Origin of the sequence: Rossellomorea sp. YZS02, from assembly GCF_033963925.1 — a bacterium.
Lineage (GTDB): Bacteria > Bacillota > Bacilli > Bacillales > Bacillaceae_B > Rossellomorea.
In genome coordinates this window covers 115,344-163,911 of sequence record NZ_JAXBLY010000009.1, presented here as the reverse complement: position 1 = coordinate 163,911, position 48,568 = coordinate 115,344, and the positions used below count along the sequence as shown (strand labels likewise).

Here is a 48,568-nt window from a genome sequence, read left to right as displayed (position 1 = left end):
GGAAATCAACAGCGGTGTAACACGTAATCTCATTGTTCGTCTTTAGAGTGTATAGATTTTGTTATGTCCCTGCCTCCTACTTATATTCTTACCCTTAGTGGATCTCTACAAATGGTTCCTGGTCTACTTCTTTGACAATGGTCGCTTTAAGACCCTTTGGTGTTTTCACGTATAGATAAACCGGTGTGTGAGGGAAGTAATCGACAATTTCAGGACCGATTGCCTGAGCAAACCCTATCAATTCGGTTTCTTTCACCATGCCGGTATGTACATCAATGACGAGTTTGTTTAACGAGTCTTTCTTATATAACCCTTTGCCGACAAATTCAATATCCTGATGTGAAAAGTATTTTGACACATAATCTTCAAGATCCCGGATTCGATTATATAGATCGCGGTCCTTCTCTTCCCCTTCATCACTTGGGAAGTAATAATATTTGTCGGATAAATCATCCCACTTTTTTATTCTGTTATCGTTCTCATCCAAATAGGTTGTTGCAATATAATTTCCTGAAACGACACTGTTTATTGGTTGCAGCTTGTAAATCGAAATCATGATCGGTACATTTTTTAATTCTTTTATCGCTTTTACCCTACCAGCAACTTTGGCAGCTATTTTTTTGCCGTATTCTTCCATCATTTTCTCATTTATTTTGGCTTCATCGAAGTGCATAAGCTTCTGATCATCTTCCACACGGATATAATCCACAGAATTCATGGCAAGCCCCAGTGAGATCCCTTTAATTTTACCTTCTGAATCTACATAATTCTGTTCATGAATATACGCCAGGTACATAGGATTATTCTTCTCAAGCTCCATCTGCTGTTCCCATGTCATATCGTCTGTAATCTTCAATGGAGGGTTAAGTCCTGATTTATTGGATTTGGATTCCCTTCCTAACCATGAACTCAATTTCTTTAAGTATTGCCCCTCTTGATAAACATATTTTTCAGGCGAAAAATGCTCAGTGGACAATGACATTAGCCCCGTCTCTATTTCATCCATATCACTTCGATTATTAATTGTCATGGTAATCAAACCGCGATTCACCGATTTTTTTTCTTTATCTACGTTATAATTTAAATACTCCCGTGCATCACTTGCTGCACTATTTTGAATTTCAAGCGTTTCTTCATCGATCACTTCTTGAGGCTTGTTGCTGCATCCGGCGACAAGAATCAAAAGAGACAGTGAAACAATACTCCATTTTTTCATATATGACTCCCTCCGGACTATATTTTATCATATATTTTATTTCAACCTGAGGGATAATGTTTAAGTTTTTATAATTCCATAAAAATAATTCCATTATCCTAACGGAACGAATTGGGCGGCACTACCATCAGCATTCCCGATCAATAGAAAAAGCACTCATCACCTGAGTGCTTTCATCTATTACTTCATGTTCTTATTCATTGCATTCATCATTTGATTGATTTTCTTCTGGGATGGTTTTTGCCCCATTTGCATCATCATCATGCGTAACATTTGCTCGTTAATTGGTGGATTTTTCTTAAGGTAGCTCATCATATATTTACGAGCAATGAAAAATCCTAGTGCAACTCCAGCAAGCAGTGCCAGAACTCCTACTAGAATGAGTAATCCAGTCGTTCCCATATTCTTACTTCCTCCTTCGTGTTGTCCTTCTAAAAGTGTACTAAACCCTGAAACATTATACAATATTTTGGTCAAAATTTCATATTAATATATAAACTTTCTTTGCTTTATTGGTTTTAACCAGCCAAATTGTTCATTTTTTATATCGATTGCCAATAACTGGCCCATATTTCTCCGTAAAATTTCAAAGAAGATATACTCTGATATATCTTGCCCCCACGCATGCAAAGTCATAGACTTTTCATTTAGAACTAGGGTGGCACCCGATTCCTCTTTTTCAATAGTGGCCACGGAGTCAATCCAGGCTGCACCTTCAACTTTCATCATTTCTTGCTTAAGAAGCCTCTGTGTAGGAAGGTATGGAATAGGCTTCGTAATGTAATCTACTTGTTTTGAGACAATATCATGTTGATCCCCTGTACTCGATTCCCAATCAGAAAATAACTGATAGAACATTCTCTCCCGACCATAATAGTGCTGTACAAACAATTCTTCAATCCAATAGATTTGATAATTTCGCACCATTTCTCCCTCCTACCTTTCTTTTATATAGTATAAATCAACTAGAAGGGAGTCATTGTCATAAATTGTTGAAAATCTGCACTAGTTTTGTCGAAGGCATTCTACCTAAAGATTAATTGGAAGATTATTCGTATAAGAGTTACTTACCCATCATCCATTCTTTTCAAAACATACAACTCAAAGAAAAGCATGATCCTACAAAGCGAGGATGTATATAAAAAGGCCAACTCCTTAAAGAGTCTAAGGAGCTGACCTTATGCATTGACTATTGCTGAAGTAAAGCTTTGATTCTTGATACAACATTTTCAGAAGTGAAGCCATACTCTTCCATGACTTTCGCTCCTGGAGCAGACGCACCATAACCATTTATCGCCAAGATGTCGCCTTCATCCCCAACATAGCGATCCCAGCCCATCGGAGAGCCCATTTCAATTGCCAGACGTTTTTTAACGCTCTTAGGTAGTATGGATTCTTTATATTCTTTTGATTGCTTCTCAAATCGGTCCCAAGATGGCATGCTCACAACGGACACGCTGATACCGTCCTTTTCAAGGGCATTCTGTGCTTCTACAGCGAGATGCACTTCGGATCCGGTAGCAATCAGGAGGGCATCCGGCTGATCTTTGCCAGAAGCTGAAACCACATAGGCTCCTTTATCCACCCCGTTATAAGCTTTATCGGCCGTGCCTTTAAGAGTTGGCAGATCCTGACGAGATAGAACTAACATCGTCGGTTGATCCTTAGACTCTAAAGATAACTTCCAGGCAGCTGCGACTTCATTACCGTCACCCGGGCGGATAACAGAAAGATTTGGCATTGCACGAAGGGATGCAAGTTGTTCTACAGGTTCATGTGTTGGACCGTCTTCACCGACAGCGATACTGTCATGTGTAAATACATACGTGACAGGTAAGCCCATTAGAGCAGCTAAGCGGATAGCAGGTCTTAAATAGTCACTGAATACGAAGAATGTTCCACCGAATACGTGGAGACCCCCGTGAAGAGCCATTCCATTCATGGCAGCACCCATACCGAATTCACGGACACCGAACCAAATATTACGTCCTTCATATGATTCAGGCATGAAGTCCTTCTCGTCTTTAATCATTGTTTTGTTCGAACCAGCAAGGTCAGCGGATCCACCGATGAATGAAGGAAGATTTTTAGCAATGGCATTCAACACTTCCCCGGAAGAAGCGCGGCTGGCCAGTGCTTTTCCTTCTTCATAAACAGGGATATCCTTATCCCATCCCTGTGGAAGTTCCCCTTTAATGGCTGCTTCTAATTGGGTAGCCAATTCAGGATGTTCCTCTTTATACTTGATGAACAGATTTGCCCAATCCTGTTCTTTCTCAGAACCGGCTTGTTGAATCTTTTCTTCGAAACGGCTGTACACTTCAGCAGGAACATGAAAATCCTGCTCGAACGTCCACTGGTAAGCTTCTTTCGTTAGCTTCATTTCATCTTCCCCTAGTGGAGCACCGTGTACCGCAGATTTACCTGATTTATTTGGGGCGCCGTATCCTATTACCGTTTTTACTTCAATCATTGTCGGGCGTGTTGTATCCCCTTGAGCCTCTTCGATAGCTCTTGAGATTTCTTCGAGATCATTTCCATCTTCAACGCGGATGTACTGCCAGCCATATGATTCAAAACGTCCCTTAACGCTTTCAGAGAAAGATTTATCAAGATCTCCATCCAGGGAAATATCGTTTGAATCATATAGAACAACAAGTCGACCTAACTTTAAGTGAGCAGCCAATGAAGCGGCTTCAGAAGAAACACCCTCCATTAAATCTCCATCACCACAAATTGAGTATGTAAAGTGATCAACCATATTGTATTGGTCCTTGTTGTATGTAGTGGCCAAATGTCTTTCGGCTAAAGCCATACCTACAGCCATCGCAATCCCTTGACCAAGTGGTCCTGTCGTTGCTTCCACACCTGCAGTATGCTTATACTCAGGATGTCCAGGGGTTTTACTTCCCCATTGGCGGAATTCTTTAAGGTCCTCCATGGACACATCATATCCAGAAAGATGAAGCAGGCTATATAATAGCATTGATCCATGACCTGCGGATAAAACAAAGCGATCACGATTGAACCATTCAGGATTTTTAGGATTATGATTCATGAATCTTGTCCATAGGGCATACGCCATCGGAGCTGCTCCCATAGGCATACCCGGGTGACCGGAACCTGCTTTTTCAATTGCATCGATTGATAATGTACGAATTGTATTAATTGCTAATTGATCTGTGTTATCAAACATATGTCAGACATCCTTCCTTTTAATGTACCTTATTAATATTAATCTTCTTTGATAGTTTATACAACTATCTTGAATGATAACATGACTTTATCACCGTTGAAAAACAAAAACCCTTGTAAAAGTAATCATGATTCCCTTTTTCAAAAGCAAATGCAATCACCTAAAAGGGAGCTGTGAGTGAATCAATGCAAAAAGCTGACAAGTCTTTTAATGGGACTGTCAGCTTTTAGATTAGTGCATTTTCTTTTTGGTTTGTATATCTTGAATTTTTTTTGGTGTAACCTCATTGCCTTCCGGATCGAAAATCCTTGTATTTTCGATTGTTCCTTTCATTGACTGACGGAACGTTTCAAGATATTCTTTTCTAAGCTTGGTCTGTTCCTTTGCTTCTTGTTCAGTAAGACCACTGCTCTTTGACTTTTTGGCAAGCTCGTTGATACGGTTCATTTTTATTTTTGAAAGCATCTATAAAAACTCCTTTATTGCTTAGTCGGCATACGATAGAATTTAACTTAAAATGTACAGTATTCTATCGTCATGTTACTAGATTAAAGGAGATAAAACAAGGGTTAAGCCTCATCAAGGGACGTCATATATTCCTTAAAACGTCTGTGCACCGTAGCTTTAGAGACATCATAGCCAAACCCCCTTAAGGTAGCGGCAATCTCTGCAAACGTTAATTCATTCTTCCTTAATCGTACTATTTCCCCAACCGGAACTTCAATTCGTTCCCTGCCATCTATGTTCCCTTTGTTCTTTAAGTTTTTATGTGGTTGAAAACCATTTTCCACAGCCCTTTTCATACCTCTTTTGATTTTTAAATTATGAAGTTTCCTTTGATATTCTTCTACCATACTGACAATGTTAATGACCATAGAATCAGATTCGGACAAGTGAAGTTCCCCATTATGGGTATGGCTGATGATCTTTACACCCTCTTTTAACAAGCAGTGAATAAGGGCTATTTTTGCATTTCCCCTGCCGATCCTCGTCTCATCTTGAATGAAGACAGCTTCAATGCTATCGTCTTTCACCCTGTCCAATAGTTCTAATACACCTGGACGATCCAATTCAAATCCGCTGGCTTGGTCTTTAATTACTGCCACTATATCAGAATGATACTCCTGTGCTAATTTTATCAGCTCTATTTCCTGCCGCTCCAGGGATGTCTCCTGTGAATCTTTCTTTGTACTTACCCTGCAGTATATTACAGCTTTCATCTTCTATCCCTCTATTCTTCATTCATTACCAGTTCGTAGTCTGATTGTGTTGATATGGTTGGGTTTTCTATTGGTAGTACAAGTGAATCACCCGGCTTAATGGAAAACGAGGTTAATTCATTTTCCTCTCCCACCCAGGCGATAAATTCTTCCACTGTCATAGAATATTCTTCATTATACTGTTTGGCAATAGTCCAAAGAGTGTCTCCATCCTTGACGGTGATACTTTGATATGAAGGCTGATTGGCTGTGTTGATGACTAAATAGGCAGCTGATAAAAGAACTAAAGCAATAAATATGATTATGTATGAGAATCGAGACCAGATATGTGTTAACATAAAATTACCCCCTATACGAATGTTTGTTCTGTTTCGATATGATCATTGTAATACGAACATCCGTTTGGTGTCAATGAAAATTCGAACTTATGTTTGTATCAATGGAAGAGACATGCTATAATGGGAACATAAGATCTATAATAGAGGTGCGTGAACATGACAAAATTGTCTAAAAGACAGCAAGACATACTCGAATATATTAAAATATCAGTTAGAGAAAAAGGCTATCCGCCTTCCGTACGTGAAATCGGCGAAGCCGTCGGTCTTGCTTCTAGTTCCACCGTACACGGACATTTGGCCAGGCTTGAAAGTAAAGGTCTGATTCGGCGCGATCCCACTAAACCAAGGGCTATTGAAATTCTGGACTTAGATGAGGATACGATACCTCGACAAAGAGTAGTGAATGTTCCACTAATCGGGAAGGTCACCGCAGGTCAACCCATCACAGCAGTGGAAAATGTGGAAGAATTCTTCCCCCTACCCGAACGGATGGCACCTTCGGATGAACAGGTTTTCATGTTGGAAATCATGGGGGACAGTATGATTGAAGCCGGGATCCTCGACGGGGATTTTGTCATTGTACGCCAACAACAAACAGCGAATAACGGGGATATTGTCGTAGCCATGACGGATGAAGACGAGGCAACAGTTAAACGTTTCTTTAAAGAGCGTGATTACGTCCGGCTTCAACCTGAAAACTCAACTATGGAACCGATCATACTCCGAAACGTTTCCATTTTAGGCAAAGTGGTTGGTGTGTATCGTCAAGTACATTAACAGTCATATCCCGCATGCATCATGCCTAAAGCTTTACGATCAATAATAACCATTAATAAATCCGGGAATGGAGCTGATCAGTGCTCCATTCCCGGATTTTTCGATCTATCTTCACTTTAAGAACTTAATCTACGAACAGTCTGTTTCCGGAAAGATAAAACCCCCGACACCTAAAGTGTCGGGGGTTCTTGTTATTAATACATTTGGATATATTGCTCGCGCTCCCAAGGATGTACTTGTGTACGGAACATATCCCATTCGATTTCTTTCGCTTCCACGAAGTGTTCGAAGATGTGTTCTCCAAGAGATTTAACGATTACTTCATTTGTTTTAAGAGTTTCAAGAGCAGCATGCAATGTTGCCGGTAGATCTACGATACCTGCTTCTTCACGCTCTTTTTTGTCCATAACATAGATGTTGCGGTCAATCGGCTTAGGAGCTGGCAGATTGTTCTTCACGCCATCTAATCCTGCTGCCAGTAATACAGCCATTGCCAGGTAAGGGTTTGCCGCAGGATCGACACTGCGCACTTCAACACGTGTACTTAATCCACGAGAAGCCGGAATACGGATTAAAGGGCTTCGGTTACGTGCAGACCATGCAACATAACAAGGTGCTTCGTATCCTGGAACTAGACGCTTGTATGAGTTGACAGTTGGATTTGTAATTGCCGTAAAAGCAGTAGCATGCTTAATGATACCAGCCAGGAATTGGCGGGCAGTATCACTTAGTTGCAAATCACCTTTTTCATCAAAGAAAGAGTTGACACCGTTTTTGAATAGTGACATATTACAGTGCATTCCTGAACCGTTCACTCCAAATAATGGTTTTGGCATGAAGGTTGCGTGTAAACCATGTTTACGTGCAATCGTTTTAACCACTAATTTAAATGTTTGAATATCGTCACAAGCCTTTAAGGCATTTGCATACTTGAAGTCAATTTCATGCTGACCAGGTGCTACTTCATGGTGAGATGCTTCGATTTCAAAGCCCATCTCTTCTAATTCTAAAGCGATATCACGACGGCAGTTTTCCCCTAGATCGGTAGGAGCTAAATCGAAATAACCACCATTATCGTTTAATTCTAATGTAGGTTCACCATTAACATCTAATTTAAAGAGGAAGAATTCCGGCTCAGGTCCAAGATTGAAGTCAGTAAACCCTAGCTCTTCCATTTCACCTAAGATACGTTTTAGGTTGTTACGAGGATCACCCTCGAATGGAGTGCCATCCGGATTGTAAATATCACAGATCAATCGGGCCACTTTTCCTTTTTCAGCTGTCCATGGGAAAACCAACCATGTATCCAAATCAGGGAAAAGATACATATCCGATTCTTCAATACGAACGAATCCTTCGATTGAAGAACCATCAAACATCATCTTGTTATCCAATGCTTTTTCAAGCTGACTTAAAGGGATTTCTACGTTCTTTATCGTCCCTAAAATGTCAGTGAATTGTAGTCGAATGAACTTTACTCCTTCTTCATTCGCTAATCTTAACACATCATCTCTAGTATACTTTGCCATTTACGTAATTCCTCCTCAAGTTTATTAAAGGTTTATTTAATGAAAAAAGCGTGACATATCACCTTGACGAAGGGATGATCGATTGAATCGACCGGAATGCATTAATTCATTTCGAAGCAATTTACGCAGCTCATCGTCAGATAGATCCTGTCGTGCCTTTTCTTCCTTTTCATTACTTACGTCAGATACTACTTTGTTTTCATTATGACTGGACACAGAAAAAATCTTTTTAATTCCGGCCATGTTGATACCTTGATCTAACAGATCCTTTACTTCTAATAACTTATCAATGTCATTCAAGGAAAAGAGCCGGCGATTCCCTTCAGTTCGTGCAGGGTTTATCAGCTGGTGCTCTTCATAGTATCGAATCTGACGAGCCGTTAAGTCCGTGAGCTGCATGACAATACTAATAGGAAATAATGCCATCGTTCGACGAATTTCATTACCGCTCATCTTGATTCCTCCTTTTGTTTTCCTTCTTGAGTATATTATATGTAATGTCAGGAGTTCTGTCAATCAAATGTTAGCTTTTCTTACATAAGTAATCATTAGAAAAGGATAGTCGACTTTAGACTATCCAATTACTTCTTTATTATCCTTTTCAAATGGTGATTAAACCTTTTTGGATTAACTTGTCTATTGCCGAGCAAACAGCGATTTTGACATGTGAATAAGTCAATCCACCTTGAACATAGGCAACATATGGAGGTCTAATCGGTCCATCAGCTGATAATTCAATGCTCGATCCTTGAATAAACGTTCCCGCCGCCATAATGACGTCGTCCTCATAACCAGGCATATAGTTTGGATATGGAGTGAAATGTGAATTGATTGGAGAGGCAAACTGAATAGCTTGACAAAATGCAATCATTTTATCTCGATCATCGAATTGCACCGACTGGATTAAATCTGTACGAACGGCAAATGGTGAAGGATCAGTGTTCATCCCGATCTCTGTTAAAAGTGCCGATGTGAAGACAGCACCCTTCAGTGATTGCGCCACCACATGCGGTGCCAGAAAGAATCCTTGATACATCTCCTGCAGACTGTACAGGGATGCTCCCGCTTCCGCACCGATTCCGGGAGAAGTCATCCGGAATGAACAGGCTTCTACGTATTCATTCTTACCAACGATGTAGCCTCCTGTCTTAGCCAGACCTCCTCCGGGATTTTTGATGAGGGAACCGGCTATGAGATCTGCACCGACATGACAAGGCTCGAGTTCCTCTACAAATTCACCGTAGCAGTTATCTACAAACACAACGATTTCAGGGTTGATTTCTTTAATGAAGTTGATCATTTCCTTTATTTCTTCTATTGTAAATGAAGGTCGATTAGCATAGCCTTTAGAGCGCTGAATTCCCACCATTTTCGTTTTAGTAGATATCGTCTTTGATACCGCTTCAAAATCGACTTTTCCTGACTGATCTAAATCGACACTTTGATAGCCAATCTGGAAGTCCTTGAGAGATCCTGTCCCCTCTCCCCGTATACCGACAATTTCCTCAAGTGTGTCATAAGGCTTCCCTGTAATGTAAATAAGTTCATCACCAGGTCGAAGCACCCCAAACAACGCGATGGAGATCGCATGTGTACCGGAAATGATTTGAGGCCTTACAAGACCCGCCTCTCCCCCGAATACATCAGCGTAAATACTTTCCAACGTGTCTCTCCCGGCATCGTCATATCCGTATCCAGTTGACGGGATAAAATGAGAATCACTCACCCGGTGTTTTTGAAAAGATCTTAGAACGTTGAATTGGTTACTTTCAGCACGTTCGTCGATTTGTTTGTGTATCTCCTTGATGTCAGACTCTACTTTGGATACCAGCGGTTTTAATGTAGTTCCGTTTACTAAATGTTCAAACATAAGATTTTTGTTCCCCTTTTACCTATGAAATTTCTTGATGCTTCCTGCAACTGGGTGGTCCTCAAGATGAAATCCGGTCAATTCATATACAGTACGTTCTTCCAGGAATTCCAATTTCCTTAAAATGGTTTCACTCTTCAACTGTGAAAGGAGTTTTCCTTCATCAGCCGGAATAAACGCATGATAAGGTACCATATGTGTTTTCACGATATCTTCTATTTTTAATAATAGCTTTCCTCGATCTCTTTCGCTTAAGGCACTGATCAGGATGCAGTCCGATTCCCCGGCAGGCACAAATTCCGGGATCATAGAATCCCTCTTATTATATACCGTTAATTGTGGCAAACCGTCCATATTCAAATCCTCCAATAAAGATTGAACAGTCTTTTCATGCTGACTGTAATCAGGATTGGAACTATCTACTATATGAAGCAGAAGGTCAGCTTCTTTCACCTCTTCAAGGGTGGACCTGAATGCCGCGATCAAAGAGGTCGGTAAATCTTGAATAAATCCTACCGTATCTGTAAGTAACGTGTGATAGCCGCAGGGTAACGTCATTTTCCTGGTCATAGGATCCAATGTAGCGAATAATTGATTTTCTTCATACGAATCTGCCATAGAAACTCTATTGAACAATGTGGACTTACCAGCGTTCGTATACCCCACGAGAGCGATTTGAAAGGCTTTATTACGTTTTCTTCGTTCCCGGTATCGTTCTCTATGATCCACAATCGTTTGTAAATGCTTCTTGATTTCATCGATTCTCCGGTGAATATGACGTCGGTCGCTTTCAAGCTTCGTCTCACCCGGTCCCCTCGTTCCGATCCCTCCTCCCAATCTTGAAAGGGATGCTCCCTGACCGATTAATCTCGGAAGCAGGTATTGAAGCTGAGCAAGTTCTACTTGTAATTTCCCCTCTCTTGAACGGGCCCTACCGGCGAAAATATCCAGTATCAGCTGGGTTCGGTCAATTACCCTCGCACCTAACTCACTCGATAAGTTCCTTATCTGACTGGGAGATAATTCATCATTAAAAATGATGATATCCGGTTCAAGCTGTTCTTCTAAAAGAATCAGTTCTTCCACTTTTCCTTTTCCTATATATGTACTCGGGTGTATCCGGTCGCGCTTTTGTGTGATGGTAGCGATAACCTTACCTTGAGCGGTTTCAGTTAGATCTTCAAGCTCTCTTAAACTATATTGAAAACGCAAGTCATCTTCTTCCAGCTGACACCCAACCAGTATGACTTTTTCAATCGCTTCATTCTTCAATGATCATCCTTCTTTCTTTCCTTTTCATTCTATTTCTCATCATATCAAATCCTCCCCGTAAACTCTATGTAAAAAGGAATGAAAAATGGTTGCAAATAAGCACATACGTGTTAAAATCAGTATGTTTGATTATGACATAACACCACTTCAAGATTCTACATAGTGGCATGTAGCATATTGTAATAGGGTGAGGAGGAATGTGTATGACGTGGGAAGTACTGAGTATCATCGGTACCATTGCTTTTGCTATTTCAGGAGCTATCATCGCCATGGAAGAGGAATATGATATCCTCGGTGTTTATATATTAGGGATTGTTACTGCCTTCGGTGGGGGAGCCATTCGGAATTTACTGATCGGTGTACCGGTATCTGCACTTTGGGAACAAGGAATGCTGTTTCAGATTGCCCTTCTTTCTATAACAGCCGTATTCCTATTTCCTAACAATCTCTTAAAACATTGGAGAAGATGGGGAAATTTCTTTGATGCCATCGGTCTCTCCGCTTTTGCGATACAAGGGGCATTATATGCCTCTCAGATGAACCATCCCATCAGCGCGATTATCGTTGCTGCCGTGTTGACAGGGAGTGGCGGGGGAATCATCCGTGATCTTCTGGCAGGCCGTAAGCCTTTAGTTCTGAGATCTGAAATATATGCTGTGTGGGCCGTTCTTTGTGGAGCCGCAATAGGACTTGGCGTTGTTCATACTGCGTTGGAGTTGTATTCCTTATTCGTCATTACGACGGCTTTGCGCGTTCTTTCCTATCTATATAAATGGAGGCTTCCGAATCGGAGTTTACGCGCCCATGTATAAAAAAACAATGCATTCAAATTTGAATGCATTGTTTTTTGATTATCATTTATTTATTCTGAGGACTTCGTAAATACGAGATCGTTACTCCGAATGGTTAACAGATCATGCCGATCAAAACAATTCTCCAGCAAGAGTCTCATCGCCTGAGCCCTAATCGATTTTTCAAGTATATTTCGAACATATCTGCCATTGGAAAATGCCACTGGAGTTAGAGTATTTTTAGCTACATTCAAATGTTCGCGAATTTTCCTTTCTGCATCATGACTCAACAAATATTGCTTCTCATCCAGCATTCTCTTACCGATTTCCATCAGCTGATCAACTGAATAGTCAGGAAAGTGAAACACAAGGGGAAATCGTGATTGAAGACCTGGATTCAATGTGAGAAAGTGCTCCATTTCTCTCGAATAACCTGCCAGAATCAAGATGAAATCATGCTGCTTATCTTCCATATGCTTCACAAGTGTATCAATTGCCTCTTTTCCAAAATCCTTCTCTCCACCTCTTCCAAGCGAATAAGCCTCATCGATGAATAGAATGCCGCCTAAAGCCTTTTTCACCAAATCCCGTGTCTTCTGTGCCGTATGACCAATATATTCACCGACAAGGTCAGCCCTCTCTGCCTCGATCAAATGCCCTTTCGAAAGAACATTCATTTTCAAGAAGAGTTTCCCTATAATTCTTGCCACAGTTGTTTTACCTGTACCCGGATTACCTTTGAACATCATATGGAGAGCCTGTTTTCCAGCTTTCAGGCCCATAGCTTCCCGTTTTTTATTTACATATATCCATGCATATATCTCTTTCACCATTTTCTTCATGTCTTCCATCCCAACAAGAGAGCCAAGTTCTTCTTCGATTTCTTTCAATGCCATGTGCTCTTGAGGGAGGGATTGAGGGACTGATTCCAGCGTTTCTCTTATTGAACTCCTTTTTTGAGAATTAAGTACAATGCTGATTTGACCGTTATTTTTCATTCTCATAGGTTGATCCAAACATTTCACCTCACCATTCTGAAAACCATATCCGCATATAGACTATAAGGGAAGGATACGATTGCTATTCTACGTTGATTTTTTTCGACAAATAAAAAGAATCCTGTCTATTCCTGCGCTTTCCCGAGAAATAAATAGAATTACGTTGCGAATAAATGGTTTGTGCTGTACCTTTCGTTTATCAATTAACCTGTGTGATTTATTTCCAATCACCCGATCTTCAGATTTCAAGGTTCATTCTTTATTCATGGTAGCAATAAAAACGCCTCTCTTATCATCCTATTCACTTATAGAGCATTTCATTAATTATTCTTGCGCTTATCACAATCTCCATAATATAAAAAGCTGCCACAAGTGGCAGCTTTAGCATAAATCTTAATTCGTTTGTTCTTCAAAATTTATTTGAACATTTCGCTGTGGTGCGAATGTTGAGATGGCATGTTTGTATACCAGTTGCTGTTTACCTTCCGTTTCAAATAGGACGGTAAAATTATCAAACCCTTTTACTTGCCCACGGATCTGGAAGCCGTTTAAAAGGAATACCGTTACGAGTGAACTGTCTTTTCGCAATTGATTCAGGAATTGATCTTGGATATTAATGGATTGTTTCATGGTTAGTCCTCCTCTTCTATCTCTACATTAACTTATTCGACTTTAATTGAAGCTTTCCTGCAATAAATTCTGAAATGTCTTCAATAATTTTGGCATGCTTACTTTCTTCTGACATATCAAACCAGGCTACTTCCATTTTATTTCTGAACCAGGTGAGTTGACGCTTAGCGTACCTCCTGGAGTTTTGCTTAAGATTTTCAATTGCCTGAACCAGGCTAATGGTACCATCAAAGTAATCATAAAGCTCTTTATAACCAATTGCCTGGACTGACTGAACATCCTTCACGCCTTCATCGAATAGTCCTTTCACTTCATCCAGGAGACCCTGATTCATCATAAGGTCTACTCGATAGTTTATTCTCTTATATAACAGTTCCCTATCCATGGTTAAACCAATCAACGCTACATCGTACTGCAGCTCATGTGTTTGGTTTTCCTGAAACTCACTCATAGTTTTACCGGTACAATGAAAAATCTCCAGAGCACGGATGACACGTCGTGTATTATTTGGATGAATATTACCAGCCGACGAAGGATCTACCTCGGTAAGCTTATGATGAAGCCATTCGGATCCATGTTTTTCAAGCTCTGCTTCTAATTCTGTCCGATACTTTTCATCCCCTGGTGTTTCTGTAAATTGATAATCATATAGGACCGATTGTATGTAAAGCCCCGTTCCTCCAACAATCAAAGGGACTTTCCCCCGTGAATGAATCTCGGATATCTTCTTCCTTACAAGTTGCTGAAACTCGGCCACAGAAAATGATTCTTCAGGGTTTTTAATATCGATCAAGTGATGGGGCACGCCTTCCATCTCGTCATTGGTGATTTTTGCGGTCCCTATGTCCATTTTTCTATATATTTGCATGGAATCACCACTTATGATTTCTCCACCAAACCTTTTAGCAAGCTCAATACTCGTCTTGGTTTTCCCTACTGCAGTGGGGCCTATAAGGACAATCACTTTCTCTTTTACCAAATTTGTCATGTATTCACTGCTTTCTATGTAAATATCTCTTTACATATTATCGTACCATAATAATAGAGGGGATGAAATCACATCTTGTCAGTATGTCCGTTTCCATGCGTTTTATTCCAACTATCATGTATTCTATGAAGAGAATGTACCCTTTTTTGTCTTTACTAAAACGTCATAAAGAGGCTGGGATATAACTAAATCGATACATTCTAATGACGAACAATGAGATCACGTGTTACACCACTGCCCGATTTCGTGCAAGACTCCGCTTTCCTCGGGCTAGCCTCCTCACAGCTTTCGCTCCTCGAGGGGTCTCACCTATTCCGCTTTTCCCGCAGGAGTCTACATCTTGCACTCCAATCAACAGCTAGAACCTGCTTAATGCATGGATTAAGCTTTAGCACTTAAAAATTAAAATACTAATAATTTAGAGTTTTGTTAAATCGATGTTCGAATTTTTCCTATCTGAAACCTTTTTGTCCCAGCCTCTATGTTTATTCCGGCTTCATGATCAAATGATCACCTCCGGACTTTTCAAGGGAGGTCTTATGATATTCTCCCTTTACCCAAGCGTCAATTTGATTTTGGTACCACTCACTTTTGTAGTGACCTGCCTGTCCTGGACCTACAATATGATATCCATTGTCCATATCCGCAGTATCAATCACAAATCTCCAGGAAGCACCGTGATTGACAATTCCTTCGTCATTATAACTTGCGGCCTCGACTGTCACCCTGCTTCCTCCCACAGGGATAGGCTCTTTAGCGTTCAAGAACTTTTTAAGGATAGGAGAGGCACTTGATAATGGATGTTCGAAATACACTTTATGATACATCCCCCATTCCCATTCATCCATCGAAGTTCCATATGCATCTTCAAGCTCACTCAGAGCCTTTGTGAGTGACGCAGCCACAAATGATTCGTATCCGCCTCGATCCTCAAACCATTTTGACTCTTTCCCAGCGTGTGCTTTACGAATGAGTTCATCGACAACACTTTGGCGTCCTTCAAACAGTTTCATCATTTCTTTCGGTACCTCTTTTTGAAAGAGCCCAGTTGAGATTTCATTCATCCATTGATGAAAGATCAAGGGAGCTGCTGAATCTTTATCGTCTAGATAATTCCATGAGTTTAAAATCTCAAGAGCATCTGATTGTTCAGCGGTCATCGTAATTTTTTCTAAATCTCCAGTCAGCATAGGAACAAATTCCCTGGCGTGTAAATTCTTTTGATCCATTTGCAGGTTTTCCATATCTTTAAGAGTCAGTTTATTTTTATCTTTCAAGTATTCTGAGATTCTCATATAGCGATATGGTTGTGCCCAATGATGACTAATATGGTATGGATAATCATCTGTCACAACCTTATTATTCGCTGTCGCTAAAAATCCTGCTTCAGGGTTGATCACTTTCGGAAGTTCATCAAATGGTATAAAGCCCTGCCACTCATAATCAGGGTCCCAGCCTGGAACGGGAAGTAGTCCATCCCCTTTCTTCCTGATTGGAATTTTCCCATTTGCTTTGTATGCGATCGTGCCATCCTTAGAAGCAAATACAAAATTTTGTGTGGGAACATGAAAGTCCTTCAAAGCCTCTTCGAATTCAGCCCAATTGTTTGCTCTATTGATATTGATGATAGCAGAGAGTTCAAGACTTGGATCCAATGCTGTCCATCGCATTGCCATGACCTGCCCTGACTCCTGTTGATGGGCAAACTCCGAAATCACAGGCCCATGCCTCGTTATGGTTACTGTATAAGGTATGGTCTCACTATCCTTTACTTTAATCGGTTCTTGTACAATAGTCGCCTTTTCCCACTTTCCATCATACAAAAACAGATCTGGATCCTCTTCATTCCGTTTCTCTATATACAAGTCCTGAACGTCCGGCCCCGTGTTCGTGACACCCCATGCTATTTGTTCATTGTGACCGAGGATGATCCCTGGAATACCTGCGAAAATCACCCCACTCACATTCACATCCGGGGATTCCAGGTGCATCTGATACCATATGGAAGGAGTACCTAATGAAAGATGAGGATCATCAGCAAGTAACGGCTTGCCATTCTCTGTCTTTTCTCCACTTACCACCCAATTATTGCTTCCGTTAAACTCAGGGGGGATAACCGCTGCTGCAAAGGATTTCTCCAAATCTACCTGACTCTCACCTATATCTGATAGAATGGTAGGCGCTCCGTCAGGATAGGAAGGAAATAAATCATACGCCTTCTCCTTCGGAAGATTTTCGAGTGCCCAATATCTGAAAGCCTGCCCCTGCCAATGACCTCCTAAATCAAAAGCCATGTATTTACCAATCGTCAGTGAATCGATGGGAGTCCATTCTTCAGGCTTATACCCCAAGAGAGTAAATTCGACAGGGAGCCTGCCCTTGTCTGCGGCTTCTTCCATATAGGCATTGACTCCATCGGCATACCATTCAAGAAGCTGTTTTGCTTCATCGGGATATGCGGTAAAGGAAACTTCCGCTGCCCTTCTCAAGCCAAATGTCCGGAAGAATTTGTCCCGGTCCACAGCCTTCTCACCTACGACCTCACTTAATCTTCCCGAAGCCTGCCGCCTGCTTAGATCCATTTGGAATAAGCGATCCTGAGCCTGAACATATCCTTGAGCCATATAGAGGTCTTTATCATTTTGAGCATGAATATGCGGTACACCGTCTTTATCCCTTACTACTTCCACAACATCTGATAAACCGCTCAACGATATGGTACCTGATGTAACTGGAAGGGACCTGTCGATATAATAGTTTACAAAGATTAATAGTCCAAGCAGGAGAAATAAAATACTTCCTGCAGTCCACAATGTAATGGTAAGACGCTTATTCTTTTTCTGTTTCTGAAGCTCAATGCCTCCATTCATTTCATTTCCCCCTAAATTATATATAGAATTTTCTGAATAATAATCATAACTCTATTATTAGCTCTTCAGGAGGGGAATTCCTTCTCCCAAGCAGGAGAATTTTATCATGAACGATTTACTTTCAAAGCTATTCACCCCAGATGGGAACAGGCCGTTTCAATTTAGGTTTCATCCCATTGACATTTACGGGCAATGATCCGCCTACCGTGAATAACATAAAAAGCCTTTGATTGAATTAATCAAAAGCTCTTCAACCCTTACCTTGCTTTCGCAATGATACCGTTATGAACCTTAATATAACCGTGCTGTAAAATATCTGCCCCATTTTCATATAAGTAAAGCCCCATTTGTTCAACGGTCATCAATTCCCTGTAAGTGTGGTTCATCACATCCGCCATCACTTCGTAATACACTTTCGATTTAAATTGTGCTCTTGGTGTTGTCAGGACCATATAACCATTCGGCTTCAGGAATTTACGATGCCACTCAACTACTTCAGATTTAAATTCATCCGGAAAATGTTCTAATAGTCCCACGCTCAAAACAATGTCAAACTCTCTTCCAAAGGCCAAGTCCCTGATGTCCGCAACGATGTATGTCGTATTGAAGTCTCTTTTATAATACGTCTTTAACCCGCCGGTTGAAGGATTTGGCCCGAGGAAAGGGTAGCTTTCCGGAAATTCGCCGAAGCGCGTAGCACGACAAAATGGATCATAATCAACCATCACGATTTCACTACCAGGATATAGGGCTGAAAGCTGCATTGCTTCATATCCTTCCGCGGCTCCCAAAAATAGTATTTTCGGCTTAACGACATCCAGTCCACTGAACAACGCTCTCTTCCCTCGGGGGTCCCATACCCCGTCCTGGACTCGATGTACATAATTCCATAAATGAAGCCTCAAGTGATCCCCAAACGCTTCTGTGGATTTTTTCACATCCAGCTTCAATGCGTTCCTCACTAAGCGGATTCTACTCTCTTTCAATACAGCAGGCACGTCCTTTACAAACCATTCGTGGAAAGAACGATTAAACATTTCCCATGACGTATGGACTGGTAATGATTTCTGATTCTCCTCTTCCCAGTTCTTTTTTTCTTTGGCAAACGTCGTTACCTCATAAGGCTTCCCAACGTCTTTCCAAGTTAAGGTGGACCAATCTCTGACACCCTTCAATGTTACGAATTTATTATATTCCTTCTCAGAAAATTTCCTCTTATCCACTCGATGAGATGCTTCAAGATAGGTTTCTTCACAAAAAGATTCATTGTTTAATGATGTTTCAACCTTTATCAATCGAACCTTCCCCCTTCTTAGAAAACGCTTACATTTCTCCTTAATTACATTAAAGAAAAAGTGTCAAAACCCTTCTTTTTTTCTAAAAGTATTTAGTTACCATAATGTTATTATCGTTAATCAGTTTTGAACTCGTTTATAATGATATGAGAATTGGGTAGAAGGGATTTAGGAGGTGGACGCATGTCCTTCGATTACGAATTAGATTTTGATTCCATTGACTTTCGAAAAAATCCAGAAAAATACCGTGTCGGTCGTGGAGAACAAGGCGTTTTACTCGTAGAGCCATACAAAAGCGAGATCCTCCCCGAGTGGCGCTTCAAAACACCGGATCATGCTAAAGAATCTTCAAATACCATCTATAACATGTTTCTTCAATACAAAGAGGACAATGACTTCGTAGGAATGGATATGGCAAGAAAATTCCTTCAGATGGGCTACACGAGGGCAAGAAGATACGCCAATTATCCAGGGGGCAAGAAGTATAATGATGATGGAGGTATCAACGATCGAAAAATAGATGAACAGAAAGCCGAATCTGCCGCCATATTTGAATCCACATGGAAGCTTGCGAGAGAGGATAAGGACTATTTAAAGTGTAAAAAAGAACACCAACGTAAATATGGATGATGGCTAAATGGGGATGAACCGCTTATCGGTCCATCCCCTTTGCATTTCTTACATGATTCGTTTGAACATTTTTTCCATTTCATAGGTTGAATAGTGAATGATGATTGGCCGCCCGTGTGGACAGGTGAAAGGATCGCTTGTCCCTCTCAGCTCATCCAGTAACGCCTGCATGTCTTCATTTCGCAAGTGATGATTGGCCTTGATGGAGCCTTTACAACTCATCATGATGGCTGCTTCTTCTCTCAACTTTTTAATATCTACCCTGTTCATTTTAAGGATTTGCTCAATCATATCTTCAATGGTTTGCTGCTCCTCCCCTTTAGGGAACCACTGAGGGTGAGCACGTACAATGAAGCTATTATATCCGAAATCTTCCAGAAACACTCCCACTTCTTCAAGGAGCGAGCGGTGTTCGTTGATCTTAATAAACTCATCCGTTGAAAATTCAAGGGTGAGGGGGACGAGAAGTTCCTGAAGCTCTTTCGCTACTTCCCCTACTCTTTCTCTATAATACTCATACTTGATCCGTTCCTGCGCTGCGTGCTGATCGATGATATAAAGCCCCCGTTCATTTTGAGCGAATATATACGTCCCGTGCATTTGGCCAACAAGATAAAGTGCTGGAACCCTCGGTGTTTCCTTTTCATCCTCTATGAGATCAATTTCCTGTTCCATGGTATCTTCTACTACCGGATCGTAGGAGGGATTTTCATAGGGGACCTGTCTCCTTGTTTCATTCACTTCCGGGGCAGGGTGCTCTGGCTCATATAACTCAACCTTCTCCTGATTAGGAAGCAGCCTCTCCCGAACGGAGTCTGCGTTACCTGGCCTCTCCTCCTGTCGTCTTACTGAATGATCAAGGTTCATAAACGTTTGCTCTGATTTCGGCTCGCGAGCTTTAGGGGTGACGGATCCTGCAGGGATCAGTTCCTTCCCTTTAAACACCCCTTTGATTCCTTCTGTCACCAACGCATTGAGCTCGGCTTCCTTACTGATTCGGACCTCCATCTTAGACGGATGCACATTCACGTCCACAAGGATCGGATCCATCTCTATACTGAGCAGCACGATAGGGTGACGGCCTATCGGAAGAAGTGTATGATAACCTTCCCCAATCGCTTTCGCCAGTGCATAGTTCTTGATGAACCTACCGTTTATCATAGTGGAAATGTAATTCCTGGATGCACGTGTAACCTCAGGGAGGGATATATATCCCTTTACTTTAAAGTCAAGGGACTCCACTTCGATGGGTACCATTTTCTTCGCTATCCCCACTCCGTAAATGGCGGCCAGAACCTGCAGGACATCACCATTTCCATTTGTATGCAATAGTGATTTACCGTTATGGAGCAGTTTGATTGAAACGTTAGGGTGAGCAAGGGCAATCCTATTCACAACATCCGTTATGTTCCCAAGCTCGGTATGAATGGTCTTCATGTATTTCAACCGCGCAGGTGTATTGTAAAACAGTTGTGAAACGGTGATATCTGTCCCTTTTCTGGAAGACGTACTCTCCAGGGAGTTCACTTCTCCACCTTGGAGCTCTATGCTCGTACCCGGCCCATCACCCGTACTTGTTTTCAAAGAAAAATGAGAAACGGAAGCGATACTCGGCAGGGCTTCTCCCCTGAACCCTAATGTCCGGATGCGGAATAAGTCATTCTCATCCTTGATTTTACTCGTTGCATGTCTCTTAAAGGCAGTTGTGACATCTTCCTTTTCGATTCCGTCCCCATTATCTATGATGCGTATCGACTGTAAGCCTGCTTCCTCAATGTGAATTTCAATGACGGTTCCACCTGCGTCGATACTGTTTTCAAGGAGTTCCTTCACGACGGATGCCGGTCGTTCCACCACTTCCCCTGCAGCAATTTTGTTAGAAAGCGAATCATCAAGCTGGAATATTTTCACCAAAACCCCACCCCCTTACTGCTTTAATTTCTTTTGGATACCATATAGAGTGTTCATGGCGTCCAGTGGCGTCATCTCCAGAATGTCCAGTTTCTTCAGTTCATCCAAACATTTCTTCTCTTTAGATGTGAGTTTTTCCTTTACACCCAACTTCTCTGTCTCAAAGAAGGATAGCTGTGCAAGATCTTCTACACTTTTTTCCTTTATCTCTGTAGTCGTTTCCTTGGAAACAGCCACTTCATTGGAAGATATTTGGTCTTCTTTCCGTTCAAGATCAAGAAGAATTTCATTCGCTCTCCGAATTAAGACTTCAGGCAATTCGGCAAGCTCCGCAACATGTATTCCGTAACTCTTATCTGCCGCACCTTCTTTAATTTTATGAAGGAATACAAGCTTACCGTTTTGCTCCATCGCACTTACATGAACGTTTTTCACTTTTTGTAGCTCTTCCTCAAGCACTGTCAGTTCATGGTAGTGAGTAGAGAACAGGGTTTTCGCCCCAATATGTTCATGAATGTATTCAATGATCGCTTGTGCCAGTGCCATCCCGTCATAAGTTGAAGTTCCACGTCCAATTTCATCGAAAAGAATGAGACTCTGTTGAGTGGCGTGAATAATCGCATTCTTCGCTTCAAGCATTTCTACCATGAATGTACTCTGCCCGGAGATCAAGTCATCTGCAGCTCCGATTCGGGTGAACACTTGATCGAATATAGGCAGGTTTGCCTCACTGGCAGGGACATAACAGCCGATTTGAGCAAGGATGCTCGTTAGGGCCACCTGTCTCATATAAGTGCTCTTTCCCGACATATTCGGCCCGGTTATAAGGAACACTTCGCTTTCTTGATCCATATAACAATCATTCGGGACATATTCCTGGGCACCCATGACTTTTTCCACCACGGGATGACGTCCTTCTTTCAGTAAGATCCTTCTTTCATCATTAAAAATAGGGCGAGTGTAATGACGTTTCTCACTGACTGTTGCGAAACACTGCAGGACGTCCAACTCACTGACAAGTTTCGCCAGTTGTTGAAGACGGGGGATAAATTCCTTAACCCTCTCGCGAATCCCCAGGAATAATTCGTATTCCAAGTCCACGCTCTTTTCATCAGCTTGCAGGATAAGCGATTCCTTCTCTTTTAATTCTGGGGTGATAAACCGTTCAGCATTCGTTAACGTTTGTTTCCGTTCATAGCGACCTTCTTCAAGGTGTTGAAGGTTCGCTCTCGTCACTTCAATATAGTAACCAAATACCCGGTTAAACCCTACCTTGAGAGACCTGATCCCGGTGCGTTCCCTTTCATCCCGTTCAAGCTGTGCAATCCACGATTTCCCGTTTTTACTAGCATCTCGATATTGATCCAGTTCATCATGATATCCGTCCTGAATCAAGCTTCCTTCTTTAATAGATAGGGGGGGGTTTTCTACTAATGCCTGTTCCAGGAGATCTGTCAATTCTTCACAAGGATCCAGCCTATTGACAAGCTCATCTGTTGCTTCATTTCCCAAAGACTCTACAAGGTGCTTTAGCACGGGTATTTGCTGCAAAGATTTCTTCAATTGGATTAAATCACGTGCATTGACATTACCGAAGGCAACCCGCCCTGCAAGCCTCTCCAGATCGTACACCTCTTTTAAACGGTCTCTCAGATCCTGTCTTTCGAAAAAACGTTCCAATAATACTTCCACTACGGTCTGACGCTTCTCGATTTCTTGTTTGTTAATGAGTGGACGATCGATCCATTGCTTTAAGAGTCGACCTCCCATGGCAGTCATGGTTTCATCCAAAAGCCATAACAGGGATCCTTTCTTTCCTTTGGACCGGATTGTTTCCGTCAGCTCCAGGTTCCGCTTTGAATAGTAATCCATTTTCATATAATGATTAAGCTGATACGGCTCCGCGATCTGAAGGTGATCCAAGCTTCTCTTCTGTGTACGGAAGAGATAATGAAATAGAAGGGACGAAGCTTTAATGAGCTTTCCTTGTTTCAATGGATCAACGAGATGATAAAAAGCATCTCCCGGGCTGGAATCTTTTTCATATGATAAGGTAATATCATTTCTTTCTTTAATCTTTCCTTGTACTTCTTCCGAAAGATCTGGGTGGATAACGACTTCTTTCCCCCCGATCGTTGATAATTCATTCAACAGAGCTTGAAGGCCGTCTGTCACAACGGTAACCTTTGTTTCCCCCGTGGTTAAATCGCTATAGGCAAGTCCATAGGTGTGATCTCCAAATTCGGTTACTGAAGCAATATAGTTGTTTTCTTTATCATTCAACCCTTTACCATCCATAACCGTCCCTGGTGTAATGAGCTGAACCACTTCTCTTCGGACGACCCCCTTGGCTTGTTTTGGATCTTCTGTCTGTTCGCATATGGCTACTTTAAATCCTTTATTGATAAGTTGCTCTATGTAATTAGGAGCAGAATGATACGGTACACCGCACATGGGAATTCGTTCCTTTCCTCCCCCATCACGGCTTGTCAACGTTATTTCAAGTTCCTGCGAAGCTCTAACGGCATCATCAAAAAACATCTCATAAAAATCACCTAAACGAAAAAATAAAAAGGCATCCTGGTATTCTGCCTTTACTTGTAAATATTGTTTTATCATTGGTGTATATTGTGTCATGGTTCATCCAAACCTTTCCAAGTAAATCTGCTTTTCTCGACTATTCATTATATCATACGGACAAGGGTTGAAGCATGTAGTAGATTGAGGAAGCGCATGGGATGACAGAAATTCAAAAAAAATTCGCTTCCTACCATCAGGAGCGAACTTTCAACGGGCTATTCTGCTTGCTTTGCAATACTTGATTCATCTTGTAAACAATTGGACTTTGCTTTTCTCTTATACAAAAATTTATATAATAAGTAACCGGTGATGACGACTGCCCCACCGAGTAGAAGATAAGTTTGGACATGGCTCATCATGGATTGGACGGATTTCAAATTTCCATTTTTCCCGACAATTAACATCGTGAGGGTAATCGGGAATATTCCTATAAAAGTTAACCCACCAAATTTCCATTTATTCACTTTACTGATCCCTGCAACATACGAGATATAATTACCGATTCCAAGAGGCCTCGTTATGGCTATGCTCCATAAACCGCATTTCCGGAACCATTTCTGACCCTTTTCGATTTTCTTTGAGCTCGTTTTCTCTTTTATTTTATCCTTTAGCTTAAATCCGATGCCATATGGGATGTAACTAAATATGGTATAAACTACACTGCTTGCGATTGCCAAGATGATTAGCTTAATCCAGGATGGATCCAGTACATATCCATAGGTGAGCGTGACAAGGGCACCTGGAAAAGGCAGCGAGGATGCTTCAATGGCATTTCCGGCGAATAACCCCCACATACCTAACTCCTTTATTAAATTCATGACGAACTCCAACATCGACTCTTTCCCTCCACGATTCATTTACATACCCTTTTCCCTGTTTTGCCCTAAAATAACACAAATGAAGGATAAGATTTCATCCACTGGAGGGAAATAATGTTAGCTCAAGATTCCATTACTTTATCTCACTGGCAAATGTTTGCCCATCTATTCTCCACTGATCCTCCAATGTATTTTTGCGAAAATAAAACTGAATGTTTTTTTCCTCTTGGGCTTGATTGGAACGGATCCATTTCACCCTGAACTGATATTTCATGGCCACCAGGGAAGGCAAATCCTCTACAGGAAGAAGCGACCTTTGTGTAACCTTGATATGCTTCACGGATGCCAGGGTCTTTTTTATGAAACGTTTGTTTCCCGTCATTATTTGTGAAAGTAGTTCTTCATCCTGTTGATTAATAGCAAGCTCCAGGACACTGATCAATTCATAGGGATCTAAACGGTACAAAAACCCGTCAAGTTCACCTCCCGCTTTCAATATCATGACCTTATGGGCTAAATCTGGAGTGGGTGTCTTATGGGTCGTACTTCCATAAAAATGGACACAGAAATGTCCTGGAAAATTATTTTGGAGGGCTCCGGCTCCATGGGGCATTCCATTCATGGATGCAGAAATGAGCTGGTCATTCACCAATACAAGTATCGCACGACGATCCCAGCTCCATGTTCCACCGTAGATTTCCTTCATTATTTTCGTATCTTTTTCTGTAACAGGCTGCACATCCGCATGTTTACTTCCTGCTCGTCTTTGGACTTCAAAAGACAGTCCGGTCTCCACATCAATAATTGTAAAATAGGATTTATTTGGAATGATTTCCTTTACTTGTTCCCAGGGAAGGATCTCCACTTGAAAACTTGGCACAGCTCCTGCCGACTCTCCTCCCAAGAATAAAAGCAATGACGCGACAAAGGCAACTCTCAATATATAAAGCATGTACGAAACCTCTTTTTTTCCTTAGTTTTTGTCAGGAAATTGCCACTTCATTCACTCAATTTTTGGCAAATAAAGCTGAACATGAAACGGACCGACTTAACGGATACTACCAACGAAAGGAAGGGTTCACATGCTATTGGTTAAATTGGCTGCAATGGGACTGTTAGTGATTCCGGCAATGGAAGACCTTGATCAAATACATATCGATATTCCAAATCAAGCAATTGTTTCTGTGGATCGACAGGACTTGGATGTAAAGTTGCTGGATGAACCATTAATGAATGAAAAACATTATGAGAAGGTTGTTTCTCACCTGCAGAATATGGTCTATCATCCTCCTCAAAATGCCTATATTAACGTACACGGCAGGATCGTTTCCGAAGAGGCGGGATATAAGCTTAATGAAAGAAAATTTCGTGAGCTGATGGAAGATTTCCTTTTCTCAAAGGGATCTGCTAGAGTCGATCCTCCCTTGCTGACTCTTTATCCCAAGGTGGATAGTGAGATTCTCGCGCACATCCGAACACAAACGATTGGACAATATGTCACGTACTTTAATACTCATAATGAAGAGAGGACAGAAAATATAACCTTGGCAACCGAGAAAATCAACAATACGGTGGTGTTTCCTGGGGAAGTGTTCTCTTTTAATAAAGTAGTGGGGAAAAGAACGAAAGAAAAGGGATATAAAAAAGCGCCTGTCATTGTAAAAGGGGAACTATCTGAAGATATTGGAGGAGGTATCTGCCAGGTATCATCCACTTTATATAATGCAGTGGATCAAGCGGGCGTTTCCATTTTAGAACGTTACCACCATTCCAAACGAGTTCCATACGTACCCAAAGGCAGGGATGCTACGGTCAGCTGGTACGGTCCTGACTTCACCTTTAAGAATGCTTACAACCAGCCCCTTCTTATTCGGGCAAAAATAATAGGGGGGCAAGTGATCATTACCGTCCATTCCTCGGACCTCATCAATGTGAAAAAAAGAAGGGTTCCAAGTGCTTCCCAGGAATTACCGCAAGAAAAACAAGTCGATCACTCACTACAAGATTAAACGCACCGCGCTACTCCAAGTGGTGCATTCAATACTAATAAATTCTAACATTCACATCAAAAAGAAGGCATCTGCATGTGCAGATGCCTTCACTTAATTAATTCAATTGCCGAATACCTTCAATGACAGTTGATACCAATCGATCTAGATCTTCTTCTTCAATATTTAGAGGTGGGGATAGAGTCAGAACATTATTGAATCCTGCGACAGTGGCACCATTTTTCCCAATGATGACTCCTTGCTGTTTACAGTATCCAATGACAGCATTTACCTTATTAAGGTCTAATGGTTCCTTGGTATCCTTTAGAGTCACCATCTCGATCCCGATCAATAATCCCTTTCCTCTTACATTCCCTACATACGGGTGATCTTGCAGATGATTTATTAACGTGTTTAATGCTTTTTCCCCCAGGTCTGCCGACCGTTCAAAAAGCTTTTCATTTTCCATGATTTCAATGTTTTTTAGAGCAAGGGCACAGGCTGCAGGATTTCCTCCAAATGTGTTGATATGGCGAAAATAATCATATTCCTCAGAACCCTTAAATTCTTCATAGATTTCACGCTTTACAGCTGTAGCGGAAAGAGGTAGATATGCACTGGTAATCCCTTTTGCCATCGTAATGATATCCGGTTTGACGTCATAGTTCATAAAGCCGAACGCCTTTCCCGTCCTTCCAAATCCACAAATGACTTCATCCACTATTAGAAGGGCACCATGCTTCTCACAAACTTCCTTGGCTGCCTTCATATAGCCCTCCTGAGGCATGAGGATCCCCCCGCCGGTTATGATGGGTTCCATAATCAGAGCAGCCACTGTTTCACTCAATTCCCATGTCATGGCCTGATCAATGGCCTTTACTCCAGGAAGGTCCCGGGAATCCCCGCCTTTCACTTCATCACGATATGCGTCCGGAGGGGCAACATGATGAAACCCAGGAGCCAATGGTTCATACTTATATTTGCGCTGAGCCTGCCCTGTAGCGGCTAGTGCTCCCATAGAATTCCCATGATACCCTCTATACCTGGAGAAGATCTTATATTTTCCGTGATCACCTTTTTGCTGATGATACTGACGGGCGATCTTAAAGGCCGTTTCATTGGCTTCTGATCCACTGTTAGAAAAGAAAATCACATAGTCATCACCGAGTAACCCGTTTAATTTATCTGCAAGTTCAATGGCTGGCTGATGACTTTGGGTAAGAGGAAAATAAGCCATTTTTTTTAGTTGCTCGTAAGCAGCCTCTGCTAATTCCTGTCGCCCATACCCGACGTTTACACACCATAACCCCGCCATACCATCGAGATACTTCTTACCGTCCTGGTCTGTTATCCACGACCCGTGGGATTCTGTCACAACCATTGTTCCGTCGGGATTATATGGTTTCATGGAGTGCCAGATGAGTTTTTCATCCCTCTTTGACCATACATCTTGAGATTGACCTGCTTTTACCATGAAGATTCCCCCTTACCCTGATTAAAAATCAAATCGAGAAGTAATCATTTTCTTCCTAGTATAGAAATTTACTCCATCTTTACCGTTTACATGCATATCCCCATAGAAAGAATCCTTCCACCCCGAAAATGGGAAGAATGCCATTGTAGCAGGTACCCCCACATTGATGCCAAGCATCCCTGCGTCTGCTTCCTCCCTGAACTGACGAACGGCGCCAGCGTCTTTCGTATATATCGTTGCACCATTACCATACCTTGACTGTCGGATGTAATCCAATCCCTGATCTAAATCTTCTGCCCTCAATAAACTAAGGATCGGGGCAAACATTTCTTCCTTCGCAATCGTCATTTCCGGTGTCACATGGTCGAAGATCGTTGCACCTAAGAAGTTCCCTTCCTTGAAATCATCCATTTCTTTTCGGCCATCCCTTATGAGGGACGCCCCTCCCTTGATTCCTTCATCAATATACCCAAGAGTTTTTTCGCGATTTTCCTTTCGAATGACCGGAGTAAGCAGTACTTCCTCATCCATTCCATTGCCGATGCATAATTCATCTGCTTTTTTACTTAAAGCCTGCACGAACTCTTCATTTTCACCTACCACGACAACCGCACTGCAAGCCATGCACCTCTGACCTGCACTTCCGAATGCTGAGCTGATGATATGCTCTGCCGCTTTATTTAAATCCGCATCGGGCATGACGATGTGGTGATTCTTTGCTCCGGAAAGTGCCTGCACCCTTTTCCCTTGAGAAGCGGCTTGTTGGTATACATACTTCGCTACCGGCTGGGAACCGACAAAGGATATGGCGGCGACATCCTTATTCTCCAATAAGCCATTGACAACATCATGGGCCCCGTGGACAACATTTAAGACTCCATCCGGCATACCCGCCTCTGTCAATAACTCTGCCAGCCTGTTGGCTAGAATCGGGGTTCTTTCAGACGGCTTCAATACGAACGTATTTCCACATGCAATGGCAAGTGGGAACATCCATAGCGGGACCATCATAGGGAAGTTGAAAGGGGTAATCCCGCCTACAACACCCAGGGGATAACGAAACATTTCCGAGTCAATATCTTCCGCGATCCCGCTGAGGGTCTCACCCATCATTAAAGTAGGTGCACCGCAAGCAAATTCGACACATTCCAATCCACGCTGGACTTCTCCATAAGCTTCTTTGAATGCTTTTCCATTTTCTTGTACCACAAGCTTAGCCAACTCATCGTGATTCTCTGAAAGCAGGGAGTGATATTTGTAAAGGATGCGGGCTCGTTTTGGCACAGGAGTCTTCTTCCATGTTCGTGAAGCATCCTTGGCGGCTTTCACAGCCATCGCTACATCTTCTTTCGTTGAGATCGGTACTCTGGCAATCTCTTCATTCGTGGCAGGATTCAGGACCTCTAAAGTTTGTGAGCTGAGGGAATCCACCCATTTACCACCAATATAATTCTTCAATACGGCTACATCCTTTTTTATTACAGTCATATTCAGTTCCTCCTTAATACTCTTTGTAATAAATGTTTTCAACGAAGTGCAGAACTTTCTGTATGTTCGATACTTTCATTATGAAAGAAGTTGGTAGGGGTTTCATTAGACATTGTGTAAAATAACCATGCATTTTCATAGGACACTTTCACTCGTTGGCCAAATGAATCGTCTAAGGATCCCTTTTAATTTATCTTCGTTTTTTCTATAAGGCTAAGTGGCTGCAAGTACTCATGAGCAGCCAGCAGAAATTCAATTGTCACCCGTTTATCCGAAGACATGAAATCCTCGCCCAGGAGATCTTCTATTTTCTTAAGACGATGGTAAAGTGTTTGTCTTACAATAAATAACTTTTTTGATGTTTCTTGTTTAGACCCCTGACAAGACAGAAAAATTTTAAGTGTCTTCATTAAATTCCCAGCATTCTCCCGGTCATAATGGAGTAAGGGGGAAAGATACTCCTCTATCATTTCCCATAGATTCACATTCTCATTTACGATTGATATCAACCTGTGCAAATGAAGGTCATCAAAGAAATAATAATTTTCCCTTCCTGCCTTTTTTGAGCGGAACTTAAGAGTCTCTTTAGCCGTTTCATAACTCTTATGAATGTCCATCATTTCCAATTGATACTTACCAGTAGCAAATACTGCACCGGTTGAAGTTGTAAAGAAACCTGATTTAAGAATCTTTTCATACGCGTTAGTCAATCTGGACTTCCAATCGCCGCTTCTCCGGGTATCCAGGAGAATAAAGATTAAATCTTTCCCGATTCTTTCAGGTACGAGTTGGAATCCGAATTGTTCGAAAATACTTTTTGTCACCAGGTTGAAAAAGGTTAAATCTAATGTCTCTTTCTCTTCCAAGTTATGAGTCTGTAAGACACATACGACTCCACCATGAATTGCACTATTCTGCTCATCCATGAACGTGGCAAGTCTCTCGTATGATTGATCCCCTTTTAACCATGACATGATCCATTTCGATTCTTCCAGTCGTTTTTGTTCATGAAAATACAGTTCCCTCATTAGATATTGAGCGAGTGCCGTTGATGTTCGATCCAGGACTAACAGCTCATACTCACTAAAAGGATGATTGAAACGATACATGAAAAGCTCGGCATATTCCTGATCAAAAAGGATCACCTTCGTCGAAGCAAAGTGATGATCCTGTGCCTTTTTGTGACTATAGTATTTCTGAAGGAGGATCTTTTCTTCAGATGAACACATATTTGGGTGAACCTCTACATCTTGCTCTTTCACCTGAAAAAGGACAACTACATCCAGCTCTTTATGTAACACTTGAAGAATATCTTTACAATGATTGATAGAAAGCAGCATCTTGTTTAAACTTTGAGCAAATGAATCAAGTTTCTTAATCATCTCATATTGTTGATTGATTATGACAGCATGTATATCCTGTGTGATACTGACAAATGGAACTTCTCTCTCAAAGACAATGATAGGGAAATTAAACGCATCGGCACATTTCAATACAGATTTCGGAATGGTTGAGATATTCGTATCAAGCTCGATACAGATAGCAGCTGCCTCACACTCTACCAACTGATGTATAAGAGAAAGGAAACTCTCTTCTTCCTGCAGGGCAAGGCCAGTTGACAAAATTAACTCATTTCCGTTAAGCAGGTTCTTTATCGAGGTGACTTCCACTACATGCACCCATTTGACCTGTCTAGAGAGCCCCTTCTGTCCAGCAATCACTTTAGCATGTTCAAAGTATTTTCTTCCCAGAATATCTTCCACTGAAAAATAGTAATGACTCTTCATCCTCTACTCCTTTCTCAGTAAATGGAGAAAAAGGATTGGCAGAACCAATCCTTCACTTTTCTTCAAAATGGGGGATTGCAAACTGTATCTCTTCATTCCACCATTTCACTAAATCTTCTTCTGTCAGGTGTTCTGAAGACAAGACGGATAACAGCCAGTCTATGAATTCATCCGTCGTTTGCATATTTTGAGTGCGCGGTGACCATTCATTACCAGAATCGAAAATTAAGTCACTCATCAAAAGCCCCCCTGTATTATTATTGTGTATGAAATAAGAGATTTGAAAAATACTTTCGTGCATTCGCCGTTTTCACATGCAGAGTGGCACTTCTTTTATTTTCAGTATGCTTAAAAACGACGAACGCCCCACTAAGATTTTCAGTGACTTTCTCAATTTTGAATCCTTTCTGCAAAAGAAAATCAATCTTATCCCTTTCACTTAAAAACTCTTGATAATCGGACATCTCGACACCCTTTCATAATCTTCTATGGGGGATTTTTATTTCTACTTAGGAAAAACTTGTGCCCGTGGGGGATTTTTCGATGACCGGTTCATGCTCTTCTTCAATGACCCAATCCCGACCTACAGACAGCCCCAGATATTTCTCATCACTAGGATCTGAAAGCTCTGCCTGCTCATATTTTTTGAACCACCAGAATTTTGCTAATACGTAATAAGAAAGGGCACCGACACCAAATCCCACTAAAAACGAAAAATTCGGGACGAAATAGGAAGCGACCGCTCCAAGTATCCATGCAATAAAACCTGCAAGGTTTACTCCATTCATATAGCTGAACTGTCCTCTATCTTCGTATAGATCAGGTACATTGACCCTTCTTTTTCTTATGAAGTAGTAATCTGATATTAATATTCCGACAATCGCGGATAAAATGCCCCCTACAAACAATAGTACCGGGATGATCACACCGAAAAGATTCCATGGCTGTACGATTGTGCCTACTATGCCTGCAGTTAAGACACCTGCCCAGAAAGGGAATTTCGGTCCTCCTACATTGGAAAAGATAGTGGCTGCAGGAACAATATTCGCAGCAATATTCGTGGACCACTGTGCCAGGACGATCATAAGCAGGAGTATTCCTAAAACAAACCCGCCGGCTGCTTCCTGCAGGGCGACCACTGGATCATAATTTAAAACGGCGATATAAGAGATCCCACCTATCAATACCATAAATGCTTGAGTGATTGGAAGGGCTACAAGGTTGCCAATCAATGAACTCCGATTTCTCTTGAACCAGTTCCGCTCATTACTTGGAGCTTTCATGAAGCGGGAAATGGACGGGATATCAGCTGAGAGTGTCGCCCAAAATCCCATATTACTAAAGATCACAACCAGAAATGCAGTAATAGTGGCAGCACCCGTCACAGGACTCTCCACCCAGCTCCATATATCTCTTCCCTGACTCGCAGCGGATTCAGATAAAGAAGAATACATCCAAACCGAAATTAAGATGATGACCGGAGCAGCAAGGTCTGCAAAACGTTCTACCGCTTTTATTCCAAGGGCCGTGTTTACCAATTGAAGAACAGCAAAGATCAGGAAACAAACAAACCAATTATCAAATCCAGATAAAATATTAAGAATTCCATTCATCGCTGTCGCTCCGAAATATGTGTTGATTCCAAACCACATGGAAGCCGCGAGTCCCCGAACAACTGAAGGGATGTGGGTTCCTATCGTACCGAATGGTGCCCTCATGTAGACAGGGAAAGATACTCCGTGCTCGATCCCGATATCACCGGTTAAGGTAATAAAAAACCCGATGGCAAGAGAACCGATGATCGTGGCAAGAACTACAAGTGGTAAAGGCAATGATACGACTCCTGCCCCTCCGATGGCGAAGGTTGCCAGAACCACAACCATTCCTACCCACATAAATGAATAACCAAGCTTTGTGATTTTTCTTTCACTTTCTTTAATCGGTAGTAGATCAGGAGACTTTAAATAATTACTTTTCAACATGAACACCCCATTTTCGTTTGCTTCGAATGGCAAAACCAATCTTTATACAAGAGTGGCAAGCTGATGGAGGTATTGGACTTCCTTCCAATCAGCTCACAGGAGTAGTTCTACATTTAAGTTGGATGTGTTAAGAAATGCATGATCAGGACTTGGAGGATTGTAGTGCTTCACTCTCTTCGTTTGAAAGAAGCTTACCGTATTTCGCTCTCTTAATGTAGTTTCCAGAACCCAATTTCCCTACGAATTGTTTATCTTTTATGACATATTTACCTCTAGATAAAACAGAAACCGGTTCACCTTTCACCTTCATGCCTTCAAATGGGTTATAATCAGCGGCCATATGATGGGTCTCGGCAGAAATGACTCTTTCGGCATCAGGATCAAAGATGACGATATCGGCATCAGAACCTACGGCAACTGTCCCCTTCTGCGGATACAAGCCAAATAACTTTGCGCTCCTTGTAGACATGATATCCACAAATTGGTTCAAGCTTATTCGCCCTTTCTCAACTCCTTCTGAGAATAATATGGAAACACGGTCCTCAATGATAGGTCCGCCATTCGGAATTTTAGTGAAATCTTCTTTCCCAAGATCCTTCTGGCCCTGGAAATCAAATGAGCATTGATCAGAGCCCAATGTCTGGAGCTGCCCGCTTTTCAATGCATTCCACAGAACATCTTGATGCCATTTCTCCCTTAGTGGAGGCGACCAAACGTATTTGGCCCCTTCAAAGTTCGGGCGTTCTAAATAGGTTTGATCAAGGACCAGGTACTGAGGGCACGTTTCCCCCCATACATTCAAACCCTTGCTTCTTGCAGCTGAAATCTGTTCAACTGCTTCAGAGCATGAAACATGAACGACATATAATTGGGAATCCGCTAATCCTGTTAATTTAGCTGCACGGCCAGTGGCTTCCCCTTCTAATTCGGGAGGTCTCGTCAGTGCATGGTAGATAGGCTCGGTCTTGCCTTCTTCTAAAGCTTTTTCGGTTAAATACTCGATGACATCGCCATTTTCAGCATGTACCATGACAAGGGCACCCAGTTCGCGGGCAGCAATCAATGTTCTAAATAGCGTTTCATCGTCTGCCTGGAATACATTTTTATAAGCCATAAATACTTTGAATGATGTGATTCCTTCCTGCTCCATGACTTCTGGCAGCTGAGAGAGGACTTCCTGATTAATTTCCCCGATCATCAAATGGAAGCTGTAATCGATTACAGCTTTATCTTTTGATTTGGCATGCCAAGTATCAATGGCATTTTGAAGCGGTTCTCCCTTATTGGTTAAGCAGAAATCAATCAGTGTGGTCGTCCCTCCGAATGCAGCCGCAATCGTTCCACTCTCAAAGTCATCTTTTGAAACCGTTCCTCCGAACGGCATCTCAAGATGGGTATGTGGATCAATCCCACCAGGGAAGATATATTTCCCACTGGCATCAATCACTTCTGCTTTGTCTGTTTCAAATCCTTTGCCGATTGCTGCAATCTTTCCGTCCTGAATGAGGACATCGGCTTTATACGTGTCTGTTGCTGTTACGATTGTTCCATTTTGAATGATTTTATCCATTACAATACCTCCTGATTTATTTCACTGCATTCATTTTGGATCCTGATAGATTACTCATCACAGCCTGACGATCATTCCAGGTCATCGGCATTTGGCCGCTCGGAACTTCTATCATATCGATGGCACCGTCAACCGGGCAGACAATCGAGCATAAATTACATCCGACGCAATCCTCTTCCCTAACTTTCAAGATGCTATTTCCGCTGGGGTCCTTTAGCATGTCGATACATTGGTGAGAAGTATCTTCACATGCAATGTGGCACTTATTACAATTGATGCAAACATCGTTATTGATTTTGGCCACAACACTATAGTTAAGGTCAAGGTTACCCCAATCGGAAAATCTAGGAACGGATTTACCGACGATTTCCTGCACGGATGATATGCCTTTTTCATCAAGGTAATTATTCAAACCATCGAGCATATCCTCCACGATCCTGAAACCGTGATGCATGGCGGCCGTACACACCTGTACTCCCGATGCACCCATTAACATGAATTCGACTGCATCCTGCCAGTTTGACACTCCACCCATTCCTGAAATCGGGACATTGATTCTCGGATTCCTTGCACACTCCGCCACCATATTCAGGGAGATTGGCTTGACCGCGGGTCCACAATAACCTCCGTGTGCCCCTTTTCCAGCAACGTGAGGGATGGTATTCCATGAATCAAGATCAACTCCGGCAAGACTATTGATGGTGTTGATCATGCTTACAGCGTCTGCTCCCCCTCGTACAGCAGCCTCAGCTGTCACGGTAATATCCGTAATATTTGGGGTCAACTTTACAATGACAGGGGTCTTTGCCACTTCCTTGGCCCAATGGGTTTGTTTCTCAACAAGCTCTGGTACCTGACCGGAAGCAGAGCCCATACCCCGTTCAGCCATCCCATGGGGGCAACCGAAATTAAGTTCTAACCCGTCAACCCCAACATCTTCTACCTTCTTTACAATTTCATGCCACTTCTCCTGTTTCGGTTCAACCATTAATGAAGCAATGATGGCGTGATTCGGAAACCTCTTCTTCGTCTCATATATTTCTTTCAGATTCACTTCAAGTGGGCGATCGGTAATAAGTTCGATATTATTGAATCCCGCCACCCTTTGGCCATTAAAGCTAACAGCTGCAAAGCGTGAAGAAACGTTTATGATAGGTTCGCCTAATGTCTTCCAGACCGCTCCTCCCCAACCTGCCTCGAAAGCCCTTTGAACTTGATAACCCGAATTGGTTGGTGGTGCAGATGCCAGCCAAAAAGGATTTGGTGATTTGATTCCAGCTAAATCGATGTTTAAGTTTGCCATGAAAATCCCCCCTCTAATACACTCTTAATTCACTTTGACAGCTGTACATTTCTCATGTAAATGATAGGCTGCCTGTTTTCCTTGTTCAGCTGCCGTAACGACCATGGCCTCTCCTACACCTTTTCCAAATACAATATCCCCACAGGCAAAAATCCTTGGATTTGACGTTTGGAAGGTTTCACGGTCAACCTTAACGACACCATCTGAGTGTTCTAACCCGAATTGTTCTATCAAATTCAAATGTCTTGTTTGGCCGATCGCCTTGATGACGACATCAACAGGTAAAGTAAATTCTGAGCCCCTGACTGGAATCGGGCGTCTTCTTCCATCCCTTCCTGCTTGACCAAGCTCCATTTTGATGCATTCAATCCCGGTAACATCACCGGCTTCATTTCCGATGATTCTTTGAGGAGCCGTCAGCCAGCGGAATTCAACTCCATCCTGCTTGGCAAATTCATATTCAAAATCATAAGCTGTCATTTCTTCTTTTGTTCGTCGGTATAGGATTTTTACATTCTCCGCTCCTAACCGCACTGAACAAGTCGCTCCGTCAATGGCGGTGTTCCCTGCACCGATGACGACTACTTTTTTACCCACATAATTGTGATTCAAGCTGCCACTTTTGGTTTCCTTCACAAATTCAATGGCATCATGCACACCATGCAGGTCTTCTCCTTGAATTTTCAAATCCGGGACAGCGGACATTCCGGCAGCAAGAATGACAAAGTCATGTCTTGAGGTAATATCTTCAGCGGAAATATCTTGACCTACCTTTACATTCGTCCGGATATCAACATTCAATTTCTTTACTTGCTCCACTTCCCAGTAGGATATACTTTGAGGAAGGCGGAAGGAAACGATGCCATAGGTATTTAACCCACCTGCCTCTTTTTCAGCCTCATAAATGGTGACTGCATATCCAAATCGGGCAAGCTCTCTTGCAGCTGAAAGGCCGGCTGGCCCCCCTCCGATAATCCCCACACTCTTCCCATTTCCTTCTCCTGCTTCGAATAGAACCGTCTCATTATGCCTTGCCCAATCTGTTGCATACCTCTGTAAGTCCCCAATCATGATCGGCTTTGTGGAATGGTTCAATACACAAGCCCCTTCACAAAGCTCCTCTGTTGGACAGACCCTGGAGCAGCTGGCCCCGACAGGATTGGCAGACATGATTGTCTTTGCGGACCCCTTTAAGTTCCCCGAAGCGATTTTTTTAATAAATGATGGTATATCGATACCAGTGGGACAGGCTTGAATGCACGGCGCATCGTAGCAATACAAACAACGATTCGCCTCTTCCACTGCCTCTCTGCCCGATAAGCCCTCATGAGCTTCAAGAAAATTCTTCTCGAGATTGAGTAACGAAGGTGTACTGGACATATTGACTTCCCCCTCTTCATTTCATAGAGATAAAAACTTGATTATGTTCTAACGATGCATAACTTCATGATATTAAGGCAGTAAAGCAGTCATATCATTATAGGTTTCCGGCCTGCGGTCACGGTAGAACTGCCATGTATCCCGTACTTCCCTTAATAATTTTTTATTCATCTCTCCTATGACCACCTCATCCTGGTCCCTGCTTCCAACTGAAACAAAGCCTCCTCTTGGATCGACCAGATACGATTGGCCATAAAATTCACCCATATTCCAGGGACCTTCATACCCCACTCGATTGATGGCTCCTAAATAGTAACCGTTTGCCACTGCATGAGCAGGCTGTTCAAGTTTCCATAAATATTCTGAAAGGCCGGCTACAGTCGCAGATGGATTGAACACGATTTCCGCACCTTTCAACCCCAGTAACCGTGCTCCTTCAGGAAAATGTCTGTCATAACAAATATAGACCCCTACTTTCGCATAAGCCGTATCAAATACCGGATACCCAAGGTTTCCTGGTTTGAAATAATATTTCTCCCAGAATCCGTATCCTTCTTCCCCGACTCCCACGTGGGGAATATGTTGCTTTCTGTACTTCCCAAGGTACGATCCATCTGCATCGATGACTGCTGCCGTATTATAATAAGTGGCGATACCTTCCCGTTCATATATAGGCAGGACGATTACGACACTGAGTTCTTTGGCTAATTCCTGAAATTGTTTTGTAGTAGGACCATTTGGGATTTCTTCAGCAGAATCATACCATTTGGGATTTTGTTCGGAGCAAAAGTAGGGACCATAGAAAATTTCCTGCAGGCATATTATTTGAGCACCTTTTTTCGCTGCATCCCTCACCAAGGATATATGTTTTTTAATTGCCTGCTCCTTATGGGTTTCAACCGCCTCACTTCCATCCACATCATGAGAAGCCTGAATCAGGCCAATCGTTACCAAATCCGACATTACATTTCCCCCTATACGTTTAGATTATATAAAAATAGTAAGCGCTTTCATTATTTTTTGTTGCATGAACTTACACTTACTAGATTTCATCCAATAATTAATTTCTGAATTTTTATTATTTTCACTTTATTTTAACTCGTACCGATTCTTATTGCACTAAACATTTTGTAAAATGAACGTCCTTCATCATTTGTCACTATGTATATTCTTTTTTTAAAAAGTCTTCTTGTCCGTTTCTCATAAAGTACCATACTCACGTTGCGAATTTTGTAGAATAATTTAATTAAATATTAAAAATATTCAGTTTTTATTCGACAAAATTCTTAGCATCCCCCTCTTCCCCTTGATCGGTACCATTCCAGCGGAGAAATTTCAATCATAAAAAAACAGCCTAATCTATCGAAAAGGCTGTTTTTTGTCGAAGTTATGAATTTACAGATCTCATTTTCAGTGATTGGTGCCTTACTGGTCTGTATCTTTTTACTTGTATAATAAACCAAGTCAAAACAGCTAACCATATGATCGATCCAAGCATCATCGAAGTGGAATAGGAAAGCCCAAACCCCTCTGGGGCATAAAAAATGTAGGTGCTCACCACCCCTGTCATAAATAAAGCTGGCACACTGCATATCCAGTGAAATTTTGCTTTTTGCAATAAATAAATGGCTGCCGTCCATAACATGACTGTCGCAACTACCTGGTTCGACCAGCCGACATATCTCCATAGAAAGGTATAATCGATTTGAGTCAAGAGGAATGTAGGTACTGCGACTGGCACAACCAATAGTATCGGCAACCACTTTCCTTCTACATCCTTCTTTGTTAGGTCAGTTAATAAATCAGCAAGCATCATCCGGGAGGATCTGAGTGCAGTATCCCCCGTTGTCACAGGCAGAATGATAACACCAAGGATCGCCAGTATTCCACCGAGCGTCCCCAATGTCGTTTTACTTATCTCATTGACTACACCTGCGGGTCCTCCCGAAGCAAGTGCTTCTTGAAGACCGCCTGTTCCATTGAAGAATGCCATACCCGCTGCAGCCCAAATCAAAGCGATGATTCCTTCAGCAACCATGGCCCCATAAAATACTTTTCGTCCTTCGCTCTCTCTTTTAAGCGTCCTTGCCAAAATAGGGCTTTGTGTGGAATGGAATCCCGAAATGGCACCGCAGGAAACTGTAACCATCAAAAGTGGCCACAAAGGCAGTTCAGCAGGATGCATGTTTTTAAATGATAAATTCGGTATCGGATGTTCAAAGAAGAATAAACCGATTCCGATTGCTACCGCCATAAAAATTAAAATTGCTCCAAAAACCGGATAAATCCTGCCGATGATTTTATTGATCGGTAATACTGTTGCAATCAGAAAATATGTAAAGATCAGGACCAGGCATGTCATAAAATTAAGCGGTGTCACTTCTGCCATAAGTTGTGCGGGTCCGGAAGTGAAGGCAGCCGCTACTAGAATCATTAATACGATTGATAGAATATTCATGAGAGATTGGAGAGACTTCCCTAAATATTTCCCTACAATGAAAGGAAACTGTGCCCCATTATGTCTAAGAGAAAGCATCCCGGAGAAATAATCATGAACAGCACCTGCGAACAATGTACCGATGACAATCCATATAAAGGCTACAGGACCATACAATGCCCCTAGTATTGCCCCGAAGATCGGACCTAACCCCGCAATGTTCAAGAGTTGAACCAGGCTTGCTTTCCACCAGCTCATAGGCATATAATCCAAGCCGTCTTTTTTGGCAAATGCAGGTGTCACATTTGAATCATCAACACCGAAAATCTTTTCTACCACCTTTGAATAAATGAAATAGCCAACTACTAGAATACAGATGGATGCAAGAAATGTGAGCATCACGATGTCCTCCCTTCACAATTGAAATTAACGTTTATTTTAATACGGAAAACGACAAATAACAACAGAATTTTCTAAAAACATTATTTTTTCAGAATAAACCAATAAAAGATCATTTCATGAAAATCGATTAAACCAATAATGAATACGCATACATTATGTTGAAAAATTTTTATAATATAATCAAAAACGCATCCCCCTCCAGGAATGCGCCGCAACTCCATAAACTGTTATAACTTCCTTCTTCTAAATTCTTCATGAGCCTTCAAAAATTCTTTATTATTTTTTTCAGTTGCAATCTCCAAGGGCGATTGAGTCTTTTCTGACTGCATGCATTGTTCTTCTCCATAAGCAAGAAGCATAGTCACAATCTCTGCACTCCCATCAAAAGCAGCAATATGTAAAGGCGTGTGCCCCGATGAATCGGGTTGATTTACATTCGCTCCCTGGTTAAGCAGAAACTCCACTAATTCTTTTGAAGCCTTACCTGCAATTCCGGCATGCAAAGCGGAGTTCGAAGGAATATAAGAAACGTTTGAATTGGATACGGAATTGATATCGGCTCCAAAATTAAGCAGGAGCTTAACAATTTCTATATGATCGAAATGCGCCGCCACCCCGAGGGCCGTTAAACCATGTTCATTATCCGCGTTACAAAGATTTGTATCATTTCTTAACATTTGTTCCACTTTCGTGTTATCGCCTCTTTCGATTGCCTCAAAAAACTCTTGAATTGTTATAGTTGTCATGAACTCACCTCTTTTTTTCATAATTACAAATATTCTACCAATTCCATCCAACAAAAGATAGGGATGACTGCCAAAATAGGCAGTCATCCCTATGAATCATTACTGATCTAAATTTAACTTAGCTAAAGCATCGGCCAAAGCAGTATTGACAGGCTCTTCTTTTTGCTGTGTTTTTAAATATTTATTAACATCCCGTTTTGTTGCTTTGCTATTCTTTTCTTTCTTTTTCCTATCGTTGAAGGTTGATAGTTTTTCTCTATGCCCACATACACAAGTGAACATTTGGCCTTCCCCTTCTCCCCTTAATTCCAGACGCTTATGGCAGTTCGGGCAGCGGGCATTGGTTTTCTTGCTAATATTCTTACGATGTCCACATTCACGATCTTGGCATACAAGTTTCTTTCCATGCTTATTGTTGATTTCAAGCATCAAATTTCCACAATCCGGGCATTTTGTGCCAGTAAGATTGTCGTGTGAGAATTTCTTAGTAGAATTCTTGATTTCACTGACGGACTTCTTCGTATAATCTTTGATTTCCTTCAGAAATTCCTGTTTTTTCAGAGATCCTTTAGCAATCTTTTCAAGCTTCTGCTCCCATTCTGCAGTCAAAGTCGGTGATCTTAGTTCATGAGGAGCCAGTTCCAATAACTGCTTTCCTTTAGAGGTGATAAAAATGTCTTTCCCTTTTGGCTCAATGACTCCGGAATTGAAGAGCTTTTCAATGATATCGGCTCTCGTTGCAACGGTACCAAGCCCCCCTGCCTCGTGGATTGTGGCGAGTAGGTCTTTATCAGTCTCTTTCATGAACTTTTTAGGGTTTTCCATAGCAGATAATAAGGTACCTTCATTAAATCTTCCTGGAGGATTTGTTTGACCTTCCGTCTCCTTAATAGAGAGGACAGCATAGACAGCCCCTTCTTCCATTTTTGAAAGCATTTGTTCGTTTTCAGAGTCAAAATCGTATACTTCTTTCCAACCGGGTTCAACGATTCTTTTCCCTTTTGTATGAAAAGACTCGGATCCTATCTTAGCTTCTACTGTCGTTTGTTCATACTGATAGGGAGGAAGGAAGACACTGATGAAGCGCTTTACGATCAAATCATAGATTTTCCTTTCCCTATCCTGTAACCGCTGTAAGGAAGGTGTTTCTTCCGTAGGGATAATGGCGTGATGGTCTGTCACCTTCTGATCATCCACATATGCTTTAGACAGTTGCACCTGCCCCTGTAATGCGACATGCGCCATCTTTCGATAAGGCTGTACATTTACAGCTCTTAATCTGTCCTTAAGGGTGCTCACCATGTCACTCGATAGGTGTCGACTGTCTGTCCTGGGGTAAGTCACCAACTTATGCTGCTCATATAACTTTTGCATAATGGAAAGGGTTTCTTTAGCTGAATAGCCGAAGAGTTTATGTGCATCTCTCTGCAATTCAGTCAAATCATAAAGGGATGGTGCGAAATTTTTCTTCAGTGTCTTCTTAACTGATTGAATGGTGATTTCTTTCTTTCCTTTAATTGATGACATGACTGAGGTCATTTCTTCTTTTGAAAACGTTCGTGTATCTTTATTCTTTCTGTTAGTCCATACGAAGGTTCCTTTTTCTGTTACCGCCTGTATTCCATAATAAGTCTGTGGCTTGAAATTCTTGATTTCTTCTTCCCGCTGAGCAATGATGCTTAGTGTTGGGGTTTGTACACGCCCACAGGATAATTGTGCGTTATGTTTGGTTGTAAGCGCTCTCGTTGCATTCATCCCTACATACCAATCAGCTTCGGATCTAGCCTGAGCTGCCGCATATAGGTTTTCGTATCTTTTTGCATCTTGGAGATTGCGGAAACCGTCCTTTATGGCTTTATCGGTGACAGAAGAAATCCATAATCGTTTTAACGGTTTGTTCACCCGGGCTTTCTCAATGATCCAGCGGGCAACTAGCTCACCTTCACGACCGGCATCTGTCGCAATGACGATTTCCTTTACATCCGAACGATTCATTTGTGCTTTTACTGTACTGTATTGCTTTCCTGTCTTCTTAATTACTACCAGATTGAGGGCTGGTGGAAGCATGGGTAAATCCTCAAGCTTCCATGATTTATAGCGATCATCATAGCTTTCAGGCTCTGCAAGGGTCACCAGGTGGCCAAGTGCCCATGTGACAATATAATCGTCCCCTTCCAGAAATCCATTTCCTTTTTTCGTGCATTGAAGTACTCTAGCGATATCTCTGCCGACAGAAGGTTTTTCTGCCAGGACTAAGATCTTTTTCATGTGAAAAATCCTTTCATTACTGGGTGTATATTTTCTATATCTTTTCTATTTTAACATACAATAAAAAGAGTAGTGCATATTGGTTCACGACTTCATGGAGAATGTACTATACTTAGAAATGTTGATTTTAATAAAGGAGCCATTGACTATTGCAGCAAGATACACGAAAAAGCTCCTTCCTTCCTCATGAGGCTTGGGGCATTATCATCATTTTATTAATCAGTATACTATCTAAAGGTCTTGGAACGCTTTTCCCACTGATCGGAAGCTTATTATTCGCAATCTTGATTGGAGCATTCCTCCAAAATACAATGAATCTCCCTGAGGATTTTAATCCGGGTATTCAGTTCACTTTAAAGATTCTATTAAAGGTAGCAATCGTTTTTCTTGGAGTTGGACTTAGTCTCTATGACATCTTCTATATTGGGCAAAAAGCACTTTGGGTAATCTTTTTCTCGGTTTCAATCGGGATTACCGCCACTTATTTTGTAGGTAAATGGATGGGGGTCGACAAACGATTGAGCCTGTTGATCGGTATCGGCACCAGTATATGCGGGGCCACGGCTATTTCAGCCGTAAAAGGGATCATTGGGGCAAAAGAAGATGAAACCGCTTATGCGCTTTCTACAGTCGTTTTCTTTAATCTTATTGCATTTGCCACCTACCCTGTCATCGGTCACCTGCTTCATATGTCAGATCTATCCTTTGGAATCTGGGCAGGTACAGCAGTCCATGACACGTCTTCTGCGGTTGCTGTAGGATATGCGTACGGAGATGATGCCGGGGAAGTTGCGACGACGGTCAAGCTAGCCAGGACATTATTTCTTATTCCGGTCATGTTTATTCTCCCTTTCATTATAAGGAAGAAACACACAGGTGAATCTCAGTACAAAAAGGTATTCCCATGGTTTGTGTTATTGTTCTTGGCTGTGTCCGTGCTGCACACATTTGAAATGATACCTTTCACGATCGAGACGGCTCTTCAGAATTCTTCCAAGTTTTTGATCATCATGGTCATGACAGCTGTAGGGCTTCAAGTGAGAGTGAATGATATCAAACGTTTAGGAATCAAACCCCTCCTGACGGGACTTATTGCTTCTTTTACTTGTGCCATCATCAGCATATTTCTCATTCTTTAACATAAAGAAAACCAATCATCACACGGTGATTGGTTTTCTTGAATAAAAAAAGAGCATCTGGACAGATGCCCGCTGTTTCTTTATCCATTCTGCGACGAATAAAATTAGCTAAGAAGGAAAACTAGGAAGAGGCCGTCTTCCTAGTTAACGTTATTCTTCGTCGCCTTCTAAGAAGTCTGGATCTAACTCTTCAAACTCTTCATCATCCAAGTCACAAACCCAGTCTTCATCGTCACAACCTTCTGGATTCACAAGGACACATACTTTTGTTTCTCCAATAACTTCCACTAGGAATTCTCGTTCGACGTGAACGATGATTTTGTTACCGTTTGGTGAAATTACCGCTTCGCAGCAATTAGGCTGTTGTAGTACTCGAGCACATACTTCAATATCATCTAAGCAGTCGGGGTCACGGTATTTAAGTTTGATGCAGTCTGTATATTCTACTCTTTCAGTGACAACGGAAGTTTTTGTGTTGTCGCTGTGGGAGTACCATACGTTGATATCGTAAGAACCGTGAACTTCTACCTTCTTGCCTACTTTGTGTGCTTCATACTGATGATTAATGATCCAGCAGCCTAAAATGCTCGATGGATTATGCGGCGGGCAAATCGTATGATGAGACTGTGTAAATTTGCGTCCCTTCGCTACGACCGCTTTAGTGATAATCTCTCTATATTCTGCCATTCGAGCGAACCTCCTCATTCATTTTCAATTCATCTTATGCGACTAACTAGGTGTTTGTGCGAGTAAATTTAATTCCGTAATGGGATTGTTGCGAGATAATGTATTGTATGCGAATACCCATTGAAGGTTCCGGAATGCACTTCACGCTGACATTGAAATAATGGTAAACTTAGAAAGAATTCAAGTTCATATTAATGAGGAGGAAGCAAATATGGCAAAAAGTAAAGCAAAGAAGAAAAGAGACCATCAATTACGGAATACAGGTCGTGACGTATCGATTCACCGGGGTACTACTCCTGATTTTTCGACCATGATGAGGAGAACGAAAACCAAAAAAGAATCATTGCTAAAAGAACAGACAAAACACAAAAAACGACCTTTGCCAGGAAATGATATCCCTTTAAGCAAAGATCGTTTTTTTATTGGTTTTTATTTTTCAGTTAAGAACAGCTTCCAGGTGTTGAGTTTTTCACATGAGAACCCGTTTCACCGCGGAGTAGGTCTCCCCCGGTGGTTTCAATAATGTGATCGGTCACATTATTAGAGATAACCGAAGCAACGATTTGAAGTAAATCATTCACATCTGTTTGTGACTCCTTAAATTGTTGGACAACCGGAATTTCATCGATTTCTTTTTCAAGATTTTCTATTTTTGCTTCCACCATTTTTAGTGCTTCAATTTTTCCGTAGTGCTGGAAGTTAACGGCCTGTTTTTGTAAACTCTTGATACTGGCGATCATTTCACGGACTTTCTGATTTTCATGGATCTGTGCTTCAGCCCGTTTAAAGAAATCCACTTCCTCTGTTTCAGCAATCATGGTTGCAAGCTCCTCAGCCCGCTTCATAATATCGTCTTTTGTATACTTTGCCATATTATTTCACCTCTACCGCTTCCTGAAATTCTGTTCCAATTTGACCTTCTTCAACCATTTCCCCATCCAATGACCAGGACTTGGCATCAGTGATCTTTACTTTCACTATCTTCCCAATGGCTGTTTTAGGAGCCTTGAAGTTTACAAGTTTACTCCGTCTGGTATAGCCAGCCAAAATCTCGGGGTTCTTCTTGCTTTCTCCATCCACAAGCACCTCTACGATTTGACCCGTATAGTTCTTCATCGCCTCAGCAGAGTATTCCTTCACGACGGCATTCAAACGTTGAAGTCGTTCTTTTTTCACTTCCATCGGCACGTTGTCATTCATTTTTGCTGCAGGTGTGCCTTCACGCGGAGAGTAAATGTATGTGAATGCCGATTCAAATCCGACTTCCCTGTATAACGAAAGGGTTTCTTCGAATTGCTCATCTGTCTCATTAGGATATCCAACAATGATGTCTGTTGTAAGAGCTACATCCGGCATGGCGGCTTTTATTTTCCTCACTAATTCTAAGAATTGTTCGCGGGAATATTTTCGTGCCATGATTTTGAGAACATCTGTTGAACCTGATTGTACCGGTAAGTGAATATGCTCAACGAGATTTCCTTTCTTGGCAAGTACTTCAATTAAATGATCATCGAAATCCCTTGGATGACTTGTCGTAAATCTGATTCGCGGAATGTCTACTTTTCGAAGGTCATCCATCAGATCGCCCAGACCATATTCAATGTCTTCGATATCTTTCCCGTAGGCGTTAACATTTTGACCCAGGAGAGTGATTTCTTGATATCCTTGTGCAGCAAGGTGCCTTACTTCCTGAATGATCTCTTCAGGTCGACGGCTTCTCTCTTTCCCTCGTGTATACGGAACGATACAATACGTACAGAACTTATCACAGCCGTACATAATGTTGACCCAAGCTTTGATGTTGCCACGGCGTACCTTTGGAAGGTTCTCAATGACGTCACCTTCTTTAGACCAAACCTCTACGACCATTGCTTTGGACATATAAGCATCAGAAAGGATTTTAGGAAGGCGATGGATATTATGAGTTCCAAAGATCATGTCCACCTGTTGATAGGTTTTCAAAATTTTATTTACGACCGATTCTTCCTGGGACATACATCCGCAGACGCCGATCAACAGCTCCGGCTTTTCCCTTTTTAAATGTTTCAGATGCCCCAATTCCCCGAACACCTTATTTTCTGCATTTTCACGGATGGCACATGTATTTAATAGGATGACATCTGCATCGTCTGTCGAATTTGTCGCTTCATAACCAAGAGCCATGAAAATCCCGGCCATCACTTCAGTATCATGTTCATTCATCTGACAACCATAGGTCCGGATGTAGAATTTCTTTCCTTCTCCAAGTCCTCTATATAGGTCATCGATTGTAAAGTCATTATGATATTTGATTTCTTCTTTCCCACGCTTCTTTGCATCTTTTAAGGAAGGTGGGATATAGACACTCTCAAAGTACTTGCTGTAATCTTTATCAGATTTTTGGTCCGTTGGAGATACAGACTTCACTTGTTGTCCATGTTTCCGCTGCTCTTCGTTCATGAAAAATCCCCTTTCTACCTCTATAACCAAACCGTTTTCTTCTATATATAAAGCCGGCCGAATTAACAGGATATACATTGTTGCACATTACTATAGTATAAAGGTTTTCAACCTTACATACAATAGAGGCGCTTAAGTGTTGAAAAATGTTTCATTCCTATTTTAGCTAGTAAATCAGCTGTCCTTTGATAGTTTCTCTACATATCCATTCTTTTTCAAACAAACTGGTAAACATCTTCATCTGCCCTTTGAGGTTAAACAATGAGCGATTTTGTACCGTAAGTCTATTTTTATCGTTTTAGGCTAGAGGCTCAATCGAATATTCCTTTATGGACGTATGATAAATAGTAGTAAATTGTAAAGGAGTGTAAAAAAATGAGTTATAGTCAAAATTCAAAGACCCAGGACACATATTTCCATGAGGAATATTCAAACCATAAATGCCGGGAATCTCATTCCAAGCATTATGATCATTGCGTCAAAGACGTATTAGAAGCCATCCTTGAAGCTCAGAAGAAAGTAAAGAAAGACCACAGCTGCGAGACATCC

General features: G+C 41.7%; 42 protein-coding genes and 1 pseudogene (1 of these 43 running past the window's edge). 7 read left to right on the top strand and 36 right to left on the bottom strand.

The genetic code is table 11. The features are described from left to right. Window positions 1–94: 94 nt before the first annotated feature. The 7 genes from SLH55_RS11150 to SLH55_RS11120 form a co-directional block, all read right to left on the bottom strand. The gene (locus SLH55_RS11150) at window positions 95–1,216 is read right to left on the bottom strand and encodes a CamS family sex pheromone protein (RefSeq protein ID WP_320323400.1); all 1,122 of its coding nucleotides are present in this window, start codon (window positions 1,214–1,216) and stop codon (window positions 95–97) included. A 180-nt stretch (window positions 1,217–1,396) separates the two neighbouring features. Then, entirely contained in the window at window positions 1,397–1,618 is a 222-nt protein-coding gene (locus tag SLH55_RS11145) for a YneF family protein (RefSeq protein ID WP_034759902.1), read from the bottom strand. 84 nt (window positions 1,619–1,702) lie between these two features. Beyond that, entirely contained in the window at window positions 1,703–2,140 is a 438-nt protein-coding gene (gene sirA, locus SLH55_RS11140) for a sporulation inhibitor of replication protein SirA (RefSeq protein ID WP_320323399.1), read from the bottom strand. Window positions 2,141–2,405: 265 nt separating this feature from the next. Then, a complete protein-coding gene (tkt, locus tag SLH55_RS11135; protein ID WP_320323398.1) occupies window positions 2,406–4,412 on the bottom strand; it encodes a transketolase in 2,007 nt (668 codons plus the stop codon). Between the two features lie 231 nt (window positions 4,413–4,643). Further along, on the bottom strand, window positions 4,644–4,877 hold the full coding sequence (locus tag SLH55_RS11130) for a DUF896 domain-containing protein (RefSeq protein ID WP_320323397.1): 234 nt from the start codon (window positions 4,875–4,877) through the stop codon (window positions 4,644–4,646). A gap of 104 nt (window positions 4,878–4,981) precedes the next feature. Beyond that, the gene (locus SLH55_RS11125; RefSeq protein ID WP_219168751.1) at window positions 4,982–5,632 is read right to left on the bottom strand and encodes a recombinase family protein; all 651 of its coding nucleotides are present in this window, start codon (window positions 5,630–5,632) and stop codon (window positions 4,982–4,984) included. Between the two features lie 11 nt (window positions 5,633–5,643). Next, window positions 5,644–5,970, bottom strand: coding sequence for a LysM peptidoglycan-binding domain-containing protein (locus SLH55_RS11120; protein ID WP_219168752.1), 327 nt, complete (start codon window positions 5,968–5,970; stop codon window positions 5,644–5,646). A gap of 156 nt (window positions 5,971–6,126) precedes the next feature. On the opposite strand from SLH55_RS11120, the gene lexA reads away from it, so the two are divergent. Next, window positions 6,127–6,747, top strand: a complete 621-nt coding sequence (gene lexA / locus SLH55_RS11115) for a transcriptional repressor LexA (protein WP_206850846.1) — start codon at window positions 6,127–6,129, stop codon at window positions 6,745–6,747. A gap of 194 nt (window positions 6,748–6,941) precedes the next feature. Here the strand turns inward: lexA and glnA are convergent, their stop codons facing one another. From glnA to hflX, 4 genes are all read right to left on the bottom strand, one after another. Continuing rightward, window positions 6,942–8,276 (bottom strand): type I glutamate--ammonia ligase, encoded by a 1,335-nt coding sequence (gene glnA / locus SLH55_RS11110; RefSeq protein ID WP_219168753.1) that lies wholly within the window; start codon window positions 8,274–8,276, stop codon window positions 6,942–6,944. Between the two features lie 36 nt (window positions 8,277–8,312). Continuing rightward, a complete protein-coding gene (locus SLH55_RS11105; protein ID WP_219168754.1) occupies window positions 8,313–8,729 on the bottom strand; it encodes a MerR family transcriptional regulator in 417 nt (138 codons plus the stop codon). A gap of 148 nt (window positions 8,730–8,877) precedes the next feature. After that, the gene (locus tag SLH55_RS11100; RefSeq protein ID WP_320323396.1) at window positions 8,878–10,146 is read right to left on the bottom strand and encodes a methionine gamma-lyase family protein; all 1,269 of its coding nucleotides are present in this window, start codon (window positions 10,144–10,146) and stop codon (window positions 8,878–8,880) included. An 18-nt stretch (window positions 10,147–10,164) separates the two neighbouring features. Continuing rightward, entirely contained in the window at window positions 10,165–11,418 is a 1,254-nt protein-coding gene (gene hflX / locus SLH55_RS11095) for a GTPase HflX (protein WP_320323395.1), read from the bottom strand. A 203-nt stretch (window positions 11,419–11,621) separates the two neighbouring features. Between hflX and SLH55_RS11090 the strand changes: the two genes are divergently transcribed. Continuing rightward, on the top strand, window positions 11,622–12,230 hold the full coding sequence (locus tag SLH55_RS11090; protein WP_219168757.1) for a trimeric intracellular cation channel family protein: 609 nt from the start codon (window positions 11,622–11,624) through the stop codon (window positions 12,228–12,230). Window positions 12,231–12,280: 50 nt separating this feature from the next. Here the strand turns inward: SLH55_RS11090 and spoVK are convergent, their stop codons facing one another. The 5 genes from spoVK to SLH55_RS11065 all read right to left on the bottom strand — a co-directional run bounded on the left by spoVK (window position 12,281) and on the right by SLH55_RS11065 (window position 18,990). Beyond that, the gene (gene spoVK, locus SLH55_RS11085; protein WP_219168758.1) at window positions 12,281–13,225 is read right to left on the bottom strand and encodes a stage V sporulation protein K; all 945 of its coding nucleotides are present in this window, start codon (window positions 13,223–13,225) and stop codon (window positions 12,281–12,283) included. 375 nt (window positions 13,226–13,600) lie between these two features. After that, window positions 13,601–13,837, bottom strand: coding sequence for an RNA chaperone Hfq (gene hfq, locus SLH55_RS11080; protein WP_219168759.1), 237 nt, complete (start codon window positions 13,835–13,837; stop codon window positions 13,601–13,603). Window positions 13,838–13,859: 22 nt separating this feature from the next. Continuing rightward, window positions 13,860–14,825 carry a tRNA (adenosine(37)-N6)-dimethylallyltransferase MiaA gene (gene miaA, locus SLH55_RS11075; RefSeq protein WP_219168760.1) on the bottom strand — a complete coding sequence of 322 codons (966 nt, stop codon included), beginning with the start codon at window positions 14,823–14,825 and terminating at the stop codon, window positions 13,860–13,862. A 485-nt stretch (window positions 14,826–15,310) separates the two neighbouring features. Beyond that, on the bottom strand, window positions 15,311–17,695 hold the full coding sequence (locus tag SLH55_RS11070) for a penicillin acylase family protein (protein ID WP_257475118.1): 2,385 nt from the start codon (window positions 17,693–17,695) through the stop codon (window positions 15,311–15,313). 257 nt (window positions 17,696–17,952) lie between these two features. Beyond that, entirely contained in the window at window positions 17,953–18,990 is a 1,038-nt protein-coding gene (locus tag SLH55_RS11065) for a class I SAM-dependent methyltransferase (RefSeq protein ID WP_320323394.1), read from the bottom strand. 183 nt (window positions 18,991–19,173) lie between these two features. Here SLH55_RS11065 and SLH55_RS11060 point away from each other — a divergent pair, with 183 nt between their 5' ends. Beyond that, entirely contained in the window at window positions 19,174–19,620 is a 447-nt protein-coding gene (locus tag SLH55_RS11060) for a DUF4385 domain-containing protein (protein WP_320323393.1), read from the top strand. A gap of 48 nt (window positions 19,621–19,668) precedes the next feature. Here SLH55_RS11060 and mutL read toward each other — a convergent pair whose 3' ends face one another. The 4 genes from mutL to SLH55_RS11040 all read right to left on the bottom strand — a co-directional run bounded on the left by mutL (window position 19,669) and on the right by SLH55_RS11040 (window position 25,881). Then, window positions 19,669–21,534, bottom strand: a complete 1,866-nt coding sequence (gene mutL, locus SLH55_RS11055) for a DNA mismatch repair endonuclease MutL (RefSeq protein WP_320323392.1) — start codon at window positions 21,532–21,534, stop codon at window positions 19,669–19,671. Window positions 21,535–21,546: 12 nt separating this feature from the next. Next, on the bottom strand, window positions 21,547–24,168 hold the full coding sequence (mutS, locus tag SLH55_RS11050) for a DNA mismatch repair protein MutS (protein WP_320323391.1): 2,622 nt from the start codon (window positions 24,166–24,168) through the stop codon (window positions 21,547–21,549). A 158-nt stretch (window positions 24,169–24,326) separates the two neighbouring features. Then, window positions 24,327–24,929: a DedA family protein gene (locus tag SLH55_RS11045; protein WP_320323390.1), complete on the bottom strand. Its 603-nt coding sequence runs from the start codon at window positions 24,927–24,929 to the stop codon at window positions 24,327–24,329. Between the two features lie 133 nt (window positions 24,930–25,062). Then, entirely contained in the window at window positions 25,063–25,881 is an 819-nt protein-coding gene (locus tag SLH55_RS11040; protein WP_320323389.1) for a hypothetical protein, read from the bottom strand. Window positions 25,882–26,011: 130 nt separating this feature from the next. Here SLH55_RS11040 and SLH55_RS11035 point away from each other — a divergent pair, with 130 nt between their 5' ends. Continuing rightward, window positions 26,012–26,938 (top strand): VanW family protein, encoded by a 927-nt coding sequence (locus tag SLH55_RS11035; RefSeq protein ID WP_320323388.1) that lies wholly within the window; start codon window positions 26,012–26,014, stop codon window positions 26,936–26,938. A gap of 97 nt (window positions 26,939–27,035) precedes the next feature. Here SLH55_RS11035 and SLH55_RS11030 read toward each other — a convergent pair whose 3' ends face one another. The 13 genes from SLH55_RS11030 to SLH55_RS10970 all read right to left on the bottom strand — a co-directional run bounded on the left by SLH55_RS11030 (window position 27,036) and on the right by SLH55_RS10970 (window position 43,754). Next, window positions 27,036–28,391: an aspartate aminotransferase family protein gene (locus SLH55_RS11030; protein ID WP_320323387.1), complete on the bottom strand. Its 1,356-nt coding sequence runs from the start codon at window positions 28,389–28,391 to the stop codon at window positions 27,036–27,038. A 21-nt stretch (window positions 28,392–28,412) separates the two neighbouring features. After that, window positions 28,413–29,879, bottom strand: coding sequence for a CoA-acylating methylmalonate-semialdehyde dehydrogenase (locus SLH55_RS11025; protein WP_320323386.1), 1,467 nt, complete (start codon window positions 29,877–29,879; stop codon window positions 28,413–28,415). Window positions 29,880–30,064: 185 nt separating this feature from the next. Next, window positions 30,065–31,666, bottom strand: a complete 1,602-nt coding sequence (locus SLH55_RS11020; RefSeq protein WP_320323385.1) for a PucR family transcriptional regulator — start codon at window positions 31,664–31,666, stop codon at window positions 30,065–30,067. Between the two features lie 52 nt (window positions 31,667–31,718). Further along, the gene (locus tag SLH55_RS11015) at window positions 31,719–31,904 is read right to left on the bottom strand and encodes a hypothetical protein (RefSeq protein ID WP_219168771.1); all 186 of its coding nucleotides are present in this window, start codon (window positions 31,902–31,904) and stop codon (window positions 31,719–31,721) included. A 19-nt stretch (window positions 31,905–31,923) separates the two neighbouring features. Beyond that, window positions 31,924–32,130: a hypothetical protein gene (locus SLH55_RS11010; RefSeq protein WP_257475120.1), complete on the bottom strand. Its 207-nt coding sequence runs from the start codon at window positions 32,128–32,130 to the stop codon at window positions 31,924–31,926. A gap of 45 nt (window positions 32,131–32,175) precedes the next feature. After that, window positions 32,176–33,645: an NCS1 family transporter gene (locus SLH55_RS11005; protein WP_219168772.1), complete on the bottom strand. Its 1,470-nt coding sequence runs from the start codon at window positions 33,643–33,645 to the stop codon at window positions 32,176–32,178. Window positions 33,646–33,790: 145 nt separating this feature from the next. Beyond that, entirely contained in the window at window positions 33,791–35,218 is a 1,428-nt protein-coding gene (gene hydA / locus SLH55_RS11000) for a dihydropyrimidinase (protein WP_320323384.1), read from the bottom strand. A gap of 16 nt (window positions 35,219–35,234) precedes the next feature. Continuing rightward, window positions 35,235–36,521 carry an NAD-dependent dihydropyrimidine dehydrogenase subunit PreA gene (gene preA / locus SLH55_RS10995; RefSeq protein ID WP_219168774.1) on the bottom strand — a complete coding sequence of 429 codons (1,287 nt, stop codon included), beginning with the start codon at window positions 36,519–36,521 and terminating at the stop codon, window positions 35,235–35,237. 24 nt (window positions 36,522–36,545) lie between these two features. Next, complete coding sequence (locus SLH55_RS10990; protein WP_320323383.1) at window positions 36,546–37,901, bottom strand: NAD(P)-dependent oxidoreductase; 1,356 nt, start codon at window positions 37,899–37,901, stop codon at window positions 36,546–36,548. 72 nt (window positions 37,902–37,973) lie between these two features. Next, window positions 37,974–38,864 (bottom strand): nitrilase-related carbon-nitrogen hydrolase, encoded by an 891-nt coding sequence (locus tag SLH55_RS10985; RefSeq protein WP_219168776.1) that lies wholly within the window; start codon window positions 38,862–38,864, stop codon window positions 37,974–37,976. 424 nt (window positions 38,865–39,288) lie between these two features. Then, window positions 39,289–40,737, bottom strand: a complete 1,449-nt coding sequence (locus SLH55_RS10980) for a carbon starvation protein A (RefSeq protein WP_219168777.1) — start codon at window positions 40,735–40,737, stop codon at window positions 39,289–39,291. Window positions 40,738–40,967: 230 nt separating this feature from the next. Further along, a complete protein-coding gene (locus tag SLH55_RS10975; protein ID WP_320323382.1) occupies window positions 40,968–41,573 on the bottom strand; it encodes an ankyrin repeat domain-containing protein in 606 nt (201 codons plus the stop codon). 12 nt (window positions 41,574–41,585) lie between these two features. Next, a complete protein-coding gene (locus tag SLH55_RS10970) occupies window positions 41,586–43,754 on the bottom strand; it encodes a DNA topoisomerase III (protein ID WP_320323381.1) in 2,169 nt (722 codons plus the stop codon). A gap of 149 nt (window positions 43,755–43,903) precedes the next feature. Between SLH55_RS10970 and SLH55_RS10965 the strand changes: the two genes are divergently transcribed. Continuing rightward, window positions 43,904–44,893, top strand: a complete 990-nt coding sequence (locus SLH55_RS10965) for a YeiH family protein (RefSeq protein WP_219168780.1) — start codon at window positions 43,904–43,906, stop codon at window positions 44,891–44,893. Window positions 44,894–45,043: 150 nt separating this feature from the next. Here the strand turns inward: SLH55_RS10965 and SLH55_RS10960 are convergent, their stop codons facing one another. Beyond that, the gene (locus SLH55_RS10960) at window positions 45,044–45,580 is read right to left on the bottom strand and encodes an outer spore coat protein CotE (protein ID WP_320323402.1); all 537 of its coding nucleotides are present in this window, start codon (window positions 45,578–45,580) and stop codon (window positions 45,044–45,046) included. A 211-nt stretch (window positions 45,581–45,791) separates the two neighbouring features. Here SLH55_RS10960 and SLH55_RS10955 point away from each other — a divergent pair. Continuing rightward, window positions 45,792–45,947, top strand: a pseudogene (locus tag SLH55_RS10955) (hypothetical protein); the annotation flags it as partial. A gap of 73 nt (window positions 45,948–46,020) precedes the next feature. Here SLH55_RS10955 and SLH55_RS10950 read toward each other — a convergent pair. Together SLH55_RS10950 and miaB are read right to left on the bottom strand one after the other, a co-directional pair. Beyond that, window positions 46,021–46,452, bottom strand: a complete 432-nt coding sequence (locus SLH55_RS10950) for a RicAFT regulatory complex protein RicA family protein (protein WP_098351694.1) — start codon at window positions 46,450–46,452, stop codon at window positions 46,021–46,023. A gap of 1 nt (window position 46,453) precedes the next feature. Next, entirely contained in the window at window positions 46,454–48,019 is a 1,566-nt protein-coding gene (gene miaB / locus SLH55_RS10945; RefSeq protein WP_219168781.1) for a tRNA (N6-isopentenyl adenosine(37)-C2)-methylthiotransferase MiaB, read from the bottom strand. 375 nt (window positions 48,020–48,394) lie between these two features. Between miaB and SLH55_RS10940 the strand changes: the two genes are divergently transcribed. Beyond that, window positions 48,395–48,568: the beginning of a CotY/CotZ family spore coat protein gene (locus tag SLH55_RS10940; RefSeq protein ID WP_219168782.1), read on the top strand. The gene runs 399 nt beyond the window's last position; 174 of the gene's 573 nt are visible here — the first part of the coding sequence; its start codon is at window positions 48,395–48,397; the stop codon falls past the right edge of the window.

Bases quoted from the DNA above. Each gene is read 5' to 3' on its own strand.
- SLH55_RS11150 (WP_320323400.1), bottom strand. From the start codon at position 1,216: ATGAAAAAATGGAGTATTGTTTCACTGTCTCTTTTGATTCTTGTCGCC.
- SLH55_RS11145 (WP_034759902.1), bottom strand. From the start codon at position 1,618: ATGGGAACGACTGGATTACTCATTCTAGTAGGAGTTCTGGCACTGCTT.
- tkt (WP_320323398.1), bottom strand. From the start codon at position 4,412: ATGTTTGATAACACAGATCAATTAGCAATTAATACAATTCGTACATTA.
- SLH55_RS11130 (WP_320323397.1), bottom strand. From the start codon at position 4,877: ATGCTTTCAAAAATAAAAATGAACCGTATCAACGAGCTTGCCAAAAAG.
- SLH55_RS11125 (WP_219168751.1), bottom strand. From the start codon at position 5,632: ATGAAAGCTGTAATATACTGCAGGGTAAGTACAAAGAAAGATTCACAG.
- SLH55_RS11120 (WP_219168752.1), bottom strand. From the start codon at position 5,970: ATGTTAACACATATCTGGTCTCGATTCTCATACATAATCATATTTATT.
- lexA (WP_206850846.1), top strand. From the start codon at position 6,127: ATGACAAAATTGTCTAAAAGACAGCAAGACATACTCGAATATATTAAA.
- glnA (WP_219168753.1), bottom strand. From the start codon at position 8,276: ATGGCAAAGTATACTAGAGATGATGTGTTAAGATTAGCGAATGAAGAA.
- SLH55_RS11105 (WP_219168754.1), bottom strand. From the start codon at position 8,729: ATGAGCGGTAATGAAATTCGTCGAACGATGGCATTATTTCCTATTAGT.
- SLH55_RS11100 (WP_320323396.1), bottom strand. From the start codon at position 10,146: ATGTTTGAACATTTAGTAAACGGAACTACATTAAAACCGCTGGTATCC.
- SLH55_RS11090 (WP_219168757.1), top strand. From the start codon at position 11,622: ATGACGTGGGAAGTACTGAGTATCATCGGTACCATTGCTTTTGCTATT.
- hfq (WP_219168759.1), bottom strand. From the start codon at position 13,837: ATGAAACAATCCATTAATATCCAAGATCAATTCCTGAATCAATTGCGA.
- miaA (WP_219168760.1), bottom strand. From the start codon at position 14,825: ATGACAAATTTGGTAAAAGAGAAAGTGATTGTCCTTATAGGCCCCACT.
- SLH55_RS11070 (WP_257475118.1), bottom strand. From the start codon at position 17,695: ATGAATGGAGGCATTGAGCTTCAGAAACAGAAAAAGAATAAGCGTCTT.
- SLH55_RS11060 (WP_320323393.1), top strand. From the start codon at position 19,174: ATGTCCTTCGATTACGAATTAGATTTTGATTCCATTGACTTTCGAAAA.
- mutS (WP_320323391.1), bottom strand. From the start codon at position 24,168: ATGACACAATATACACCAATGATAAAACAATATTTACAAGTAAAGGCA.
- SLH55_RS11045 (WP_320323390.1), bottom strand. From the start codon at position 24,929: ATGAATTTAATAAAGGAGTTAGGTATGTGGGGGTTATTCGCCGGAAAT.
- SLH55_RS11040 (WP_320323389.1), bottom strand. From the start codon at position 25,881: ATGCTTTATATATTGAGAGTTGCCTTTGTCGCGTCATTGCTTTTATTC.
- SLH55_RS11035 (WP_320323388.1), top strand. From the start codon at position 26,012: ATGCTATTGGTTAAATTGGCTGCAATGGGACTGTTAGTGATTCCGGCA.
- SLH55_RS11030 (WP_320323387.1), bottom strand. From the start codon at position 28,391: ATGGTAAAAGCAGGTCAATCTCAAGATGTATGGTCAAAGAGGGATGAA.
- SLH55_RS11025 (WP_320323386.1), bottom strand. From the start codon at position 29,879: ATGACTGTAATAAAAAAGGATGTAGCCGTATTGAAGAATTATATTGGT.
- SLH55_RS11020 (WP_320323385.1), bottom strand. From the start codon at position 31,666: ATGAAGAGTCATTACTATTTTTCAGTGGAAGATATTCTGGGAAGAAAA.
- SLH55_RS11015 (WP_219168771.1), bottom strand. From the start codon at position 31,904: ATGAGTGACTTAATTTTCGATTCTGGTAATGAATGGTCACCGCGCACT.
- SLH55_RS11010 (WP_257475120.1), bottom strand. From the start codon at position 32,130: ATGTCCGATTATCAAGAGTTTTTAAGTGAAAGGGATAAGATTGATTTT.
- hydA (WP_320323384.1), bottom strand. From the start codon at position 35,218: ATGGATAAAATCATTCAAAATGGAACAATCGTAACAGCAACAGACACG.
- preA (WP_219168774.1), bottom strand. From the start codon at position 36,521: ATGGCAAACTTAAACATCGATTTAGCTGGAATCAAATCACCAAATCCT.
- SLH55_RS10990 (WP_320323383.1), bottom strand. From the start codon at position 37,901: ATGTCCAGTACACCTTCGTTACTCAATCTCGAGAAGAATTTTCTTGAA.
- SLH55_RS10985 (WP_219168776.1), bottom strand. From the start codon at position 38,864: ATGTCGGATTTGGTAACGATTGGCCTGATTCAGGCTTCTCATGATGTG.
- SLH55_RS10980 (WP_219168777.1), bottom strand. From the start codon at position 40,737: ATGCTCACATTTCTTGCATCCATCTGTATTCTAGTAGTTGGCTATTTC.
- SLH55_RS10975 (WP_320323382.1), bottom strand. From the start codon at position 41,573: ATGACTGCCTATTTTGGCAGTCATCCCTATCTTTTGTTGGATGGAATT.
- SLH55_RS10970 (WP_320323381.1), bottom strand. From the start codon at position 43,754: ATGAAAAAGATCTTAGTCCTGGCAGAAAAACCTTCTGTCGGCAGAGAT.
- SLH55_RS10960 (WP_320323402.1), bottom strand. From the start codon at position 45,580: ATGGCAGAATATAGAGAGATTATCACTAAAGCGGTCGTAGCGAAGGGA.
- SLH55_RS10950 (WP_098351694.1), bottom strand. From the start codon at position 46,452: ATGGCAAAGTATACAAAAGACGATATTATGAAGCGGGCTGAGGAGCTT.
- miaB (WP_219168781.1), bottom strand. From the start codon at position 48,019: ATGAACGAAGAGCAGCGGAAACATGGACAACAAGTGAAGTCTGTATCT.